The sequence below is a fragment of the Staphylococcus sp. AC872 genome, from assembly GCF_979255425.1.
This window is the reverse complement of sequence record NZ_CEEDKW010000003.1, coordinates 29,605-87,275: the sequence shown is the minus strand read 5'-3', so window position 1 is coordinate 87,275 and position 57,671 is coordinate 29,605. Positions and strand designations below refer to the sequence as shown.

General features: G+C 32.6%; 55 protein-coding genes, 2 pseudogenes and 1 riboswitch (1 of these 58 running past the window's edge). Of the genes and pseudogenes, 38 read left to right on the top strand and 19 right to left on the bottom strand.

Annotated features, from left to right (window positions below; translation table 11 throughout):
- The 12 genes and pseudogenes from ACZ267_RS06175 to ACZ267_RS06120 all read left to right on the top strand — a co-directional run.
- Positions 1-182, top strand: partial view of a primase alpha helix C-terminal domain-containing protein gene (locus ACZ267_RS06175; RefSeq protein ID WP_002467116.1) — the 3' portion only. Its footprint begins 688 nt before the window's first position; the window shows 182 of its 870 coding nt (coding positions 689-870); its start codon lies beyond the left edge, outside the window; the stop codon is at positions 180-182.
- Between the two features lie 11 nt (positions 183-193).
- Positions 194-1,561: a DNA primase family protein gene (locus ACZ267_RS06170; protein WP_002467121.1), complete on the top strand. Its 1,368-nt coding sequence runs from the start codon at positions 194-196 to the stop codon at positions 1,559-1,561.
- 242 nt (positions 1,562-1,803) lie between these two features.
- Positions 1,804-2,157: a hypothetical protein gene (locus ACZ267_RS06165; RefSeq protein ID WP_002467109.1), complete on the top strand. Its 354-nt coding sequence runs from the start codon at positions 1,804-1,806 to the stop codon at positions 2,155-2,157.
- Positions 2,150-2,527, top strand: a complete 378-nt coding sequence (locus ACZ267_RS06160) for a hypothetical protein (RefSeq protein ID WP_002467110.1) — start codon at positions 2,150-2,152, stop codon at positions 2,525-2,527. The genes ACZ267_RS06165 and ACZ267_RS06160 overlap by 8 nt, the downstream gene beginning before the upstream one ends.
- Before the next feature lies 1 nt (position 2,528).
- On the top strand, positions 2,529-3,170 hold the full coding sequence (locus tag ACZ267_RS06155) for a pathogenicity island protein (protein ID WP_002467115.1): 642 nt from the start codon (positions 2,529-2,531) through the stop codon (positions 3,168-3,170).
- 285 nt (positions 3,171-3,455) lie between these two features.
- A complete protein-coding gene (locus ACZ267_RS06150; RefSeq protein WP_002467111.1) occupies positions 3,456-3,800 on the top strand; it encodes a hypothetical protein in 345 nt (114 codons plus the stop codon).
- 14 nt (positions 3,801-3,814) lie between these two features.
- Entirely contained in the window at positions 3,815-4,342 is a 528-nt protein-coding gene (locus ACZ267_RS06145) for a hypothetical protein (RefSeq protein ID WP_031464129.1), read from the top strand.
- An 18-nt stretch (positions 4,343-4,360) separates the two neighbouring features.
- On the top strand, positions 4,361-4,957 hold the full coding sequence (locus ACZ267_RS06140; protein WP_002467104.1) for a hypothetical protein: 597 nt from the start codon (positions 4,361-4,363) through the stop codon (positions 4,955-4,957).
- A complete protein-coding gene (locus ACZ267_RS06135) occupies positions 4,950-5,252 on the top strand; it encodes a hypothetical protein (protein ID WP_002467101.1) in 303 nt (100 codons plus the stop codon). Before ACZ267_RS06140 ends, ACZ267_RS06135 begins: the two co-directional genes overlap by 8 nt.
- Positions 5,253-5,304: 52 nt before the next feature.
- Positions 5,305-5,775, top strand: a pseudogene (locus tag ACZ267_RS06130) (terminase small subunit); the annotation flags it as partial.
- Positions 5,774-5,911, top strand: a complete 138-nt coding sequence (locus ACZ267_RS06125) for a hypothetical protein (protein ID WP_002467112.1) — start codon at positions 5,774-5,776, stop codon at positions 5,909-5,911. The pseudogene ACZ267_RS06130 and the gene ACZ267_RS06125, both read left to right, overlap by 2 nt.
- Positions 5,912-8,382: 2,471 nt before the next feature.
- Positions 8,383-8,652: a hypothetical protein gene (locus tag ACZ267_RS06120; RefSeq protein WP_002467118.1), complete on the top strand. Its 270-nt coding sequence runs from the start codon at positions 8,383-8,385 to the stop codon at positions 8,650-8,652.
- A gap of 59 nt (positions 8,653-8,711) precedes the next feature.
- Here the strand turns inward: ACZ267_RS06120 and ACZ267_RS06115 are convergent, their stop codons facing one another.
- Positions 8,712-8,960, bottom strand: coding sequence for a hypothetical protein (locus ACZ267_RS06115; RefSeq protein WP_002467107.1), 249 nt, complete (start codon positions 8,958-8,960; stop codon positions 8,712-8,714).
- Positions 8,961-9,210: 250 nt separating this feature from the next.
- Between ACZ267_RS06115 and ACZ267_RS06110 the strand changes: the two genes are divergently transcribed.
- Positions 9,211-9,465: a GlsB/YeaQ/YmgE family stress response membrane protein gene (locus ACZ267_RS06110; protein ID WP_002451497.1), complete on the top strand. Its 255-nt coding sequence runs from the start codon at positions 9,211-9,213 to the stop codon at positions 9,463-9,465.
- A gap of 78 nt (positions 9,466-9,543) precedes the next feature.
- On the opposite strand, the gene ACZ267_RS06105 is transcribed toward ACZ267_RS06110, so the two are convergent.
- Complete coding sequence (locus ACZ267_RS06105; protein WP_002467100.1) at positions 9,544-9,720, bottom strand: hypothetical protein; 177 nt, start codon at positions 9,718-9,720, stop codon at positions 9,544-9,546.
- Positions 9,721-10,135: 415 nt separating this feature from the next.
- On the opposite strand from ACZ267_RS06105, the gene ACZ267_RS06100 reads away from it, so the two are divergent.
- Entirely contained in the window at positions 10,136-10,765 is a 630-nt protein-coding gene (locus ACZ267_RS06100; RefSeq protein ID WP_002451495.1) for a LysE family translocator, read from the top strand.
- A gap of 20 nt (positions 10,766-10,785) precedes the next feature.
- A complete protein-coding gene (locus ACZ267_RS06095) occupies positions 10,786-11,364 on the top strand; it encodes a histidine phosphatase family protein (protein WP_002467117.1) in 579 nt (192 codons plus the stop codon).
- 81 nt (positions 11,365-11,445) lie between these two features.
- Here the strand turns inward: ACZ267_RS06095 and ACZ267_RS06090 are convergent, their stop codons facing one another.
- The 5 genes from ACZ267_RS06090 to ahpC all read right to left on the bottom strand — a co-directional run bounded on the left by ACZ267_RS06090 (position 11,446) and on the right by ahpC (position 16,709).
- The gene (locus ACZ267_RS06090; RefSeq protein WP_002467114.1) at positions 11,446-11,829 is read right to left on the bottom strand and encodes a hypothetical protein; all 384 of its coding nucleotides are present in this window, start codon (positions 11,827-11,829) and stop codon (positions 11,446-11,448) included.
- Between the two features lie 151 nt (positions 11,830-11,980).
- Positions 11,981-12,607, bottom strand: coding sequence for an NDxxF motif lipoprotein (locus tag ACZ267_RS06085; RefSeq protein WP_002467102.1), 627 nt, complete (start codon positions 12,605-12,607; stop codon positions 11,981-11,983).
- Positions 12,608-12,746: 139 nt separating this feature from the next.
- Positions 12,747-14,393 (bottom strand): hypothetical protein, encoded by a 1,647-nt coding sequence (locus ACZ267_RS06080; RefSeq protein WP_002467108.1) that lies wholly within the window; start codon positions 14,391-14,393, stop codon positions 12,747-12,749.
- Between the two features lie 205 nt (positions 14,394-14,598).
- The gene (ahpF, locus tag ACZ267_RS06075; protein ID WP_015365385.1) at positions 14,599-16,122 is read right to left on the bottom strand and encodes an alkyl hydroperoxide reductase subunit F; all 1,524 of its coding nucleotides are present in this window, start codon (positions 16,120-16,122) and stop codon (positions 14,599-14,601) included.
- Positions 16,123-16,139: 17 nt separating this feature from the next.
- Positions 16,140-16,709: an alkyl hydroperoxide reductase subunit C gene (gene ahpC, locus ACZ267_RS06070; RefSeq protein ID WP_002451489.1), complete on the bottom strand. Its 570-nt coding sequence runs from the start codon at positions 16,707-16,709 to the stop codon at positions 16,140-16,142.
- Between the two features lie 521 nt (positions 16,710-17,230).
- On the opposite strand from ahpC, the gene ACZ267_RS06065 reads away from it, so the two are divergent.
- Positions 17,231-17,986, top strand: a complete 756-nt coding sequence (locus tag ACZ267_RS06065; RefSeq protein ID WP_002466447.1) for an NADPH-dependent oxidoreductase — start codon at positions 17,231-17,233, stop codon at positions 17,984-17,986.
- Positions 17,987-18,134: 148 nt separating this feature from the next.
- Here the strand turns inward: ACZ267_RS06065 and ACZ267_RS06060 are convergent, their stop codons facing one another.
- The 5 genes from ACZ267_RS06060 to ACZ267_RS06040 form a co-directional block, all read right to left on the bottom strand.
- Positions 18,135-19,523, bottom strand: a complete 1,389-nt coding sequence (locus ACZ267_RS06060; protein ID WP_002466442.1) for an L-cystine transporter — start codon at positions 19,521-19,523, stop codon at positions 18,135-18,137.
- 264 nt (positions 19,524-19,787) lie between these two features.
- Positions 19,788-22,301 (bottom strand): glycosyltransferase, encoded by a 2,514-nt coding sequence (locus tag ACZ267_RS06055; RefSeq protein ID WP_047210638.1) that lies wholly within the window; start codon positions 22,299-22,301, stop codon positions 19,788-19,790.
- 178 nt (positions 22,302-22,479) lie between these two features.
- The gene (locus tag ACZ267_RS06050) at positions 22,480-23,349 is read right to left on the bottom strand and encodes a hypothetical protein (RefSeq protein ID WP_047210639.1); all 870 of its coding nucleotides are present in this window, start codon (positions 23,347-23,349) and stop codon (positions 22,480-22,482) included.
- A gap of 116 nt (positions 23,350-23,465) precedes the next feature.
- Entirely contained in the window at positions 23,466-24,134 is a 669-nt protein-coding gene (locus ACZ267_RS06045) for a hypothetical protein (protein WP_002466432.1), read from the bottom strand.
- A 152-nt stretch (positions 24,135-24,286) separates the two neighbouring features.
- Positions 24,287-24,694 (bottom strand): general stress protein, encoded by a 408-nt coding sequence (locus ACZ267_RS06040; RefSeq protein ID WP_002466426.1) that lies wholly within the window; start codon positions 24,692-24,694, stop codon positions 24,287-24,289.
- A gap of 213 nt (positions 24,695-24,907) precedes the next feature.
- Positions 24,908-25,010, top strand: a riboswitch (purine riboswitch).
- Between the two features lie 267 nt (positions 25,011-25,277).
- On the opposite strand from ACZ267_RS06040, the gene xpt reads away from it, so the two are divergent.
- The 6 genes from xpt (at position 25,278) to ACZ267_RS06010 (ending at position 32,613) form a co-directional block, all read left to right on the top strand.
- Positions 25,278-25,856 carry a xanthine phosphoribosyltransferase gene (xpt, locus tag ACZ267_RS06035; protein WP_002466419.1) on the top strand — a complete coding sequence of 193 codons (579 nt, stop codon included), beginning with the start codon at positions 25,278-25,280 and terminating at the stop codon, positions 25,854-25,856.
- Positions 25,856-27,124: a xanthine permease PbuX gene (gene pbuX / locus ACZ267_RS06030; protein WP_002466441.1), complete on the top strand. Its 1,269-nt coding sequence runs from the start codon at positions 25,856-25,858 to the stop codon at positions 27,122-27,124. The genes xpt and pbuX overlap by 1 nt, the downstream gene beginning before the upstream one ends.
- Positions 27,125-27,160: 36 nt before the next feature.
- The gene (guaB, locus tag ACZ267_RS06025) at positions 27,161-28,627 is read left to right on the top strand and encodes an IMP dehydrogenase (RefSeq protein WP_002466427.1); all 1,467 of its coding nucleotides are present in this window, start codon (positions 27,161-27,163) and stop codon (positions 28,625-28,627) included.
- Positions 28,628-28,654: 27 nt separating this feature from the next.
- Positions 28,655-30,196 carry a glutamine-hydrolyzing GMP synthase gene (guaA, locus tag ACZ267_RS06020; protein ID WP_002466433.1) on the top strand — a complete coding sequence of 514 codons (1,542 nt, stop codon included), beginning with the start codon at positions 28,655-28,657 and terminating at the stop codon, positions 30,194-30,196.
- Positions 30,197-30,326: 130 nt separating this feature from the next.
- On the top strand, positions 30,327-31,190 hold the full coding sequence (locus ACZ267_RS06015) for a patatin-like phospholipase family protein (protein WP_002466451.1): 864 nt from the start codon (positions 30,327-30,329) through the stop codon (positions 31,188-31,190).
- Between the two features lie 223 nt (positions 31,191-31,413).
- On the top strand, positions 31,414-32,613 hold the full coding sequence (locus ACZ267_RS06010; RefSeq protein WP_047210641.1) for a GTP-binding protein: 1,200 nt from the start codon (positions 31,414-31,416) through the stop codon (positions 32,611-32,613).
- Between the two features lie 109 nt (positions 32,614-32,722).
- On the opposite strand, the gene ACZ267_RS06005 is transcribed toward ACZ267_RS06010, so the two are convergent.
- On the bottom strand, positions 32,723-33,580 hold the full coding sequence (locus ACZ267_RS06005; RefSeq protein WP_079449081.1) for a trypsin-like serine peptidase: 858 nt from the start codon (positions 33,578-33,580) through the stop codon (positions 32,723-32,725).
- Between the two features lie 582 nt (positions 33,581-34,162).
- Here ACZ267_RS06005 and ACZ267_RS06000 point away from each other — a divergent pair.
- A complete protein-coding gene (locus tag ACZ267_RS06000; protein WP_002466443.1) occupies positions 34,163-34,780 on the top strand; it encodes a CadD family cadmium resistance transporter in 618 nt (205 codons plus the stop codon).
- A gap of 203 nt (positions 34,781-34,983) precedes the next feature.
- On the opposite strand, the gene ACZ267_RS05995 is transcribed toward ACZ267_RS06000, so the two are convergent.
- Positions 34,984-35,052 carry a hypothetical protein gene (locus tag ACZ267_RS05995; protein WP_219350386.1) on the bottom strand — a complete coding sequence of 23 codons (69 nt, stop codon included), beginning with the start codon at positions 35,050-35,052 and terminating at the stop codon, positions 34,984-34,986.
- A gap of 65 nt (positions 35,053-35,117) precedes the next feature.
- The gene (locus ACZ267_RS05990; RefSeq protein ID WP_219350386.1) at positions 35,118-35,186 is read right to left on the bottom strand and encodes a hypothetical protein; all 69 of its coding nucleotides are present in this window, start codon (positions 35,184-35,186) and stop codon (positions 35,118-35,120) included.
- A gap of 658 nt (positions 35,187-35,844) precedes the next feature.
- Between ACZ267_RS05990 and ACZ267_RS05985 the strand changes: the two genes are divergently transcribed.
- The 3 genes from ACZ267_RS05985 to ACZ267_RS05975 all read left to right on the top strand — a co-directional run bounded on the left by ACZ267_RS05985 (position 35,845) and on the right by ACZ267_RS05975 (position 40,406).
- Positions 35,845-37,335, top strand: coding sequence for an NADH dehydrogenase subunit 5 (locus ACZ267_RS05985; protein WP_015365380.1), 1,491 nt, complete (start codon positions 35,845-35,847; stop codon positions 37,333-37,335).
- A gap of 13 nt (positions 37,336-37,348) precedes the next feature.
- Complete coding sequence (locus ACZ267_RS05980) at positions 37,349-39,922, top strand: DUF2309 domain-containing protein (protein ID WP_002466423.1); 2,574 nt, start codon at positions 37,349-37,351, stop codon at positions 39,920-39,922.
- A 112-nt stretch (positions 39,923-40,034) separates the two neighbouring features.
- Positions 40,035-40,406 carry a Na-translocating system protein MpsC family protein gene (locus tag ACZ267_RS05975; RefSeq protein ID WP_002466421.1) on the top strand — a complete coding sequence of 124 codons (372 nt, stop codon included), beginning with the start codon at positions 40,035-40,037 and terminating at the stop codon, positions 40,404-40,406.
- A gap of 52 nt (positions 40,407-40,458) precedes the next feature.
- Here the strand turns inward: ACZ267_RS05975 and ACZ267_RS05970 are convergent, their stop codons facing one another.
- Entirely contained in the window at positions 40,459-40,704 is a 246-nt protein-coding gene (locus tag ACZ267_RS05970) for a hypothetical protein (RefSeq protein ID WP_015365379.1), read from the bottom strand.
- Positions 40,705-40,955: 251 nt separating this feature from the next.
- Here ACZ267_RS05970 and ACZ267_RS05965 point away from each other — a divergent pair, with 251 nt between their 5' ends.
- The 5 genes from ACZ267_RS05965 to ACZ267_RS05945 all read left to right on the top strand — a co-directional run bounded on the left by ACZ267_RS05965 (position 40,956) and on the right by ACZ267_RS05945 (position 45,021).
- Positions 40,956-41,663, top strand: a complete 708-nt coding sequence (locus tag ACZ267_RS05965) for a GNAT family N-acetyltransferase (RefSeq protein ID WP_002466444.1) — start codon at positions 40,956-40,958, stop codon at positions 41,661-41,663.
- Positions 41,664-41,738: 75 nt separating this feature from the next.
- Positions 41,739-42,428 carry a phosphatase PAP2 family protein gene (locus ACZ267_RS05960; RefSeq protein WP_002466446.1) on the top strand — a complete coding sequence of 230 codons (690 nt, stop codon included), beginning with the start codon at positions 41,739-41,741 and terminating at the stop codon, positions 42,426-42,428.
- A 78-nt stretch (positions 42,429-42,506) separates the two neighbouring features.
- Positions 42,507-43,238 carry an alpha/beta hydrolase gene (locus ACZ267_RS05955; RefSeq protein WP_026088886.1) on the top strand — a complete coding sequence of 244 codons (732 nt, stop codon included), beginning with the start codon at positions 42,507-42,509 and terminating at the stop codon, positions 43,236-43,238.
- Between the two features lie 27 nt (positions 43,239-43,265).
- Positions 43,266-43,514: a hypothetical protein gene (locus ACZ267_RS05950; protein ID WP_002451464.1), complete on the top strand. Its 249-nt coding sequence runs from the start codon at positions 43,266-43,268 to the stop codon at positions 43,512-43,514.
- Positions 43,515-43,692: 178 nt separating this feature from the next.
- A complete protein-coding gene (locus tag ACZ267_RS05945; RefSeq protein ID WP_002466450.1) occupies positions 43,693-45,021 on the top strand; it encodes a sodium-dependent transporter in 1,329 nt (442 codons plus the stop codon).
- A 76-nt stretch (positions 45,022-45,097) separates the two neighbouring features.
- Here ACZ267_RS05945 and ACZ267_RS05940 read toward each other — a convergent pair whose 3' ends face one another.
- The 3 genes from ACZ267_RS05940 to ACZ267_RS05930 form a co-directional block, all read right to left on the bottom strand.
- The gene (locus ACZ267_RS05940; RefSeq protein WP_002466431.1) at positions 45,098-45,715 is read right to left on the bottom strand and encodes a LysE/ArgO family amino acid transporter; all 618 of its coding nucleotides are present in this window, start codon (positions 45,713-45,715) and stop codon (positions 45,098-45,100) included.
- A gap of 174 nt (positions 45,716-45,889) precedes the next feature.
- Positions 45,890-46,768 (bottom strand): glyoxalase III HchA, encoded by an 879-nt coding sequence (gene hchA, locus ACZ267_RS05935; protein ID WP_002466449.1) that lies wholly within the window; start codon positions 46,766-46,768, stop codon positions 45,890-45,892.
- Between the two features lie 146 nt (positions 46,769-46,914).
- A complete protein-coding gene (locus ACZ267_RS05930; RefSeq protein WP_002466428.1) occupies positions 46,915-47,445 on the bottom strand; it encodes a pentapeptide repeat-containing protein in 531 nt (176 codons plus the stop codon).
- 266 nt (positions 47,446-47,711) lie between these two features.
- Here ACZ267_RS05930 and ACZ267_RS05925 point away from each other — a divergent pair, with 266 nt between their 5' ends.
- The 7 genes and pseudogenes from ACZ267_RS05925 to ACZ267_RS05895 form a co-directional block, all read left to right on the top strand.
- Entirely contained in the window at positions 47,712-48,620 is a 909-nt protein-coding gene (locus ACZ267_RS05925; protein WP_015365378.1) for a PLP-dependent cysteine synthase family protein, read from the top strand.
- Complete coding sequence (locus tag ACZ267_RS05920; RefSeq protein ID WP_015365377.1) at positions 48,613-49,758, top strand: bifunctional cystathionine gamma-lyase/homocysteine desulfhydrase; 1,146 nt, start codon at positions 48,613-48,615, stop codon at positions 49,756-49,758. Before ACZ267_RS05925 ends, ACZ267_RS05920 begins: the two co-directional genes overlap by 8 nt.
- Before the next feature lie 161 nt (positions 49,759-49,919).
- The gene (locus ACZ267_RS05915; RefSeq protein WP_002466429.1) at positions 49,920-50,384 is read left to right on the top strand and encodes a MarR family winged helix-turn-helix transcriptional regulator; all 465 of its coding nucleotides are present in this window, start codon (positions 49,920-49,922) and stop codon (positions 50,382-50,384) included.
- Between the two features lie 19 nt (positions 50,385-50,403).
- Positions 50,404-50,742: pseudogene (locus tag ACZ267_RS05910) on the top strand (VOC family protein); the annotation flags it as partial.
- 272 nt (positions 50,743-51,014) lie between these two features.
- Complete coding sequence (locus tag ACZ267_RS05905; protein WP_002466438.1) at positions 51,015-52,082, top strand: Leu/Phe/Val dehydrogenase; 1,068 nt, start codon at positions 51,015-51,017, stop codon at positions 52,080-52,082.
- 513 nt (positions 52,083-52,595) lie between these two features.
- Positions 52,596-54,029, top strand: a complete 1,434-nt coding sequence (locus ACZ267_RS05900) for a YSIRK-type signal peptide-containing protein (protein ID WP_079449079.1) — start codon at positions 52,596-52,598, stop codon at positions 54,027-54,029.
- The coding region (locus tag ACZ267_RS05895) for an Ig-like domain-containing protein (protein ID WP_285314637.1) at positions 53,986-57,671 on the top strand (3,686 nt) is incomplete at its 3' end. The genes ACZ267_RS05900 and ACZ267_RS05895, both read left to right, overlap by 44 nt.

Sequence of the window (57,671 nt, the reverse complement as noted above, 5' to 3'; positions counted from 1 at the left end):
TATCTACAGGTAACCGAAACCAAACGTTAACATCGTTAATTGGTGTATTGCTAAACAGACGTGTGCCAGATCCATTAGTATATGCATATTGCTATATGTGGAATGAAAATTGTAACCCTCCAATGAGTTCTAGAGAGTTTAACGCCACATTTGAATCTATATACAAACGAGAACATCGATAAGGAGGCTTTTTATGGCAAAATTTCCAGATTATTTGGAAAATAAAACAATATTTGATGAAAAAGATTTCTTTGATGGGAATAGATTTAAGTTTTATGAATTTGCATTATTTTTATATGAAGAATATCACGGTTGCTATATCGACAATCGCCCCCATGTTTTTACAGGCAAGAAGTACGAGCCACTTAATATAGATGTTGTGCGTAAAATGACTATCAAATATATCCCGTCATTACGAGAACAACAAAATAAGGAAGTATATCAGAAGTTAAAAACTCTATGCATGAATAATTATCAAGAACAATGTTCAGCACGCTATATAGGATTAAAAAACGGCATATACGATATTGTTGAAGAAAAATTAAAGGCGTTTAGTCCTCAATACTATATAACCAATATTATTGATGTTGATTTTAATGAACAAGCACAAAGTGATTTAATAGAACGGTTTATTAAAGATATATCAAATGACGATGAAGAAGTAGAACAACTAATCTACGAAATGATTGGTTATGGTTTATATCGTGATAACTTTTTACAGGTCGCATTCTTTTACTATAGTCCGGGAGGCAATGGCAAAACTACTTTACTTAAATTATTGCACCATTTCTATAATCCAGAAAATACTACAGCATTATCTTTTAATGACTTAAACGATAAATTTAAACCTGCAAATTTACAAGGAAAGCTAGTAAATATAGCTGATGATATAGATCCTAATCGTATTAAAGATACGGGCAATTTCAAAATCATTGTAACAGGAAACTACATCACACTTGAATTTAAAGGGCAAGACGCTTTTGAGTTTAAGCCATATGTAAAACTCATCTTCGCAAGTAACGAGTTACCAATGAGTAATGATAAGAGTGAAGGTTTTTATAGACGTATGGTAATTATTCCTATGCTGCGTAAGTTCGGCAAAGGTGGGCAGAAAAAAGATCCAATGTTATTGAACAAATTGATAACGCCACATAATATGTCAGCCTTACTTAATTTAGCTTTAAAAGGTTTAAAAAGAACATTAGAAAATAACGAGATTATCGAACCGAAAATTACTAGAAAGACAAAAGAGGAGTATCAATTTGATAATAATCCAGTTCTTCAGTTCATAGAAGATGCGACAGACAAGGATTATAGACAATTGCCAGTAGTAGAAGGGCGTAATACTGATAAAGCATATGAAATATATCAAATATGGTGTGCAAATAACGGCTATCATCATATGAATAAAATGAATTTTTCTAAAGAGTTATCAAAGTTAGGTTATAAATCTGTGGCTTACTGGTCAAAAGTTCAAGAAAAAACTAAGAGATTCTATGTGAAAGAAACAACTAATAAAATCTACGATACTAATGGAACTATTTTAAAAACCTTACAGTAAAGTGTAAGAAATCTCAGAGTAGTGTAAGGCTTGAAACTGTTGATATAACTTGATTTGTTGCATCTACCTTACACCTTACACTTAAATAACAATCCATAAGAATATTAAGTGTTTAAAAATAAAATTATGAACTAGGCTTTTTATCTGTAAGGTGTAAGGAATGTAGTGTGAATGTTGATATAAAGGGATTCGTTAGATTACAGGTTAGTGTGAGAAAAAACTATATAGTGTGAGGTTTTAAAATGAACAATGTAAAAAATAAGATTATTAAATATATAACAGAAAATGCTGGTACATCGTTTGTAGAAATAGAAAAAATATTTGATGAGTATCATTTTGAATACAAAGGGAACGGAGCTTATACCAGTGCAGAGAACAACAACATTATATTTTGGTATGGGTGGAATGAACAAGCTTTTAATGTGGTTAGTAGTTTAGTTAACGAAGGATTAATTGAAATGAACACGTGTGAGCCATTTATTTATATAGTAGATGGTAAAAGTTTAAATTTTCCAATTGCGAAATCTGAGTGTATAAATACGTATCATTGGTTACCAGTGACATTTAATTTGGTTAAGGAGGAATCACATGGATAAAGAGCAACTTAAACAGTATATGTACGACTATGTAAAAGAACATAAAGAAATTCCTATTTATCAGTTAGAAGATTTATTTAAAGAGTTAGATCATGACTATAAAGGTAAAACGAGTGTGACACATGATCAGGATAAGAATATCGTTTTTTGGAGTGGTTGGAATAAGCTCACAATGTATGCGTTGATTGAGTTAGTTAAGGAAGAACATCTTGATCTTGTGTATAGAAGTAGTTATGTAATGCGTTATTTGTTAGATGGTCGAGTACCCAATTTACCATTAGCAATTAGTTATCCAGAATATGAGCAACAAACTGAAGTACCATCATGGTTACCTATGTTATTAAGAGTAACCAATAAAGGAGTGGAATAATATGAACATAGAAATAATCGCGACCCAATTTGAAACAAGAGCAGGCACGTTATTAAGATATTACACAGGTTTATTAGAAAGTAGTAGAAAGACACCGTTTGGATTCAAAATATATAACGATCCGTTTGATATGGTGTATGTGGTCATGGAAGGTAATTTGTACGGCCATATCTACATTAAAGATTGTAATGTTAGAAAAGCGTTTGAATTAGCGTCTCCTAAGCACACTGAAGGGCTTATAAGAAGTATTGAGGGGCATTATGCAGGTTATGAAATACACGATGATAAGCACCTATCTATAAGTGATATGATGGCAAGTCAATTATTCGAAAATGAATATTTCATGTATGGACTACAAACATTCGCAGAAAGTAATAACATTGATATGTTCACTTATATTGAGGGTGGATTAAATGTTGAAGAACTTGAGGGTGTTCAGTCTAGTAATGCTGATGTGATAGGTAATATGGAAATGTTGTATCAGTTAGCAACAGGGATTAATGAACCAGCACCAGAGTTAGTTGAGGGATTGAAGTTAGTAACTGAATTTGTACAAGACGAGAACGCTACACAAGACGATTACAAAGCGTTAGAGCGTAAGTTAAGTGAATTGAAGTCATCTTATTACAGTTTGAATAAGTAACTTGATAAGGGGTCACATGTGTTGTGTGGCTCCTATATATAGCTAATAAATGTTAATTGTTGTAGAAATACACTAGGGTATGAATCTTTCCAAATACGAACATTAGTTCTTTAGGTGATATACTACATTTTACTACATAAATGCTTTTAAGAGTTTATTTAACGGTAAAATAATGTGTGTTAAGAAAAGGTAACAATGGCATAAATAACGAACATTAGTTTGTGTTTTTCGTGTAAATTTAGTATAATTAAGGTATAAAGTAATTATGAAAGTGAGGTGGAAAAGATGCAAAAAGTAACAGAAAAAGAAAAGACGTACAACTTACCCGATGAACACCGCCAAGTACTCAATGTGATAAGAAATACGTCTAAGAAATATATTACTAAAACAAATATTTTAAATCAATTAGGTATGACAGTTAATCGTACAAACGAAAGATGGTTACGTTTAACTATCAATAGTTTAATACTGAACTATCATTATCCAATCGGATATAACTACAGTAAGACACACAGAGGCTATTACATGATTGAGAATGAGCTTGATAGACGTAATGCTATCAATAGTATTCAACGTCAAATAGAGGGCAGTCAAGCACGTATTGATGCTATTGAAGAAATGGAAATATAAAAGGGTGTAGTGATTTGGAATTAGTACAAAAATTTGCAGTTAAGCACCTAAAGACAAAATATAATGCTGCATACCTAAAACAAGCATTTGATGAATGGGAACAACGAATAGAAGATATGTACGCACTGCACTATCCGAGAATGTTTATTGATCCATACACTATGCAATTGTCCTATGAGTCGAATCACATAGAAGATTTAGCATTATCTATTGTTGAAGAACGAGATAAGCTACACAAATATAAACGTCATTCAAGGAATGATTTAAAACAATTTCATAAATTATTATCTCAATATTCTGATGATGAACAACGACAAATTAAAAAGTATCAAAAAGATAGTATTTTGATTGATGATGAATTATTAAATCGAATTAGTGATGACATTTTACAATTAGTGAATTCAACTAAAGATAACAAACGTCAATCCATGCAAGAAGAAATCAAATTAGAAAAAGAAAAGCGTAAGATAGACGGTAAAGCTCGTAAGCAACGTATTAAAGAGCGCTTGAAACGAGAAAGACAACAAAAACAATTAAATTAGTATAAGGAGAATGTGTAAATGAAAACAGAAGCATATTTTGAAGAGTACAACCAGTTTATTACTAATCAACGTAAAGCAATTAATGAATTAGAACAACAACGTAATGACTTGCAAGCTAAAATCGAAGCAGATAAAGAGGAATATAAGCAGTTAGTAGCGAATGGTGAAGATGATAAAGCAGATAAGTTATATCAAACAACTGATACAGAGGAAAAGCAATTACAGGCTATTAACAAACGTCTTACTACTAAACAAGAAGTATTTGATGAAACTAGAAAAGAAAAAGCTATTGAATTGATTAAACATCAATCTGAATTACCCAAGTTATATGAGGATGAAAAACAAGAACTAATAGCTAAATTTGAACCAATCATTGAGCAATACAACGATATTATTGATGAAATTAATGATTTAAACGAGCGATACACAGAGGAGTTCGAACGTTATGCGATTCCTTATAGACGCGAGAATTTCGACGAAGATGCCCAAATAAGAAGTGATCTAAGACCTCATTTTAGAGAATATGCACCAATGTATTATGTCTCTAATAGTGAATTGCCAATTATAGGTACAAATCAAAAAATGAAGTTTGTAAAGGAGCGACAACATGGATAGAAAAGATGAATTATATAAAAAGGTAATAGCTGGTTTAATTGCTGGTACTGATGAAGATGGAAATGTAATTATAACTGATGAAGATTGGGAAAATGTTGACCGTATTGGAGAAGAAATTAATGCTCAAGTCGAAAAAGAGAATAGAAAAGAGAAATTGAGAGACACTCAATCTATTCAAGAATATGCACGCTTGAATCGTGTAACTAATTCTGAAAGATCTAAGAATATTCATCAGCAAAATATTGATGGTATGAGCTTACGAGAAATAGCTCGAAAGAATAGAGTTGTTAACTAAACTAAACGCCTATCCTCACGGGTAGGCAATCTTTATATTAAGGAGTGAGTATATGGACAAATTAACACCTAAACAAGAGCGCTTTGTGAATGAGTATATTAGAACATTAAATGTTACGCAGAGCGCTATAACGGCTGGTTATTCGCCTAAAACGGCACATGTATCTGGGTGTCGCTTGTTAAAGAAGAAACATATTAATGATTATATCCAAGAGCAAAAGAAAAAAGTTATAGATGAAAGTGTATTAAGCGCTAATGAGCTATTGCATCTATTAACTAATTCAGCAGTTGGTGATGAGACTGAAACAAAGGAAGTTGTAGTTAAACGTGGTGAATATAAAGAGAATCCACAGAATGGTAAGGTTCAGTTAGTTTATAATGAATATGTTGAGCTAATAGAAGTACCTATTAAGCCTAGCGATCGCTTACGTGCTCGTGATATGTTGGGTAAATATCATAAATTATTTACAGATAAACAAGAAATTACAAATCGTAATTTTGAAATTAACATAGGCGAATGGGATGAAGAAGTGGAATAAATACCGAATATATATAGATATAGTAGATATGAATGTGGCGACACCAGTTTTTATAGATAGTATCGGTCAAGACGATGAAAAGAATGAGCGAGATTTAAAAGAATTGGAAAATAATATCTAAATAGTGAGATTTAAGAAGGAATATATCTACTTATCTATGTTTAATACTTAAAAAAATGGCTACATTAATGTAAGAGTTATGCATTTGTATAACTTGAAACACTCAAAAAACTATAGTTTTTACTACACTTATTTAAGATATGGTATTTATCTTCTATTTATTAAATAATTATTTTCCTTTAGATTTTCACCCAATCTCTTGTTATTAGAAAAGCTTTCGTTAACCATATCTTAATAAGGTAGTTTTTTATTTTTGTAAAATGCTTCATTTGGGGTTATATTTATAAGAAGTTAATGTTAGATTAATATTAGTGAGATATTAATTACGTTCTCACGAGGCATTCTATCATCATTATTAGTTTTCTTTCGAAAGATAGTCCTAGTGGCTATCTTTTTGTATTGTGAAAATCTTTGTAAGTGTGTTATAATCTATGTCTAAAACCAAAACTTTTTACATCTAAAGTACTCAAAATTGAGTACTTTAGTTTGAAACTAAAGTTACGTAAATAAAATAGTAAATTTTTGCATTTTAGAGTTCAATATTATATTATATATATTAGTAATTGATAACCTCATATATTCGTTACTATTTAAGAACAGTTTATTTAACTGTTCTTATTTTTATGGTATTATATACAATACATGCAACCCTTTGTAGAAAGCTATAAAAAATCCCTGACTAGTTTACTTATGCATGTCACTGGGTAAATTCGCAATACTTTTTAACTAAGAGTCATTGACCGTATCAGTTATGATACGGTTTTTTTATGAAATGATTGTCGAAAAAATGTAAATTAATTTGGTTCCGTCGTTAGTAAAAAAATGATACATTGAGATTAGGGATATAAATACTACAAAAGAATTGTAGTGGTTTTGCTTTGAATTATTCCCTCTTGTTTCTATTTGTATAAAAGGTAATCATAGTGATTGCCTTTTTTATTTAAACGGTATATTAAAATTTGTGTTTACGTATGATAATATGTTATATTTTAAATATCACATGAAATAAGCACTCATTAAATAACTTTTATATTCTTCCAACCACGTTCATTATGATCGTGGTTTTTTATTAGTAAAAATGTTATAATTGTACATGGGGCTCCCCAGCTCCATAATTGCTTACGCATTTAAATAGCTTTTCGCCACACTCAAATAAGAGTGTGGTTTTCTGTATTGAATAAGAATTGTAATGATCGAATCAACTGAATTTAAATAATAGTATAATAATAACCGTCGTACATATTGCATATAAAATAGTCCATAATGTGTAAATTATCTTATGATGGTGGTCTATTAAATTAAATAACATGTATAGATAATAAGAGAACAGCAAAAGACAAATAACACAGAGTATATATAGGCATACTATGACAAAGGTCAATGCACCATCACCTCACTAAAAATTCATATATTTTTAGTTTAACAGATATTTTAATTTATTTAGTGAATACTATGTTTAAAATGTAAGAAATCGGTTAAACAATGGTAGAGTCAATGGAGCCAGTTGGCTCTACCCCTTTGTATAATATTCATGAAAACCCCCACACCACTTTAATTAGTGGTGTTTTTTTATGTTTAAATCACTTAAAATCGGTTATGAACATACTAGAGTTTAATTAACCCTTTTTTTCATTCGATACTCCATTGTTTATACTTAGCTAAATCAGGCTATGCCACATCTTTTTTAAAAGGTGTGGTATTTTTATGTTTAAATCATTAGAAATCGGTTATAATGTTTGTAGAGCTGGTCACTCGTTTTTAAGATCTTCAATATTTTTTCAATCTTTAAAGAATACCATATCTATTTAAATAGGTATGGTATTCTTTTTATGTTCTGAGAAACGTCCTGTGTTACAGTGGCAAATATTATTTCGTAACTATACTATGTGTGTTAATGGTAAATGAATTTGGCGTCATGAAATGCAAGATCAGTATAATTAGTAAATCTAATTATGAAATAGCAGAAGATTAAAGCATGTTAAAGAAAATGATCTTGGCATGGTGAGTGATCAAATTGATTAAAGTCAGTAAATTTAAACAGAACTCAAGTAACTAAATTTATAAAAGTTAGTGAAGAACTTTCTGATGATTCCACGTGGAATCAAACAATTTTAAGGGCAAAAAAGGGCATAATTTTGAAACGAAGAGCAAGAGTATGAACTTTACTTTAATGATGACATAGCTATATATACTGATTTATAGGCGTTTTGATTGTTGATGGAATGTTATAAAATATGTCTATATAAAAGAAGAACAATAATATATAGTTTATTGTCGGAACCTTGTAGGCTTAGCCTATGAGGTTCTTTTTTGTTTTCAAAAACTTCATGAGGGATATTTAATATATAAACAATGTGAATCTGAAGACTTTGAAATTTTCCATGTATGGAGTTGCTTAGTCATTTTTGTTAAGCTTAAAGTATACATAATGATTTATTGATATTTATGGGGTGATGGGTAATCAATTCTAAGGTGAATGAAGCAATTAAAGGTGTATGTATTAATTTAATGTTTACGTTTGCAATTGGTATTGCAATTACTTATTTTAACTTTGATTACGGTATTGATAATGCCTTTTTTCATTTTTTAGAAAAAATTAGCGTTGTAAAGTTCTTTGACAATCATTCTGCGAATACTGCAGTGACGCTAGGACTATTGTTAACAGCTTATGAAGTCATTGATACATTATTTTTAGAGGATGATGAAGAGGATGAAACTGAGCGCTCTATAAACGAAAAATAAATCACGAATAAAGAAAAGCTATGGCTGAAACTGATTGAATGTCAGTGCCATAGCTTTTCTTAATTATTGTTATTAAAACGACCTAATAAAAATGAAGTTATACTACTTAAAATAATTAATACAATAAGAAAAGAAAGTAGATAAATTTGATTGCTTTCGACATGAAAGCCCATCTCAAATTGACCATGTAAATGACCATTAATATAAAAATTGAGTGTAATAATGGTCAGAATTAAAATAATAGATATCGCACTTAATAAGTCGAAACCTATTTTAAAAATGAAAAATTTATTTTTATTTGCGTTCAAGATGATACAACCTTTCATATTCTTAGAAAATAATAAGTCGGTACCATCCCATTTGTTTATTGTGCATACGTTATTGAATGAATTGCAATTAGAAATTTTAAACGAATGGTTAATAATTATCAATATATAAATATCTATTTTTTTACTAGTTTTAATAAATTTTTAACTAAAATGGTTTCGGGATGTGATTATGGGGTATACACCATAGGTAGACATAATGATTATTATGTATTGAAAGGAGTGAAGACACATGTTCGGATTAATAGGAATGATCATCGTAGGTGGTCTTATCGGTTGGATTGCAGGTGCAATTCTTGGTAAAGATATCCCAGGCGGTATTTTAGGTAATATTATTGCTGGTATCGTAGGTGCATGGGTTGGTTCAATGATCTTTGGACATTGGGGACCAGAACTAGGTAAAATTTATATCTTCCCAGCATTATTAGGTTCAATTATTTTAATTTTCGTGGTATCACTTATTTTAAAAGCTTTACGAAAAAAATAATTGTAACATAGCAATAGAGATGACCTTAATTGATAAGGACATCTCTATTTTTTTTAAATTATTTAATAGCCAGCCCAATTACTCGACGTAAATACTACCTAAAATGGTCATTAAAAGTGTTAGTAAACATGCTAGAAGGATGATATTTTGTACTTTAATTGAATTACTTTTATCACCATTTTGTCTATATGTATAAAATAAATAAAACCATGACAAAATGACGAGTATACCTAAAATAATAATCACTATTTTCATAACATATATACCTCCTCATTGGTTACGTACCCTAATCGATTGATCATAATTGAAGAGATATGTTGATAAAAGTGATTATAAAAATATATATCATTTAAATTTAGACAAAAAAAAGAGGATGACGCTGGGTAACGCCATCCAGGAGTATTATGTTCATGAATATAAAAGACTTTGTAGTTACTTATTAACTACATGTATATAATATCATGAATTATATTAAAATACCAATTAAAACAACTTAATTCTAAAATAAATTTTTCGTTGTGTACATTTAATTATAAATATGCAATCATATCATTCATTTTTTAATTTTATTTATCTTATATGCATGAATAGTTAGTCAATTCTCAATATTTTTCGAAGTGTTGTATGTTTATGCATGGATTGATACGATAGCTTTATGGAGGGATTCATTTTGGAAGGTATATTAACATTTATATTGATTTCACTCTTAATCATCATTGTACCTGGTCCTGATTTTCTAATTGTAATGAAAAATACGGTCCATTCAGGAAAAAGAAACGGTATGATGTCCGCATTAGGTATTACCACGGGTCATATAGTTTACGCTAGTTTAGCTATTTTTGGAATTATATACATATTAACAAGTTTATATTATGTCTTTGTTTTGATTAAAGTACTTGGTGCATGTTATTTAATCTATTTAGGCGTACGCTCTATCTTATCAGCACGTCAATCGATGTCATTTAATGATAAAAAACAAGACTTAAATCAAGTGTCATATCTATCATCATATAGACAAGGTTTCTTAAGTACGATATTAAATCCTAAAGCATTACTTTATTACATGAGTATATTACCTCAATTCTTATCACAAGGAAATATACATATGACCTCTCAAGTTGCAGTTTTAGCATTATCGGTAGTGCTTGTAACATGTTGTTGGTTCCTATTCTGCGTCTTTATATTTCAATATATTAAATTACTGTTCAGTAATCCTAAAATTAAAGCTATTTTTGATTATGCGGTAGGAATTATTTTAATTGGATTATCAATTAATTTATTATTAAGTAAAACAAGTTAATATGAGTGAGGAGATTCAAAATGAAAATATATTTAGTAAGACATGGTGAATCTAAATCCAATTATGATAATAAGTATGGGGAGCCTTATTTTTGTGGTCAACTTAATGTGCCATTAACGGAACAAGGTACGGAGAGTGCACAAGCATTGGTGAATTATTTTACGAATAAAAACATTGATCATGTATACGTTTCAAGCTTATTAAGAACACAACAAACGTATGAAGCAATATTTCCTTATAATATACCGACAACATTTACTGATTTATTAAAAGAAAGATCGCTAGGTGTCTTTGAAGGGAAATATAAAAAAGAAGTGTCACAGGACGAAACTTTTTATAAATATTTTAATGATGATAACTTCAAAGATTTCCGTCATAGCTTTACTCAAAAAGCACCAGAAGGAGAAAGTTATCAAGACGTATTTGATAGAGTAGCAACTTTTTTCAATTCTATTGTTGATCGTAATGCAGATCAAATTGTCATAGTCGCCCATCAGGTTGTCATTAGATGTATCTTTGTGTATTTAGAACAAATAACGAAAGAAGAAGCATTAACTGCTAAAATCGAGAATTGTAAACCTTATCTTATTGAAATGTAAAAAAGAGTGAAATACCCCTATATGATAGGGGCATTTCACTTTTTTTAATTTAAGACGTCCAGTAGTCTAAATAGATACATTTTAATTTGTGGACGTTTTCTTTTGTTTCGATGAATCCACTATGAGCGTTACAAAAACACTTATTATAATTAAAATTGAAGATATAGTAGCGGTAACGCCAACCCAATAGTTTTCCATAAAGAATGCGATAAGCGCCAATAATGCCCATACTGGAACCGCAATAATTTGAAGAATACTTGAAATAATTCTGGTTGTCATATAGTTGAAAAAACATAATATGAGTGCAGGTAATGCCATTGCCACCATAGTACCTATTGCAGACCAAAGTTCTACAGGCTTATCCAAACTGATTGTATTAGACCCAGTGGGATATTTAGCACACGTTAAAATAGTTAACACTGTTGATAAAATCGCGAGCACTACAAAAGATACACGTAACTTCATCTTGTCACTCTCCAAAATGTTTTTTAAATGAGTAAATAAAAAGTTTAACTATCTATAGTGTGACTTAGACGTCGGGTGATGTCAATTTGGCTTAAGATATAAATAAAAGCTTCTAATCCGCAAATTTTATAACGGTTAGAAGCTTTTTAGTTTATTTATCAAATACATCAGTTTTGATATTTTTCTTGTCTAAGAAAGATTTGATTTTATCTTGTTGCTTTTTGTTTACATCGCCTGCATAGTTGGTTGGTACGTCTACGACATTGATTGAATTTTGTGGTTGATAATTCAATTGCTCAATGTCTTCATCAACGTTAGCGATTGTACTATTAAGTGCTTTAAAATATTTGATAATACGATTAGTTGGATCTTTATATTCACTTGGAATCTTGTTATTATTCACAAACTTTTTAAAGTGTAAGTCGTTTTTTACTGCAAGATTAGACAATTCACTTAATTGTTTGGATTGCTTTTTAGTAATCTTAGTGCTGCTATCACTCTGTCTGTCTAATTTATGTTGCATCACGTACTTATTATCTAAAATATCACTGTTAACTTGTAGATATTTTTTTAATACTTTATTCATTTCGTCTTCACTGATAGTAGCATTGTTTTTATTAGATGTGAAAATATCTTTTTCCTTTAATTGCTTAGCATTTTTAGGTGCATGGGCACTACTATGTGAATCATGATCATTATCATCTTCACTTTTATTTGCACAGGCTGATAAGATAAGTGCAAAAGATAAAATTAACGTGAGTAGAACTCTTTTTTTCATCAGGTTTGGAACTCCTTTTATTCATACAATATTCATTATTTTAAATTCTTACATATTATAGCGTATCACTTATCAAAAATGATTTGAATGTTTAAGCACTTAGTTATTTATGAACTATGAACATTTTGTGTATAAATAATTAAAGTGATTTTGTTTCATTAACAGTATAACCGCGTAAACTCCATAAACGTAGATGTGTCCAACCTTTTTCAATTTGTTTAGATAACTTTTTATCTGGTATTGGTAAAAGTTTATTTTGTTTAATCAAGTTATTCATCATCTCGACTGCATGAGCTTCATCTGGTGCTATTCTTAGGTGGAATAAGATATATCTTACGGTTTTTTCCTTTTTGATATCATCATCTTCTTTTATGTTATTTCTAAGAAACTTGATGAATTGTTTCAACTTGGTATTACGTGTATAAAATTCATTATTTGCATATATTAATAATTCATCGAGATGGCTAGGTTCATAAAATCCTTTTAGTGGATCGTCTATCTCATCAATATTTGCGAGCATAGGAATAACTGGGTGTAATAACATATCATTTTGGACGATGACTAATTCATTGATATTCATAGCTTCTATTTCATTTTTAATGTCCTTTTCTGTCATATCTCTGTCGTATAAGTGTTTCATTAAATGAACCACACGTTCTAATGATGCATATCCATATAAATTCGTTATCGCAAAATAGATATTGAAAGGTGTTACATACTGTTGCATTTTCTTATTATTTTTCAATTGGTTTAGTTGTTCTTCAGCTAAATTTTGACGAATTTCGGGATCCATATAGATTTCAAGTTCTGGAACTTCAGTTTCTAGATCCTGCAGTTCTTCTTTAACAGAATCACTAGAGATATCATCATTACCCGCAGTATTTTTAGTATTTAGACGTAGACCTTCGAGTACTTGATTATCCTCAGAAACTATATGCTGCTCTTGGTGGCTAAGGAATGTCTCAATACCACCATTATCATGAATGTAATTTTGGATGAAATCTAAAGCGTCATAAGGAATAGATACGATATTATAGCGCTCATTATAATTAAATAAAAATAAGTGATCTAACACATCTGATACAGTATGTAATTTTGGATGTTTAGCTATTATGGCTGCCAAATCAATACTATTGTCATAATTGGTATGACTTTTAATGATTTGATGTAACATGAACAAAGATGACGGTTTAAAATGATTAAAGACATTTTCTAACAATGTATAATCTTTGAAAAAGGTATCATTAATTAAATTGACGGCGTCTGATTTTTTAATTTTTGACGGACTTTTAATTTGATAAAATTTCAAAATGTCTTGTAAGTTTTTCGATTTCAAAGTTGATAAATAATCTTTCAAAGATGTATGTTGAATTGCATTGAAAAGTTCTTTATCTAATTGATTTAATTGTTGAATAAGTAGTTGTCCTTCTTCGTCTTGGACTTTATTTTGGTAATGATTAGCGAAAACATGCGTATTGATTTGATTTAAATAGTGCGTATCTAGCATAAATGTATTTGTAGATGTCTTATAAATAAAGCCTAAACGTTGTGATAATTGACATTTATGTTTAATTTCTTTATTAACTGTGACGGGATTATCGTTACTGTTTAGCAATGATTTAATACAGTCTTGTTCGGTTTTATTCATTTGGTTATAAATGAAGTTAATGTGATGTGATTTAAAAGCAATATGTAATGTCTCAAGTGGTGAAAGTTTTCTAGGGATGTCTAAAAATGATTGGATTTCATAGATTTTCACTTTGGTAATATGATTTAAGGTGTTCATAATAGCTCCTTTAAAATTTATGATATGTGATGGATTTAGACTAGAAAACAGTGTCTTGATAATGTAAAAACCCAACGATGTTAAAGATTAAAACTTTTCATTAATTCCATCATAACATGTTTAAAGAATTAAATAATAAAAAAACAGAATTCCGTAGGGGAATTCTGTTTTGAAGATATATTAATGAAATGTTGAATCCATTTAATTAGTTTCTAATAATATAATCGAAAGCATTCAATGCGGCATTTGCGCCAGCGCCCATAGAGATAATGATCTGTTTGTTTTTCTGATCAGTTACATCACCAGCAGCGAAGATACCTGGAACATTAGTGCTATTATTACGATCAATAACAACTTCACCACGTCCGTTAAGTTCAACTGCATCAGAAATCCATGAAGTGTTAGGTACTAAACCGATTTGTACAAAGATACCGTCTAAATTAACGACTTGTTCTTCGCCAGTGTTCATATCTTCATATTTGATACCAGTAACATGATCTTCACCAATAACTTCAGTAGTTCTGGCTTTAGTTTTAATGTCAACATTTGATAATGAACGTAAACGATCTTGTAGAACACTATCTGCTTTCAACTCATCAGAATATTCAAATACAGTAACATGTTTAACAATTCCAGCTAAATCGATTGCAGCTTCAACACCTGAGTTACCGCCACCGATAACTGCAACGTCTTTATTTTCGAATAGAGGACCGTCACAGTGTGGGCAAAAAGCAACACCTTTATTGATTAAACGATCTTCGCCAGGAATGTTAAGTTTACGCCAACTTGCACCTGTTGAAATGATGGCTGTTTTAGTTTCCAATACAGCGTCATTTTCTAAAGTAACGCGAATAGCGCTATCTGTTTTTTTAATGTTTTTTGCACGAATACCAGTCATTGTATCGATATCGTATTGAGCGATATGATCTGCTAAATTAGAAGAAAACTCAGTACCTGTTGTTTCTTTAACAGTGATGAAGTTTTCAATGCCAGCAGTATCATTAACTTGACCACCGATACGGTCTGCAACAATACCAGTGCGTAAGCCTTTACGTGCTGTGTAAATCGCAGCACTACCACTTGCAGGGCCACCACCGATAACTAATACATCATAAGGATCTTTGCCTTCGAATTCAGATGCATCTGCAGTACTTCCTAATTGGTTAAGAATATCTTGAATTGTCATGCGACCATTACCAAATTCTTCTCCGTCTAGGAAAACAGCTGGTACAGCCATAATATTTTCAGATTCTTCACGGAAGACAGCACCATCAATCATTGTATGTGTAATGTTAGGGTTAATTACACTCATTAAGTTCAATGCTTGAACGACATCTGGACATTTTTGACAAGTTAAACTTACGTAAGTTTCGAAATTGAAAGAACCTTCTAATCCTTTAATTTGATCAATTACGGATTGTTGTTCTTTAGGTGCACGTCCACTTACTTGTAAAATAGCTAATACAAGTGAGTTGAACTCATGACCTAATGGAATACCTGCGAATGTAATACCTGTTTCTTCGCCTGGGCGATTCACTGAAAAACTAGGTGTACGTTTTAAAGATTTTTCAGTAACTGTTATGTGCGCAGACATGTCAGCTACTTCATCTAATAACTCTTTTAATTCTTTTGATTTATCGTCAGAGCCAAGGCTAGCGACGAATTCAACGTCGCCTTCCATAAGCTCAAGTAATTGTTTTAATTGTTGTTTTAAATCAGCATTAAGCATTTTCAATTAATGCCTCCTTAAATTTTACCTACTAAGTCTAATCCTGGTTGTAAAGTTTCAGAACCTTCTTCCCATTTTGCAGGGCAAACTTCACCTGGATGTTGACGCACATATTGAGCAGCTTTGATTTTGTGAACTAATGTGCTTGCGTCACGGCCGATACCGTCAGCATTGATTTCAGCTGCTTGAACAACACCATCAGGATCGATAATGAAAGTACCACGTTGAGCTAAACCAAGTTCTTCATCTAATACGTCGAAGTTACGAGTAATAGTTTGTGAAGGGTCACCAATCATATTGTATTGGATTTTGCTAATAGCATCTGAATGATCGTGCCAAGCTTTGTGTACGAAATGAGTATCAGTTGAAACTGAGAATACATTTACGCCTAATTCTTGTAATTTATCGTATTGGTTTTGTAAATCTTCTAATTCAGTTGGGCAAACGAATGAGAAGTCAGCTGGGTAGAAGCAAACTACACTCCAAGAACCTTTTAAATCTTCTTGAGATACTTCTTTGAATTCATCTTTCTTTGGATCGTAAGCTTGTGCTGTGAATGGTAAGATTTCTTTATTAATTAAAGACATAGGTAAATTCCTCCTGATATTTGAAATGTTTTATTAGAATTAGATAACAATCATTGTTTGTTTATAATAATTCTAATCTCTTACTAATTATTATTACATTTAGGATTTAAATAGTCAACTTCATCAACTTATATAATTAATAGCACGTTGAGAAATTGATGATACAAGTATTATAAGCCTATAAATGAAATTGATCGCTTAAGTGAAATAAGTGATATTGATAAAATAATTTACTACTGTCACACATTAAATAATCAATTACATTCTCAACTAAAGGCTTGTTATTGATAATATAGTGTAATTTTATTACATTCCACTATACTTTGATATTAACATGTTGTATCAAAACTTTCATAAAAGAAGGTTTGTTATAGGGGTAAGTCAAAATTATTATAAATACATAAAATATGATTAATCATTCACCTGTAAATCCAATTAATTTAATTTCCAGTTGAAAAGGGTATACAATATTTAAAGATTATTAACGAAAATATTACTTTTCGAGAGTAGGAGTGGGAATAGTGTCAGATTATGTATATGAATTAATGAAAAAACATCACTCGGTGCGTCGTTTTAAATCAACGCCTTTAAGTGAAGATACAATTGAAAAATTAGTGGAAGCAGGTCAAAGTGCTTCAACATCTAGTTATTTACAAACTTATTCAATTATCGGTATTGATGACCCTGAAATTAAAGAGGATTTAAAGGAAGTATCTGGGCAACCATATGTTGTTGAGAATGGTTACTTATTTGTTTTTGTTTTAGATTATTATCGTCATAATTTAATTAATGAGAATGTAGAATCAAACATGGAAGTTTCTTTTGAATCTGCTGAAGGTCTATTAGTGGGATCGATTGATGTAGCTCTTGTTGCTGAAAATATGGCTGTTGCAGCTGAGGATATGGGGTACGGCATTGTTTACTTAGGCTCATTACGTAATGATGTTGGTCGTGTACGTGAGATTTTAGACTTACCTGAGTATACTTTCCCATTATTTGGTATGGCTGTTGGTGAACCAGCAGAGAATGAAAATGGTTCTGCAAAACCTCGATTACCATTAGAACATGTTTTCCATAGAAACCAATATAATTCAGATAAAGAAAAACAAATCAGTGAATTACAGTCCTATGATCAAACAGTAAGTGATTATTATAAAGCGCGTACCGATGGAGAAAGAACTGAAACTTGGTCACAACAAATCGAGTCATTCCTAGGAAATAAAACAAGATTAGACATGCTAAATCAACTTAATGATGCAGGATTAATCAAAAGGTAATAGCGCTATTTAATCAATAGTGATGTTATGGTTTCAGGGTTAATTGTTGGTGTCAGAAATAGCATCTTCTTAATTGTAGATTTAATAAAATAGTATTAAAAAAGGGAGGAGGCAATTTAATTGTCTCCTCCCTTTTATTTTAAAATATTTAATCTGTTGTCAGTTCACCATATTCATTAGATTCGAATGCTTTTTTGTCCCAATTTTTAGTGAGTTTGGCAGTACCTGTGCCTGCTAACATAGAATCATTAACATTAAGAGCAGTACGACCCATGTCAATAAGAGGTTCGATAGAAATTAAGACGCCGGCTAATGCAACCGGTAAATTTAGTGTTGATAAGACTAATATAGATGCGAATGTAGCACCGCCACCTACACCAGCAACACCAAATGAACTGATAATAACCACGGCTACTAATGTCACGATAAATTGTAAATCGATATTTACATGTGCAACCGGTGCAACCATGATTGCAAGCATCGCAGGATAGATACCTGCACAACCATTTTGTCCAATAGATAAACCGAATGTTGCGGAAAAGTTAGCGATACCTTCAGGTACACCAAGACGTGTTGTTTGTGTTTGAATATTTAACGGTAAAGAACCAGCACTTGAACGTGATGTAAAGGCAAAGGCCAATACTTCAAATGTTTTCTTCATATATTTGACTGGGTTGATACCAAGGATAGTTAAAATGACGAGGTGAATGATATACATTGTGATTAATGCTGCATAAGACGCTATCATAAATTTACCTAGAGTCCAGATAGCAGCAAAGTCACTGGTAGCAATCGTTGAAGCCATAATAGCTAAGATGCCATAAGGTGTTAATCGTAATACGAAGGTTACGATAGCCATGACAATAGAATAAATCGCTTCAATACCACGTTTAAGTGTGTCACCATGTTCAGGTTCTTTACGTGCAACGCGTAAATATGCAAATCCAACAAATGACGCGAAGATAACGACCGCAATCGTAGATGTTGTTCTTTCACCTGTAAAGTCTAAGAATGGATTGCTAGGTAATAATTCTAAGATTTGTTGTGGTAACGTATGCGCAGTTAAATTTTTAGCCTCTTTAGTGATTTCACTACCGCGTGAATGTTCAGCGCTACCTAGATCAATGGAAGATGCATCTAAACCGAAGAGTAACGCATATCCAATACCAACCAAGGCAGCTATAGCTACAGTCCCAATTAAAAACATGAAGATATAACTACCGATTTTAGCAAATTTGTCCCCAATTTGTATTTTACTGAATGCAGAAACGATAGAAATAAAAATTAACGGCATGACAATCATTTGTAATAGTGCGACATAACCATCGCCTACGATACTAAACCAATCACTTGTTGTTTTGATTACTTTTGAGTCGACTCCATAGATTAAATGCATTGCGATGCCTAAAATAATGCCTATAGCTAAGGCAGTAAATACACGTTTAGGAAATGAAATGTGTCTTTTAGCCATGACATTTAGCATAATAATGAAGGCAATGAGCACAATAACATTAATCACAGTTAAAAATGAGTCCAATGAATAACACTCCTTTTTAATTATTATGTTCTAAATTTATGTATTAAGAATATTACTCATATTTTTATAATTCAAGGCTATAAACTTCAAAGGTATATTTTTTATAATTAAAAATGTGCAAAGTATTAAATTGATTGAAAAAATAATTTTATTTGTGGGATATCATAAGATAGATATAAAAATAAGTGTTACATTCCAAATAAAAGAATTGGAATGTAACACTTATATGTAACGGAGTAATAAGATGGTAAGTAATGATTTAAGTTAATCTAATAAACTATAAAATTCATCCATAACTGCTTTGTTATAAGATTCTACATCAAATCTACTATAGCTAGGTTGTGTACCTTTAATGAATGTTTCAATACCATTGGCTATATGTTGGATCTCATTTTTAACTAGCATACCGTATTTTCCATCTTCTAAAACGTAACGATTTGCAATTATGTCAGATGCTAATACTGGTGTTCCAGTAGATAAAGCTTCCAATATAACCATTGATTGTCCTTCATAATGTGAAGTCAAAGCAAATAAATTAGCACGTTTTAATAAATAAAATGGATTACGTTGATGGCCTAATAAAAACACATTGTGTTCTAGATTTAGATGAGTAATCATGTTTACAAATGTTTCTTTTAATGGTCCATCACCTAAAATATAAAGTCGGATGTGTGGGTGCTTCGTCTTTAATTCATGAACTGCTTTAATGAGTAAATCAATACCTTTTTCCGGTGATAATCGACCAATAAAGACGATATTAAAGTGACTCTGATCAAATGTCGTGTTAAACAAGTTTCCATCTGAATAAGAGACGATAACTTGTTTGCCATCTTTATTATAAATTTCACTATCATCATTCATTAGACGTTTGATTTCTGAGTAATTGATTGTATTTCGACAGACATTGAATTTATTTTTGGGTACTGTTGATGAAAATTTGCGTTGGTTCACTTTCATTGTTGCTTCAGATACGCTAATTAGTTTATCAAAACGTTTATAAATACTAAACAATGTTTTTAAATTTTGGTAGTGGGGTCGTTTTCCATTAACTGTTCTGTTTTGATCATCTTGCATGTCACTATGCATATAAATATATTTTTTCTTCGCATTAGCAGCTAATACCAAATTTCCCCAGAAAAATGCATACCCACTAAAATCAATAGCATAATCAAATTGTATATCCCCGAATACTTTTCTCATTTCACGACGATAGAGGTGCTTTGGATGAATAACCTCTTCAAAGTGATGATATACACCACGTTGTCTAATAAATTCTACTCGATATAAGTCTTTAAATGAAGTAAGGAAAGGGCTACTTCTAAATAATACTCTGACATTACCGTTTATTTGATTGAGATTATTTTTAAATTCAATGTTTTTGCTATTTGTCACCATTAATGTGACGTCGTATTTTTCATAATCAATATTTTCAAGTAAGTTCAACATCGAAGTAGTAATACCGTTGTTCTTTAAACCGCCAGGATAAAATAGTAACTTCGTCTTTTGCTTTTCACTATTTGCATGTGAAGGTGTTGTTTTTAATGTTGTACTAAAGATTGCTTTAATTAATCTTTGACAGGCGTTACCGTCATCATATGAACAGAATTGAGCTTTAAATTGTTGATAATTTTTATCGTATTGCTTATAGGTTTCGTTTTGAATACCTTGAATGACATCATTAATATTTGTATAAATTGGACCAGGAAGTTGCTCTGTATCAATATATAATCCACGAGTGCGTGCGTATTCATCATGATTTGTTGTATAAAAAATAATAGGTTTATCAGTGACTAAAAAGTCGAAGAAAATACTAGAGTAATCTGTAATCATTAAATCAACGACTGATAATAATTGATTAGTATCAAAAGTATTAGGTATAAGATACGGTTTTAAATTATCTGAATGAGCTATTTTTTTATATACAAATGGATGTACTTTTAATAACACCTGATAACCTGTTATAGATTCTAATGCTTTAATTTCATTATAGATATTGTCTTCTTCAATGATAGGTTTATTTACATCTGTACCTTGCCATGTAGGACAATATAATATTATTTTTTCCTGATTTAAATGTACAAATGAGCTTAAGACTTTTCTAATATCTGCTTCTGTTGAATTGATTGTTAAATCAAGACGTGGATAACCTATTTCTAAAAAATTACCCTGATAAATTGGTGACAACTTGAAAGCATGATCTAATATAGTAGTTGTGTGTTTGTTTGGCGATATGATGTAATCAGAAATTAAAAAATTACGCATTGTATTTTGCGTTTTGATTAAAGAATGAGGAATATCTAATCCCATATGCTTTAATGGTGTGCCGTGCCACGTGTTGATATAGACTTGGTTTTCTTTTTTTGTAAAATAGGCTGGAAATGTAGCGTTATTAATAAGATATTTGCAAGTGGTTAATGCTTTTAAATATGATTTTGATTCTTTAATAACAAACGATACATGTGATAAATGTTGAAATTGATTACGGTAATGTTGAGCTGTACTTTCAGAATCTACAACCCAAGTATGGTGTAAGTGCTGGTAGGCCTTGTGACGCGTTAAATATAAAAAAATGGCGTATGGACTATCAGTCATGCTTTTGCCATCGGTCACTTGATAAAGTATGTGGGAAGGATTAACGTTATTCTTTTCATAGTAATGTGCATAGGTCATCACTTTTTTGAAGTATGGGGATTTATTAAATGTTTTAATTGGTTTAGTTAAAAAGGAGGTTTTTCTTTTAAACTGATTTTTGATTAATGATTGTGTCGCTTTTCTCATAGTGTGTCAGTCCTTTGTTGTGATATAGCGTAAAACATTATTTATATATATTTAGTATTATATATTATAACATCAATATAAGAATATAAGTAAGATATTGACATAAAAAAGAGGTGAAGCATTGGTTGAGACATAAAGTGACACACTTTTGTCTTAACTTATCTTCACCTTATATTTACTATAAGTTAAATAATCTTGCGAAAAAGCCTTTTTTCTCTTCTTTAGGTTCTGGGTGGCCTAGAGGAGATGATTGTGACTCGGTATGATTATTTGTATTTGAAACTTGAGACTCTGAAGTAGTGTATGATGTTGATTCTGATTGAGCTGTTGATTGCTCAGATGTACTTAATGAAGTACTCTCACTTTTTGTCACTTCGTTAGCTTTGCTCAAACTATTTGAATGTTGAGATGTTGAAGTGGAAGTTGCTGCTACTGAATTGCTTTCACTTGATGTAAGTGACGTAGATTGTTTAGGTTGATGACTTTGGCTTGACTGATGACTTGCACTTGATTCAGAAGCAATAGCTTGTTGTTCATCTAATTTTTTAGTGTGAGATTGCTGTGTTGACTGGATTGCATCTTGAGTTGTTTGAATAGCTTTTAATGATTCAGTATTTGCATCAATTTTAGATGTGATTTGATTTTGTAACTCTTTAAGTTCCTGTTGTTGATGGTGCACTTGACTAATCATTTGACCTAACATTTGACGTTCTTCACGCATTTTTTGTATTTCACTACGTAAGTCTTCAACTAGTTGTGAAATATTCTGATCAGTAGGTAATTGACTATTATCTTCTTTTACTAATACTTGAAGGAAGTCTTTTTCTTTTTCAAGTTCTTCAAATGCTAAGTCATAGCTATTCGTTTGTTTTACTTTATCTGCGATATCTTTAAATAATTCGATATCTTCTTCTTTAAAATCAGTAGCTTCACGTCCACGGTACTCTGTCTTACTAAGTTGATAGCCACGTTCTTCTAAATGTTGGACGATTTTACGGACTTGTTTTTCACTTAGCTCGACGCGTTGTGCGAATTCTTTAGTTAACATTAATAAAGTCCTTTCATATATGGTTTATGTATACTGACGTTTGTCTTCGGTTAGTGAAACGTCAGTCTTACCTCATATGATAGTTTACCGTTAATTATAGTTGATTTCAAGTAATGTTAAAGTGGGCTTCTTAAATTCATCTCTTCTAATAGAGGGTATATAATCTCTCTTGAAATGCCATTAGCAAAGACATATTTCAAAATATAATTAGACTTCACACTTGTACCGTAAATATCTTTGGATAAGACAATATTGGCTTTGATAAATAAGTCGATGTCTTTCGGATTTTCGTCGGTTGTATAATTGGGATGAATATAATCAATTTCACTTTGTTTTTCAAATTGATGTTCATAGAGAAACTGTCGACGACGCTCAAGCACTTTGTTTGTTTCTTCATCAGTTGTTAGTGGTTCTTTAGGTACTTCCATCATAATAAAATTAATGTTTCGATCATGAATTTCATTAGCGTAGACATTGAGTTGCTCCTCGATTTTATCCAAGGTCATAGACATTACCTCATCATGATTGTCTTTATTTTTGGTAATAAGGTATATAAGAAAGGCGGAATTAGTAGTCGCTTCATAATGTGCTGTTGCCATGCTTATTACTTCATTATTTTCAATGCCAACGATAAAGGCATAATCCTTTTCGGTTTTATTGTTTTCTAATGATTGTTTAAAAATATGGCTGTCTTCGGTGAGGCTAATATCTAACTTTGCGTCGTAAATTTGTAATGCTTCTTTGAAATATGGATCTTTAACAGACGTTATCGTTTTAAATTCCATCATGGCACCCCCAAAAATATATTTTTTAAATTATAGCATATGTTTATTTCTGTTAATGGATAAATTTATAAAGTAAAACACCACAACTTAAACGGCTTAGCGTACAAGTTATGGTGTCCTTTTTATATCCATTTCATTTTCACGAGATTGTCTTAAGCTTTTGGGCCTTTAGATTCAGCAGCATAATGTGTGATATCAAGTTCTTCGTAAGCTGCATTATTTTCTTCTACTTCGTTATGAGAAGAACGGTCGCGTCTTGCAACAACTAAAATTTTGTTGTCTAGAATATCTTGTTTATGATTTTCGATTTCTTCATCAGTTAAATCGTATCTTGTAAGAACAGCTTGTTCACCATCTTCACCGATAAGTAATCTAGACATGCGATCACTGAATGAGCCGCTTGTAGCAATTAAACTAATTTGAGAGTCGTGTAAATCATCTAAATGTAATTTTGAACGACTAATAACCGCTAATTCACTTTCTAAATAGCCTTCAGATTTCTTTTGGTTAATCACGTTGTATAATTCTGATTTGTCTTTTACTACTGTAATTTCTGCCATGATTATCGCCCCTTATATTTTCTCTACTTTCAAAATCTATACCCTTACCATTCAATTATAAAACTTTTGTTTATATAAATATATAATTTTACTACTTTATCTACCAAATTTAATTTTGAATTATATATCAAACGCTTTCAGTAAAAATACTGTTAATTCAACGATGATCGTAATTTAATAGATATTGAAAAAGTAGCTAAAATTTGCTATCATCATTAAATAATTTATATGACTCATATAATCTGAAGAATATGGCTTTAGAAGTTTCTACCATGTCGCCTTGAACGACATGACTATGGGTAACAATTCAATACTTAGGAGCAGTTTAAATCGTTCAAACAACACGAAGGACTAGTGTAATGTGTCGTTGATATAAGTTTCTTTAAATAGCATACAAAGGAACCTCTGTATCTTATTGTATACATTTTTAATTATCGATTAATTTGGCGTATCTACTTCTTTATTTGCAATTATACGCAATGTATTGCACGTTCCCTCATAGATCCTGAAACTTATTGAAAGTTTGGGGATTTTTTTGTATCAACAAGTCTATGGATTACATAATTTTGAGGAGGTTTTCTGGGTGGAGTCGTTAGGACGTAAAGTAAAAGAAGATGGTGTAGTCATCGATGAAAAGATACTTAAGGTAGATGGTTTTTTAAATCATCAAATTGATGCAAAGTTAATGAATGAAGTAGGGCAAACATTCTTTGAACAATTCAAGAATGAAGGAATTACAAAAATATTAACTATTGAAGCATCAGGTATTGCGCCAGCAATAATGGCAGCATTCCATTTTGATGTACCTTGCTTATTTGCTAAAAAAGCTAAACCAAGTACTTTGAAGGATGGATTTTATCAAACAGATATTCATTCTTTTACTAAGAATAAAACAAGCACGGTTATTGTTTCTGAAGAATTCCTTGGGGAAAACGATACTGTTTTAATTATTGATGATTTCTTAGCAAATGGTGATGCTTCTCTTGGATTAAACGATATTGTTAAACAAGCTAACGCTAAAACAGCAGGTGTTGGTATCGTTGTTGAGAAAAGTTTCCAAAATGGACGACAAAGACTTGAAGCAGAAGGTCTAAACGTATCATCTTTATGTAAAGTAGCATCATTAAAAGGTAATAAAGTGACGTTATTGGGTGAAAATTAATGAAAAATTTCATTCTTAGTATTCAACATTTATTAGCGATGTATGCCGGCGCGATTTTAGTTCCTATTATTGTAGGAACAAGTTTGAAATTCACACCAGAAGAGATTGCTTATTTAGTGACAGTCGATATTTTTATGTGTGGTGTAGCGACATTCTTACAAGTGAACAAAGTCACAGGTACAGGATTACCAATTGTATTAGGGTGTACATTTACAGCAGTAGCACCCATGATTTTAATTGGACAGACAAAAGGACTAGGCGTATTATATGGTTCATTATTTTTATCAGGTATTTTAGTGATTATCATTGCACCATTCTTCTCTCATTTAGTTAAGTTCTTCCCACCTGTCGTGACAGGAAGTGTTGTGACGATTATTGGTATCAATTTAATGCCAGTGGCAATGAATTATTTAGCTGGTGGAGAAGGTGCTAAAAACTATGGTGATCCAAAGAATTTAGTATTAGGTGGGGTTACACTCATTGTGATACTGATTTTGCAACGATTTACGACAGGATTTTTAAAATCAATTGCAATTTTAATTGGATTAATCATTGGAACAGTGTTAGCAGCAATCTTTGGTCTTGTAGATGTTAAGCAAGTAGGTGAAGCGCATTGGGTAGGTATTCCTATGCCATTTCGTTTTTCAGGCTTTGGCTTTGATTTAGGTGCAACTTTAGTGTTCTTTATTGTCGCTATGGTGAGTTTAATCGAATCTACTGGTGTCTATCACGCATTAAGTGAGATTACTGGGAAGAAATTAGAACGAAAAGATTTTCGTAAGGGTTACACTGCGGAAGGTCTTGCAATTGTGATTGGGTCATTATTTAATGCGTTCCCTTATACAGCATATTCACAGAATGTTGGTTTAGTATCTTTATCAGGTGCTAAGAAAAATAAAGTTATCTATGGCATGGTTATTTTATTACTTATATGTGGTTGCATTCCTAAGCTAGGTGCCTTAGCTAATATTATTCCATTACCAGTTTTAGGTGGTGCGATGATAGCGATGTTTGGTATGGTAATGGCATACGGTGTTAGTATTTTAGGTAATATTAATTTTGCTAACCAAAATAACTTATTAATTATTGCAGTGTCTGTAGGTTTAGGTACCGGTATTAGTGCTGTACCTCAAGCGTTTAAAGGGTTAGGGGAACAATTTGCTTGGTTAACACAAAATGGTATCGTGTTAGGTGCCATCTCTGCAATTATCTTAAATTTCTTTTTTAATGGTATAAACTATAAACAAAGTGAAGAAAATGTGAAATAATAGAACAAACTATATAATATTGGAGGCTGTTTTTAAATGTGGGAAAATAAGTTTGCTAAAGAGTCATTAACATTCGATGATGTATTATTAATTCCAGCTCAATCAGACGTACTACCAAGCGATGTTGATTTGAGTGTTCGCTTATCAGATAAAATTAAATTAAACATCCCAGTCATTTCTGCGGGTATGGATACAGTTACAGAATCTAAAATGGCTATTGCGATGGCAAGACAAGGTGGACTAGGCGTTATCCATAAAAATATGGGTATCGAAGAACAAGCTGACGAAGTACAAAAAGTAAAACGTTCAGAGAATGGTGTTATTAGTAATCCATTTTATTTAACACCTGACGAAAGTGTATATGAAGCAGAAGCTTTAATGGGTAAATATCGTATTTCAGGTGTACCAATCGTAAATAATTTAGATGACAGAGAGTTAGTAGGTATTTTAACTAACCGTGACTTACGTTTTATTGAAGATTTTTCTATTAAAATCTCAGATGTTATGACAAAAGAAGATTTAATCACAGCTCCAGTAGGTACGACTCTAGACGAAGCAGAAGCAATTTTGCAAGAACATAAAATTGAAAAACTTCCTTTAGTTGAAAATGGTCGTTTAGAAGGATTAATTACTATTAAAGATATTGAAAAAGTGCTTGAATTCCCATATGCAGCAAAAGATGCTAATGGCCGATTATTAGCAGCGGCAGCAATCGGTATTTCTAAAGATACTGACATTAGAGCAGAAAAATTAGTTGAAGCAGGTGTGGACGCACTTGTTATCGATACAGCACATGGTCACTCAAAAGGTGTTATTGAACAAGTTAAACATATTAAAAATAAATTCCCTGAAATTACTTTAGTAGCTGGTAATGTTGCCACTGCAGAAGCGACAAAAGATTTATTTGAAGCGGGTGCAGATGTTGTTAAAGTTGGTATCGGTCCAGGTTCAATTTGTACAACACGTGTCGTTGCAGGTGTAGGTGTACCTCAGATTACAGCTGTTTACGATTGTGCAACTGAAGCACGTAAACATGGTAAAGCAATTATTGCTGATGGTGGTATTAAATTCTCAGGTGACATTATTAAAGCATTAGCGGCTGGTGGACATGCTGTTATGTTAGGTAGTCTATTAGCAGGTACGGAAGAAAGCCCAGGCGCAACTGAAGTATTCCAAGGTAGACAATACAAAGTATACCGTGGCATGGGCTCATTAGGTGCAATGGAAAGAGGTTCAAATGACCGTTACTTCCAAGAAGATAAAACACCTAAGAAATTTGTACCAGAAGGTATTGAAGGACGTACAGCTTACAAAGGTCCTTTACAAGATACAATTTATCAGCTTATGGGCGGTGTAAGATCAGGTATGGGTTACACTGGTTCTAAAGATTTAGAAACGTTACGTGAAGAAGCGCAATTTACACGCATGGGACCTGCTGGTTTAGCAGAAAGTCACCCACATAATGTTCAAATTACTAAAGAATCACCAAACTATTCATTCTAACTATAGATTTAAAGGAGAACGACAATTATGGAAATGGCGAAAGAGCAAGAGTTAATTCTTGTCCTAGACTTTGGTAGCCAATACAACCAATTAATCACAAGACGTATACGTGAAATGGGTGTATATAGCGAATTGCACGACCATGAAATTTCTATTGAAGAAATTAAACGAATGAACCCTAAAGGTATTATATTATCTGGGGGGCCTAATTCAGTTTATGAAGAAGGTTCATTCACTATTGATCCAGAAATTTATAATTTAGGCATCCCTGTATTAGGTATTTGTTACGGAATGCAACTTACGACTAAATTATTAGGCGGAAAAGTGGAACGTGCTAATGAGCGTGAGTATGGTAAAGCAATTATTAATGCAAAATCTGACGAGTTATTCTTCGGTTTACCATCTGAACAAACTGTATGGATGAGTCACTCAGATAAAGTCATTGAAATTCCTGAAGGCTTTGAAGTGATTGCAGATAGTCCAAGCACAAACTATGCTGCAATTGAAGATAAATCACGTCGTATCTATGGCGTACAATTCCATCCAGAAGTACGCCATACGGAATACGGTAATGACCTTTTAAGAAACTTTGTACGTCGTGTCTGTAATTGTACAGGCGAATGGACAATGGAAAACTTTATCGAAATTGAAATCGAAAAAATTCGTGAACGTGTAGGAGATCGTAAAGTATTATGTGCGATGAGTGGTGGCGTTGACTCATCTGTAGTAGCGGTATTACTACACAAAGCAATTGGTGATCAACTGACTTGTATCTTTGTTGACCATGGATTACTTCGTAAAGGTGAAGGCGACATGGTTATGGAACAATTCGGTGAAGGTTTTAACATGAATATTATTCGTGTAAATGCACAAGATCGTTTCATGAAAAAATTAGCTGGTGTATCAGATCCAGAACAGAAACGTAAAATTATTGGTAATGAATTCGTTTATGTATTTGATGACGAAGCATCTAAGTTAAAGGGTGTAGACTTCTTAGCCCAAGGTACGCTTTATACAGATGTGATTGAATCAGGTACAAAAACAGCTCAAACAATTAAATCTCACCATAATGTGGGTGGTTTACCAGAAGATATGGAATTTGAACTTATCGAACCGATTAATACGTTATTCAAAGATGAAGTACGTGCATTAGGTATCGAATTAGGTATTCCTGAGCATTTAGTATGGAGACAACCATTCCCAGGCCCTGGTTTAGGTATCCGAGTGCTTGGTGAAATTACGGAAGATAAATTAGAAATCGTACGAGAATCAGATGCGATTTTAAGAGAAGTAGTGCGAGAAGAAGGTCTTGAAAGAGACATTTGGCAATATTTCACTGTATTACCAGGCATTCAATCTGTAGGTGTTATGGGAGACTACCGTACATATGATCACACTGTCGGTATCCGTGCTGTAACATCAATTGATGGTATGACAAGTGACTTTGCGCGTATCGATTGGGAAGTCTTACAGAAGATTTCAAGTCGAATCGTTAATGAAGTGGATCATGTTAACCGCGTTGTCTATGACATTACCTCTAAGCCACCTAGCACAATAGAATGGGAATAAGATACTATGATATAGTCCTCAACCGTATAGGTTAGAGGACTTTTTTATACTACAATGCTTAAAAATTTACCTACATGTAATTACCAGTTACAATTGTAAACGAATATAAAAGATAAAGAGGTTAATTCATATGAATTCAAAAGTAGCATTAGCACTAAGTGGTGGCGGTCATTATGGCATCGCATTTCACATTGGATATTTAAAAGGATTGTTTGATAAAGGGATCGATTTAAGAACTGTAGATTATATCATTGGTACATCTGCAGGGTCTCAAGTAAGTACAACGATATCGTCAATGATTGATTGGGATACAATTTGGCAGGAGCAAATTATTGAAAAGGTTAATGAAACAACACCTATTTCTGATAAAGAAATGGGAGAATTATTCCAAGCATTTGATCAATTAGCGAAAGAAAGTAAATCAACTAAGGCTTGGGTTGATGGTATGGGAGAAATCTCTAAAAATACTCAACCCAATGTATCACTAGACGCACGTCGTGATATGATTAGAAATCGATTAGGTAGTGTGCCGTTAGAATGGAATGACAAACTAAATATTGTCGCAACAGAATTAGAGACATCTGAACGTAAAGTATTTAATGCACAATCTGGTGTAGCATTAATAGATGCACTAGCAGCGAGTTCTGCCTTACAAGGTGTATGGCAACCGATTCCAATTAATGGATACCACTATTATGATGGTGGGTCTTATTCAATGGAAAATCCTGATGTCGTTGATGATGCAGTTAAAGTGATTGTGTTAACTACTAACTTACCAATTGAAACACCATATGCGCTTGATCAACTCGTAGAACAAATGAAAGCTGACGGGAAAGATGTTTATGTTGTAAAACCTAGTGACGAAGTGGTGTCAATTTTACAAGCATATCAATATAATACTGTGAATGCAGATATGAGAGAAGAAATAGCACAAGCAGCCGTTAAACAAGGTGCTACAGATTATGAACAATTAAAATCTTTTTTAAACGCATAGATGAATTGATTTAATATATTATTCTTTGTATTGAAAGGTATAGTTAAAAGTATTTAGGGAAGGTAAAAATCCTAGATGCTTAAGACTATGCCTTTTTATATTTGTAAAAATAATATGATGAATGGCCCTATTAAGTTAAAAATCGTTATTGATAAATCGGAATTAATCCTATAGAATGTAAAACGTAATAATTACTATTTGCAAATAAGAGAGGGCGTATATTATGGCTAAAATTCCAGTAACTGTCTTAAGTGGGTATTTAGGTTCTGGTAAGACGACATTATTAAACCATATTTTACAAAACAGAGAAGGACGACGTATCGCAGTTATTGTAAATGATATGAGTGAAGTTAATATTGATAAAGACTTAGTGGCAGAAGGCGGGGGCTTGTCACGTACGGATGAAAAATTAGTAGAGCTATCTAATGGATGCATCTGTTGTACATTAAGAGATGACTTACTCAAAGAAGTTGAACGTATTGTGAAAAAAGGTGGCATCGATCAAATTGTCATAGAATCTACTGGTATTTCTGAACCTGTACCCGTCGCTCAGACATTTTCATATATAGATGAAGAATTAGGTATTGATTTAACAGCGATTTGTAGATTAGATACGATGGTTACAGTTGTTGATGCAAATCGATTTATTAATGATATTAATTCAGAGGATTTATTAATAGATCGTGATCAAAGTGTAAGTGATGAAGATGAAAGAACAATTGCTGATTTATTGATTGACCAAGTAGAATTTTGTGATGTAATGATTATCAATAAAACGGATTTAGTTTCCGAAAAAGAATTAGGACGTTTAGAACAAATCTTAACTACATTGCAACCAGATGCTAAGATCATTAAAACAGTTAATTCAGAAGTAGATTTAAAAGAAGTGTTGAATACACAACGTTTTGATTTTGAAAAGGCGACTGAGTCTGCAGGATGGATTAAAGAATTAACAGAAGGTGGTCATGCTGAACATACACCTGAAACAGAAGAGTATGGGATTTCTTCATTTGTGTATCGCCGTCGACTTCCATTTCATGCTGAAAGATTTAATGCATGGTTAGAACAAATGCCAGATAACATTGTAAGGGCTAAAGGTATTGTCTGGTTAGCACAATATAATCAAGTTGCTTGCCTGTTATCACAAGCAGGGTCATCATGCTCCATTCATCCAGTGACGTATTGGGTAGCTAGTATGTCTAGAACACAACAGGAAAGTATTTTGGAAGAACGTCCAGATGTTGCAAAAGAATGGGATATTGAATATGGAGATAGACATACACAATTTGTAATTATTGGAACAGATATAGAGAAAGAAGAGATAGTTAAATCACTCGATCAGTGTTTATTAGATAGTCGTGAAATTGATGCAGACTGGTCACAATTTTCAGACCCATATCATTGGACTATCACACAACAATAATTACAATTGATGAATAAAAAAGTTTCACGTGAAAAAAACATATAAAAATAAAGGTACGCAATGACACTACTTTAGATGATAATTGTAGTGATTTGCGTACCTTTTGATATTATTTAATATTATCTTTTACAAATTGACCAGCTTTACCTTTAAATGATTCACCGCCTGCCATTTCTTGTTTGGCGTATTTGTCAGTAGAATTATTCCATAGATTATAACCGTAAGTACGCAGACCATAAATCTTAGAATATTTGCTATCTAACATTGGAGAACCTGAGGCACCTGCTCTAAAGATATCTTTAGTCATAATTTCAGTACCATTGGCTGAAAATTGTGTAAATCTTAATTGACTGTAATAGGCTTTCGTATTATCACCATTTTGCCAAGGGTAGCCTAATGAATATAGTGGTGTATTAAATTTCAAACTATTAATTTCTTTATCTGATGCGATACGAATAGGCTTAGCATATTTAGACATTTTTTCTTTAGTGTGTACAATAGCAATGTCATAATGCGGTAATTTTTTTACATCAGATGCATGGAACTTATATGGGATATGTTTGCCATCACGATTCATTGCGAAAGTAATATATTTAGCGGAAGCGGCTTTTCCATTTTTATCATCAATGACATGTGCATTTGTAATTAGAGTATGATTACCAATAACAGTGCCTGTCCCCATCGAATCTTTCCCTTTCCCTTTGTGACCGTTCATGTTCGATACTCGACCAATGGCTTTTAAATTATTTTGATTCGCTTTCGTGTAATGTTGAATGCTAATCGAACGCTTATTAATTTTTTTAGCTTTTTGATATGCTTGTTGATCGGAAGGATAATTTAATCCATCACGATAATAATAATCGGTATCTGCATGTGCTTGATGTGACATTGTGGCTGTTGCAGACATTGCAAGTGAAGCGATTAATGTGCTACAAATCAATGTTTTAATTGGTTTGAAATATGACAAAATATAAATCCCCTTTGTGTTTGTTTAGTATAAAATCATTTGAAATGTGTGTTTATCATTTTTTAACCTTTGTTACCCCCAATTATATGCGAAATAAGTTGCATTACAATAGAAAACTTAAATCTTTTTATAATTATTTAATGATACTAACAAAATGATCATTTGTTAATTTTAGGATAAAGGTTCAAATATTAATCCTTTCATCTATAGTTACCAGCAACATGTTTATATATCAAAAATATGGCATTACCAAATAATTTCACGAAATATCTATATCTTTTCTTATATAGATATGATAATTTTTATTATAAAGAAAAATCATTTTATCCAATAAGAGGTTAGAACAAAGTTCTTTAGGATCTAATCGATGCGTTAAATATTACATTTAAACCAGATGCTTCTTAATTTTTGACGTATTGTAACCTAATCTGAGAGTTCCTGATATCGAGGTGTCACACTTTGCTTTTAAAGTGGGGGAGCTTAATGATGTTCTAATCTCTTTTTTTATGTTATCTATGACCGATGTTAAGAAATGAAATTAGATGATGTACAATAGCTATGTATAGATGGAGGGTGATATTAGTGCTTTCAATTATATTTACAGCAATAGTTTTATACACAGCAACGGCGATTGATTTATTAGTCATTTTATTGATATATTTCGCTAGAGCTCATACTAAAAAGGAATATAGAGACATTTATATAGGACAATTTTTAGGATCGATGACGTTAATTATCATTAGTTTATTTTTCGCATTTGTATTACACTATGTTCCTGAAAAATGGATGCTAGGATTATTAGGTTTAATACCCATTTATTTAGGCATTAAAGTTGCAATTTTTGATGATTGTGAAGGAGAAAAAAGAGCAAAAGACGCTTTAAATGATAAGGGTTTGTCAAAATTAGTGGGAATTGTTGCTCTGGTAACGATAGCAAGTTGTGGTGCAGATAATATAGGTCTGTTTGTACCTTACTTTGTATCTTTAAATTTCAGTCAGCTTATTGTGACGCTAATTGTATTCGTTATTCTTATTTTTGTACTTATTTATACAGCACAACGGTTAGCTGATATTAAGGATATTGGAGAAATCGTTGAAAAATTTAATCGTTGGATTATGGCAGTTGTTTATATAGGGTTAGGTATATTTATCATTATCGAAAACGATACGATAAAGACATTGTTTGATTTTATATTTTAACTATGAAATAGATGTTAATGGCCAAACTAAAAGAGGTAGGACGATAGGTCCCACCTCTTTTATGTATCATTATTTATTATTTGAAGAAGCCAAGGATTGTTTTGATAATTGAAATGATGCTTGTTACGATTTCCATAATTTAGTCCTCCATTTCTATCAATTGTAGTTTATTTTGGGTTTGTACAAGTTTTTAAGTCATCTTATTATTTGTTGCCTTTAACAAGGTCGATGATTGTTTTAACTAAAGAAATGATACCTGAAATGATTCCCATGATTATATCCCTCCAATTTCAATTTTTAGTGATATCTAAGTTCGTATAGCAAGTAATAATACGAATTATTTGTTGCCTTTAACAAGGTCGATGATTGTTTTAACTAAAGAAATAATACCTGAAATGATTCCCATGATAATTACCTCCCTCGATTGATTTGTTAATTACATTGTAACGAGGATATTCAGTAGATATGATGAAATTTCCTAACTCGTATGTTAGAGGTCATAAGTGGCCCATTTATATGAAAACAGTACAGTCTCTCATGCCTAAGTGTGCACTGTTTTGGAATCGTTTACACAAGCTTTACAAAGCTGTTTTATAGTTGTAATATAATGGGTTTTTAGGGGAAAGAGATTTAATTTGTATGAGGTTTGACATAATAAATATAATCAACTATATTTATATTGTTATGCTCAAAAGTAGAATTAAGCCTTAGCTAGCGATATATGCTAATGATTTTTAAGTGTATATCGAAAGAAAAGGAGTAATTGACGTTTGAACGGATATGTTGATAAACAGGTAGCTTTTTAAATGGAAATATAATCAATCTAATAAATGAAAGAGTTTAACATGTATAGACAGTACGTTAATACGCATACTTTTTAGCTAGAAAGTGTGCCTTAATATTTGTTTAATGTTGAAACCTTAATGATCATATTTCAAGTTGAAATGAAGCCTACAGTAGCAAGTTTCCCATTTGTAAAAGTTGGGGAAGTGACTATTGTAGGCTTTTTATTATGCATAAATTCAAATGATCGAATCTTTATAAAGGAGGTATCTAGAGTAAGTATGAGTGTACTCTTAATTTTGTTTCTTATTACACTGTTGCTAGCGATGTTAAGTGGCTTAATATTTTTATCTGATTCAGTTCCTACGCAATATATCAAGATACATATGTATATTATTGTTTTACCAATCATAGTAGGTCTTATTGGATTATTTACTGTAAATAATTCAGTGATCATTGGACCTTTTACGTTGGATAAATTAGCGTGGTTAATGGGGAGTTTTATTTTAATATTAGGTTTTATTATTCAAAAGTTTTGTGTGCGTTATTTACTTGGTGATAAAAACTATCGACAATATTTTCCACTGTTTACACTCATTACTGTATTTGCGTCTGTAGCTTGGTTAAGTGGGGATCTAAGACTAATGGTTTTAAGTTGGGGCGCAACGTTGTTGTGTCTGACTTTATTAATTAGAGTCAATCGATTCTGGAAAGTGCCACATGAGGCAGCGAAAATTTCAGCTAAATTGTTTGTCGTTGGATGGTTATCATTAGTAATTGCCGTACTATTGTTATTTGTTTCAACAGGTCATTGGTATATCGACGCAGTAGCTGTTGATTATAGTCACCTGTCTTTTGGTATGAAATTGATTATTGATTTATTTATTGTGCTTGCAGTGATTATCCCAGCAGCTCAGTTTCCTTTCCAAAGTTGGTTGATAGAATCTGTTGCGGCACCTACACCTGTATCAGCAATTATGCATGCAGGCATAGTAAATGCTGGTGGCATTATATTAACTCGATTCTCCCCGGTATTTGATAACCCAATTGCTATTACAGTGTTGTTATTAATTGCGAGTGTGTCTGTATTGTTAGGCTCAGGGATAAGTCTAGTTCATGTTGACTATAAACGACAACTTGTTGGATCGACGATGAGTCAAATGGGCTTTATGTTAGTACAATGTGCATTAGGTGCTTATTCAGCAGCTATTATACATCTAGTGTTGCACGGTGTATTTAAGGCTACATTATTTTTACAATCTGGTTCAGTTGTAGGTAGGTTTAATATTCCTACACCACTTACAGCTAAGCAATCATATAGTTGGATTGTACTTGGCAGATTGTTAGCGATAGTGATTGCATTTGTCTTTTGGTTTAATAGCGATCACAGCGCATATGAATTGATTAGTGCATTAATTTTAGCATGGTCATTAATGGTGTCATGGAATCAACTCGTTGCGTTTAGTAAATCTGCAATGGGCAAACTGATTGGTATCGGCATGATTGTTATTGTTGCTTTAGTTTATATCGTGACACATCATTTCTTTAATTATTTATTAAACACAGTGCATATAAGTGTGACACATCCACCATTACTAAGTAGTATATTAAGCATTGGTATCATTGTATTTGGAAGCATTCTAAGTATTTGGGTAGCACGTCATCGAAATTCACATACCTTTGCTGTGTTGTATTTATGGCTAGTTAAATTGGGTGAAGCAAAATCTGCTTCCATTGAAAGCCATCCGAACTATTTGAAAAAGTATTTATAAAAGGGTGAAAACTATGGTTAATTCACAACAACAGAATGATATAGAAATGATTGTCTCAGAAGCGAAACGTGTCATTACACCGTTATCTCCGATTTCAATTTTCGCCGCAAGAAATCCTTGGGAAGGTTTAGAAAATCAAACTTTTAATGAAGTGGCAACATGGTTGAAGGATATTAGAGATGTTGATATGTATCCTAATTACAATGCTATCGAAGATGCTAAAGCACATGGGGAAATAGATATAGATATTTTTGAATCTTTATTAAATGATGCGCTTCAAACGTCGGAAATCAACATTGAAACAGACCTTGAAAAACGCTATATCAAAAACATCCAATATATTAAGCGTGTGCCAGATCGCTTTTTAGGAAATCAAATACGCCATGATATTTTGAATTCATTACCTAATCAAATTAAAAAGAATAAGCCAACAAATTTACATAGACCTAAGAGTGCGGACCGTGTAAATCATCAAAATGAAATGTTAATTGATGAGGTAGATGTACATATCATCAAGTGGTCTAAATTGTACTTAGATCAATTTCAATCAAGTTGGACGATGCCTAAACGAGAAGAAGGCTTTTATACAGCATGGTTACATTTAGCACAACATGATCCTGCTTTAACTAAAGCAGCTAGACAATTGATTCGTCATTTGCCATCAAAGTCACATGAATTAATTAAGCATGTATTATCAAAGTTAGATATTTCTAAAAATCATTGGCAATCTTATATAGAAGGTCAGTTACTGGCTTTGCCTGGATGGGCAGGGATGATGTATTACAGAGCAGAAGAAAATGAATCAGAACGTCAATTGTTAACAGATTATGTAGCAATCAGATTAGCTACTGAATGGATATTATTAACCACTACCAAAGACCAATTTCAATTATCAGAGCTACATCATCATAAAGAAATTGAATTAGTGAGTGCGTTTATGTTTTATGCGGAATTATCGTTAGAAGAATGGATTGATTTGTCAGATGAATTAAAGTTGAGATATTTAAATTTTGCGCGTCAATTTCAGCGCCAATATTTTCAAAATTTATGGCTTAACGCTTGGGAAGAAACGCATGAACGTGACTTAGTCAATACAATTTATGAATCGCAATCTGAAAATGAGTCTCAAAAGATACAAGCACAGTTAGCATTTTGTATCGATGTCCGTTCTGAACCATTTCGTCGTCATCTTGAAGGTGAAGGACCATTTGAAACGATTGGTATTGCAGGATTCTTTGGTTTACCTATAAAAAAAGAAGTGATTGACGCACAATTTGAGCATGAATCATTACCAGTGATGGTGCCGCCAGCATATAAAATTCAAGAATATGCAGAACGACATCAACTAGAACGTTATCAGCAACAACAACATACGATCACTTCAATGTTTTATACATTTAAATTAATGAAACATAATGTATTGCCTAGTTTATTATTACCAGAATTAAGCGGTCCGTTCTTAAGTATAAATACGATTGCTAATACACTCATACCTACTCAAGCTAGGCAGTTTGTCCATCGATTTAAAAAGAAATGGCTTCAAAAACCTGAGACAAAATTATCAATTGCTCGTGAACATCATGTTTATTCGGAATTACCAATTGGATTAACAGAAGAAGAACAAATTCAATTTAGTAAGCAAGCATTACAATTAATGGATTTAACTAAAGATTTTGCACCGCTTGTTGTTTTAGGTGGACACGGTAGTGAATCGCATAATAATCCATATCATTCTTCTCTAGAATGTGGTGCTTGTGGTGGCGCGTCTAGCGGATTCAATGCTAAATTATTAGCGATATTATGTAATCAAACATCAGTCAAAACAGCACTTAAAGAAGACGGTATCATCATACCAGATGAAACTGTATTTGTAGCAGCCGAACATAAAACCTCTGTAGATGAATTAGAGTGGATTTATGTACCAGAATTAACGCAAAGTGCACAACAGGCATTTGATTTATTAGAATCGGTTATGCCTCAAGTGAGTTATAAGTCTAATTTAGAGCGTTTAGCACATTTACCTAACTTAGATAAAGTGCATAAAGATCCAGTTGCTGAAGCCTATCAATATGCAAGTGACTGGAGTGAAATCAGACCTGAATGGGGCTTAGCTAAAAACGCAGAATTCATTATTGGGAAACGTTCGATTACTGAAAACAGTAATTTAGAAGCACGTGCATTCTTGCATAATTATGATTGGACACAAGATGAAGATGGCCATATTCTAAATACAATTATTTCAGGACCAGCGCTTGTTGCACAATGGATTAACTTACAATATTACGCGTCTACTGTGGCACCTCATTTTTATGGCAGTGGTAATAAAAGAACACAATCTGTAACATCTGGACTTGGTGTCATGCAAGGTAACTCTAGTGATTTAATGTATGGTTTACCATGGCAATCAGTGATGGCACAAGATAATGAGATTTATCATTCCCCAGTACGCTTATTAGTGGTTATTCAAGCACCAGACACACATATTCAAAGATTACTTACTGAAAATCAGAAATTTGCACAAAAAGTAGACCATGGATGGGTGAGACTAGCAAGTATAGATGAACATAATAGTTGGAAAGATTGGTAAAATATAGGCGGTATGTAAAAAAGTAATTGTTGATTATAGAGATAATCATGTTATTTCCGAATCAAAGATAAGATGTTAAACTATAATTAATCAATGTTTAGGAGTCGTCTATATGAAAAAATCTAAAGGTGTATATGAAGCTGAAATCAGTAAAGCCATCACGCAATGGGAAAAAGATTTTTTAGGTAGAGGTTCATTATCGGTTAAGACAGATATATTAAGAGATATGGTCATTATCAATTTACAAGGTATATTAACACCTGCAGAATATCGTGTGTGTGAAACCAATGAAGGATTGTTGAATATCAAACGAACAAGATCTGAATTAGTGGAGTCAGGGCAAGATGATCTCAATGATCTTATATTTGAAATTACTGGTGTCAAAGTAAGTAGCTTTCATAGTGATTTGAGTACAGTTACTGGAGAGAGAGTAATTGTATTTAAATTAGAAGATAATTTTGAGAAGCTGATTAACCAAGGTTAAATTATATAGAGCAGTATGATCTTACGAGAATGAAAGAGGTCATACTGTTTTTTTATTTCAAATATATCAAGTACATAACGTAGACATACAGTCGATAAATAATACCTAATAAGTTTGGAATCATAATCATAGTGGCAATTAATTTGTCACCTTTGAAACCAATGATGCATAAAATGATTGGTATCATATAAAGAATAAATAGCCAATATAATAATGTTTCGAATGACGGATGGATAGGTAAGAAAAAGCGAAATAATGTAATTAATAATGCGAGATAAATCATAATTATTTTGCTCATAACGAATGCCTTCCCTACTATCAAGCACATAGAATTATTGTATGTAGTACAAGGTTTAATGTGTGATAGTCATATATTTGAAATTTATAATTATTTCAATTATACAATATTTTATATGCAAAAGGTATTAGAAATAAACAATACTATAGTATTTCATTTCATATTATATAATCGATTATTATAAAGCACGTAATAGAACGGAATCAGTTATAATACATTTTAAGATTTCAAAAATGAAGGGATGGTTGTTTATGAAAAAGAATATACATCATCAACCAATAGGTGAGTCAGTAACAGATTTTGAACCGCTAAATTTCCCAGATATTAAACAATTAGACGGACGGTATAGTTCATTAGTTAAATTAAGTGAATCACACATTAATGATTTGTTTAACGTATTATGCAATGAAGATAATGATGCAAATTGGACTTATTTGTTTAGCGAACCCATCCATGATTACGATGTTTTTGCAGATTATATTAAAGGTTTAATGTCTAATGTAAACTCGTATTACTTTGCAATTATTGATCATAACTGTCAAAAAGCATTAGGTTACTTATCACTAATGAATATCGATTCGATTAATGGCAAGATAGAGGTTGGAAATGTACATTATTCAAATCAATTAAAAAAGACGAAAGTCGCCACTGAAGTTCAATATTTATTAGCTAAATATGTGTTTGAACAATTAGGGTACCGTAGATATGAATGGAAATGTGACAGTTTAAACGAACCTTCTAGAAAGGCAGCATTGAGGTTAGGATTTATGTATGAAGGTATGTTTAGACAGGCGGTAATATATAAGGGACGTAATAGGGATACAACATGGTACTCAATGATTGATAAGGAGTGGCCGGTATTAAACGAACGTTTCGAACAGTGGTTAAGTCCGAATAATTTTGATGAAGACGGTCAACAACGTATTCGATTACAAGATATAAATAGGGCACGAGACTGAGCGAATTTCCTTTTATTTTCTATAAAATAGAAGAGAAGAATAATTTGAACTAGAGAAAGAGATAAAGGAGAAAGTATGAAAAATAGACGGACAACAACAGGTATGTTTACTATTCCTTTATTTATCATAAGTATTATGATATTTATTTTAATGACTGTCGGCGTTATACAAGATGTACCATTTTTAAAATTTGTAGATAGCCATTCATTAGATTGGTTTACTACTACATTTGGTACGCCACAACGACAATTTGAAGGAGACATGTTGAACTACTATATGACATTTTGTGCCACAATCGGAGATGTTAGTGGTGTTATTGTGATGTCAGTAATCATTACAATAGTATTATTATTTAAATATCCACGTTTAGCTATATGGTTCATTTGCACAATATTAAGTGGAACATTGATTAATATTTTGATTAAAATGACAATCGAACGAATGAGACCGTATAATCATTTACCTATTGATTCAGGGTTTTCATTTCCAAGTGGCCACTCTAATGCGAGTACATTATTTTTTGTGACTTTATTGATTGTGGTGATACCTTTAATCAAAAGAGCGGGTTTGAAAGCTATTTTGAGCGGTCTTGCATTAATATTATGGATAAGCGTTTTGATTTGTCGATTATATTTCCATGCGCATTATCTGTCAGATGTGGTTGGCGGCGTGACATTAGGTTTAACTTGGATAGCTTTATGGTTAATGGTTTACCCACTGTTTGAGCGAATCAAGTTTAAAAAGAACAAAGATGCGATACATTGATAATTTTAAAATGAGAATTGATATAAAGGCACGTTTCGTTGTCTATACGATAATTAAAACTAGGGGAGTTATTTTATGATGAATATTAAATCACCAAGTCCACTTTATTTAAAAGGGACAAGTCAACAAGCTATACTATTATTACATTCATTCACAGGTACTGTTAAAGACGTGAAGCACCTTGCTACAACGCTGCATGAACAAGGATTCACGTGTTATGTACCTAACTATCCTGGTCATGGATTACCGGTTACACAGTTTATTAAGTATGATGTTAACGATTGGTGGGCATGTGTGCAAGAAGCGTATCAGTTTTTAAAGGAAGAAGGGTACGAAGTCATTAATGCAGCCGGTGTATCGTTAGGTGGATTATTTACATTACGATTAGCTGAAAATGTTGAATTAAATCGTATCGTAGTGATGTCTGCACCTAGCGAGAAAACAGAAGCTGGTATTGCTTGGCGCTTAGAAAAATATGGCAAACGCATGAATCAGATAATGAGACTGTCTGAGGATGAGAGTGTTGAATCATTAGCCCAAATCAATCAATATCAAGATGAAATTAAAGTATTTCAAGGTGTTATTAATGATATTATGTCAAATTTACATGATATTAAATCGACTGCTAGAATTTTGTATGGTGGACAAGATGAAGCGGCTTATGAGGAAAGTGCGCACTATATTTTTAATCAAATTAGTAGCGATAATAAATCAATTCAAGATTTTCCACTAAATCAACATTTAATGACCCACGGTGAAGGAAGAGATGCATTAGAACAAGATATCGTTGAGTTTTTCACTCAAAAATAAATACTAGCAATAAGGTGGTGTTCAACTGTGACGAGAACATTTTTATTAACCTATATTACGATTTCGGGCCACAGATATACAGAATTTAAGACTTTTGATAAGGGCATCGATAAGGACAAATGTGTTAGAAGAATTATAGATGAGTTTGATGAATTACCTTATCTTTATCTAGAAAAAGGTGATTCAATACATTATATTAATGTCGATCATATTGAAAGTTTAGAAATTGAAGAAGTAAATGATGGCCAAACGATTACTTATAGTAGCGAAGATTAAAATATAAAGAATAGTCATAACTGATGCTAATCAATGTATTAAATGAAAGGCAACGTTATGAACTATTCTTTTTTTATTATTCTGACAATTTGCATGAATATTGCACTTATCACTAACTAGTGATAAAGTGTTACTTAAGTACATAAACGCTTTAACGCATTAAAGGAAGTGAGTGAATATGAGTAAGCAATCAGAATGGAAAACCTCTACTGGGTTTATATTAGCAAGTGCCGGTTCCGCAATTGGATTAGGGGCAATGTGGAAATTTCCTTATATGGCTGGTATATATGGTGGTGGCGCCTTTTTATTAATGTTTTTAATTTTTACTATTTTTGTAGGACTACCATTATTAATTATGGAATTTACAGTAGGGAAAATGGGGAGAACGTATACAACTCAAATTTATAGTAAACTCACAGGTAAAAAATGGCTCAATGTGATTGGGTGGAACGGGAATTTAGCAGTTTTTATATTATTTGGTTTCTATAGTGTCATTGGCGGATGGATTATTATTTACATGGGGAATGTCATTTGGCAAATATTAAGTTTGAATACTTCTCATCTGACACAACTCAATTTTGAAGCAATGATAAGTAATCCATGGCTTACTGTTTTAGGACAGGGTATTTTTATTTTCTTAACGATGATCATTGTTATGTTAGGTGTAGAAAAGGGTTTGGAAAAAGCATCCAAAATCATGATGCCACTGTTATTTATCTTTTTAATTATTGTAGTGGTGAAATCATTAACTTTAGACGGTTCGATAGAAGGTGTACGATACCTGTTACAACCTAGAGTGGAAGATATTTCTATGGAAGGTATCTTGTTTGCGTTAGGACAATCATTCTTTACATTATCTCTAGGAACAACTGGAATGATTACTTACGCAAGTTATGCACCAAAGACAATGACCATTAAATCATCAGCGATTTCCATTGTATTGATGAATATTTTAGTTTCAGTTTTAGCGGGATTAGCTATTTTTCCTGCATTGAAAACATTTGGTTATCAACCACAAGAAGGTCCAGGACTATTATTCAAAGTACTACCGCTTGTATTTGATAAAATGCACTTTGGTATTGCCTTTTATCTAATCTTTTTAATTTTATTCTTGTTTGCAGCGTTGACATCATCCATTTCATTGTTGGAATTAAACGTTTCTAATTTTACAAAAAATGATAATACAAAACGTCAACCAGTCGCATTGATTGCAAGTATACTTGTCTTTTTAATTAGCATTCCAGCTACACTATCATTTGGAAGTTTGAGTGGCGTTAAATTTGGCGCAGGAACAATATTCGATAATATGGATTTTGTTGTTTCGAATATATTAATGCCTCTAGGTGCACTTGGCACAACATTAGTTGTAGGGCAATTATTAGATAAAAAGTTACTACAAGAAAACTTTGGAAGAGACAAATTCAAATTATTTTTACCATGGTATTATTTAATTAAATTTGTAATGCCAGTAGTGATTATTTTAGTGTTTATTGTTCAATTATTTTAATCATTTACAATGATTCTAATGTAATTAAATGAAGCAGGGCTTATTGAAATTTAAATTTCGATAAGCCCTGTTTATATTAATTGGCCAAAATGTGCCAGATATTTTTGATAATAATACAACTTACGATGAGTACGATAACACTTGAAACTTTATTTAGAATAATAATATATTTACCTGTTTTATCGACTGAACCTAACATTTTACCGAGAATCGCTAATAAGATAAACCAAATCCAAGAGACTAAAATAGTAGCGCCAGCAAATAATATCTTTTCTGTGCCATGATACATAGAAGCACTTGTTCCAATGACACCAATTGTATCCATTATCGCATGAGGATTAAGTAATGATACGGATAACGCGAAGCCGATTTGTTTTTTGGGGCTCATGGGTTCCATATGTTCTAAATGACTAGGTTTTTCATTCCATAATGACCATGCCATATATAATAGAAAGGCGAGACCAATGATATAAATGACTAACTGTAAAATAGGTAGAGACATTAAGATTAAGGACACGCCTAAAATAGCTAACACAATTAAAGTAGTATCACATAAGCCAGCTGTGACAATCACTGGTAATGCTTTAGTTAATTTCTTTTGATTTGCACCTTGGTTAAATACAAATACATTTTGAGCACCTAAAGGTAGAATCAGACCTAGTGCTAATAAGAAACCGTGAATGATCGGTTGCATAAAAAATACCTCTCTCACTTTTGACTTGAAGTTATGTAAAAGAACAAATGTCAGAATATTTAAAAATATTATACAAAAACAATATATAAATTTCAACATTGAATGGTTTAGTCATAAAAAAGCCCTAGGTACATCATTACGAATGTATCTAGGGCATGAAAATAAATTAATTACTTATGATTGTTGGACGGCTTCTACTAATGCATCCGCTGCAAGAAGTCCAAGTTTATTAGAAGCAAGTGGGCTATCACCAGTTAATAATTTACGATCTTGGTGAGTTTGGCCACTCATTTCTTTATTTACAACATTAAGTCCTTGTTTAGTCAATAAGTCAGCGACTAACCATTTGAGTTTGCCAGGTAAATAACCGATATCGATATTTGCACCTTCATCTAATGCATCTGGGAAGACACATACAGAATACCCTTCAAATGGAGATTTATCTCTATTTAATCCAGCAGATAATAATGCTGCAGGGCCGTGACATAATGTGATAACAAATTTATCATAATCTAATGCCCAATCTAAAGCTTGTTGAACATCTTCACTTTCAGAAATACCAACAACAGCAGCATGTCCACCAGGGATGAAGAGTGAAATATAATCAGAATCAGGACCAAGTTCATTTTTGATAACTTCAGATAATACTTTAGGTTGTTTTAACTTTTCTTTTAGCTTGTTATATGTTTCTTGTACAGCTTCATCTTCCGTAGGCATTGCCCAGTGCTCTAGTTTGACAGGGTAACCAGTTAATGTAGCAACATCTACATCGAAGCCTGCTTCCATTAAATGATGTAACGGTAATAGCATTTCAACTGGATGATTTCCTGTTGAGAACATTTTACCGTTCTCTAATAATACATAACGTTCTTCAGCGGCAATCATTAATACTTTCCATTTGCCACCAGTATAAGCATTTTTATGATTAACACCATTAAAGTCTGTTTTAGGCGCAGTATATTGACTTAATGAATATGGGGAAGGGAAAAATGCATTATCCTCCGCTTTGTCAGGGGTTGGTGCTTTACTTAATTGACTAGAATCTTGAGTCATTTATATTCCTTCTTTCCTAAGTTTGTATGCTTATATCCATGAAAATAGCTTCTTAAACATTCAATAACGCATTAATCATACTGAATCATCAATAAAAAAGTGTACTTAGACATCATAGTTGAGTCAAAGTACACAGTTATAATGATTTATTGAATATTTTCGAAAACAACATTTTGTTTTTTTAATTCTTCTTCAATGTTTTTAGGCAGGCTACAATTTTTAAATGTTACATGATCAAAGACACAATGTTTTAATTTGATATTTTCAAATGTTGAATTGCTAATTTCTGTCTTTTTAAAAACAACATTTTTAAATACAGTGTCTGTGATTTTAACTTCACTAAAAGTATTTCCATCGAATACAACATCTTGGAATGTCGTATTATTGATCGTCGTTTCATCAAAAGTTGTATTTTCAAAAGAAATTTTTTTGAAGAGGTTTTTATAAAAATTCACTTGTTCAAAAATACAATCATTCATACTGCTATTAACCACTTTACTATTAGAAATAGCATTAATATTTTTGAAAATACCTTCATCAAAATTACAATTTTTAAAACGACCTTTATTAACTTCTAATTCATCGTACATAGAATTTCTAAAATTAGTTGCTGTATGGTTTAAGTTTTTATAGTTTTCTTTAGTAAATACAGATAATGATAAGTCTTTGTTTGACATCTTATTGCGAACTCCTTTACTTGTATTATCCATGAAAATGTATGAACGGTATTACCATTATCATAACAGAATAAAGTCGATGGAACATTTGATTGAATTTGAAAATAGTGATGTAAAAAATATAAATATTTATAAACTATGAAATTGCAAATTTGAGCACAATCCTTTATAATTCATACCTGTTAAATAAGAATTAATGACTACATTTGAGAAAGAAGGGAATGTTCAATTATCGAATGAATTAAGGATAATTGAATATATAAAATATGATTGCATATGACTTAATAGGAGAGACACCTCTCGTGTTGTTAGAAAGCTTTAGTGATGAAAATGTAAAAATTTATGCTAAACTCGAACAATTCAATCCAGGTGGAAGTGTCAAAGATCGACTTGGCAAGTATTTAGTTGAACAAGCAATTGAAGAGGGGCGTCTACATCGTGGTGATACTATTGTAGAAGCTACAGCTGGTAATACAGGGATTGGTTTAGCAATAGCTGCCAATCGTTACCAACTTAATTGCGTGATATTTGCACCAGAAGGCTTTTCCGAAGAAAAAATATCAATTATGCGTGCGTTAGGTGCTGATGTTAAAAGAACTGTAAAAGCTGAAGGTATGATAGGTGCACAACAAGTTGCTCGACAATATGCTAAAGACACACAATCAATTTATATGAATCAATTTGAAACAGCACATAATCCAGATGCCTATACTAATACATTAGGTAAAGAGTTAACAGATGAATTGAATCATATTGATTACTTTGTTGCTGGTGCTGGTTCAGGTGGTACATTTACAGGCGTTGCGAGACACTTACAGCCATTGGGTGTTAAAAATTATATCGTCGAACCGGAGGGATCGATATTAAATGGTGGTCCAAGTCATGCGCATGCCACAGAAGGTATTGGTTCTGAAAAATGGCCAGATTTTCTAGAGAAATCATTAGTAGAAGGCATTTTTACAATTAGTGATCAACATGCCTTTGACAATGTAAAAGCCATCGCGAAACAAGAGGGGTTATTAGTAGGTAGCTCATCCGGTGCTGCACTACAAGGTGCACTTGAATTAAAAAACCAAATAAATAAGGGTATTATCGTGACGATATTCCCAGATGGTAGCGACCGATACATGTCAAAACAAATATTTAATTATAAGGAGAATGAGAATAATGAATAAAAAAACACAAATGATACATGGTGGACATACAACAGATGATTATACAGGTGCTGTAACCACTCCAATTTACCAAACAAGTACTTATTTACAAGACGATATCGGAGATTTACGCCAAGGATATGAGTATTCACGTACTGCAAATCCAACACGTGCATCTTTAGAAGGTGTTATTGCAGACTTAGAACATGGTAAACATGGTTTCGCATTTGGTTCAGGCATGGCAGCTATTAGTGCAGTGATTATGTTATTAGATAAAGGAGACCACCTTATTTTAAATTCAGATGTATATGGTGGTACGTACCGCGCTTTAACAAAAGTATTTACACGCTTCGGATTAGACGTAGATTTTGTAGATACAACTAATATTGAAAATGTTGAGAAATATATTAAACCAGAAACAAAAATGTTATATATCGAAACGCCTTCTAATCCATTATTACGTGTGACAGATATTAAAGGTGCTGTAGCGATTGCTAAAAAGCATAACCTTATTTCTGTAGTAGATAATACATTTATGACACCTTATTATCAAAATCCATTAGATTTTGGTATTGATATAGTTTTACATTCTGCTACTAAATATATTGGTGGACATAGTGATGTAGTTGCGGGATTAGTAGTGACTGCAGATGATGAATTAGGAGAATGTATAGGCTTTATCTCTAATTCTACAGGTGGTGTGCTTGGACCACAAGATAGCTATTTATTAGTAAGAGGCATCAAGACGTTAGGCTTACGTATGGAACAAATTAATCGAAATGTAGAAGCAGTGATTGATATGTTACAGTCTCACGATAGCGTACAAAAAGTATTCCATCCAAGTATTAAAAGTCACTTAAACTATGATATTCATGCTGCACAAGCAGATGGACATACAGGCGTTATTGCATTTGAAGTGAAAGACACAGAGGCTGCTAAACAAGTGATTCATGCTACGCAATACTTTACGCTAGCTGAAAGTTTAGGGGCAGTAGAAAGTTTAATCTCAGTTCCTGCATTAATGACACATGCATCTATTCCAGCAGATGTACGCGCTAAAGAAGGTATCACAGATGGATTAATCCGTTTATCAATTGGTATTGAAGATACAGATGATTTAGTCAATGATTTAAAACAAGCACTTGATACATTAAACTAATGCTATCACTATTTTTTAAGGTCTAGGGAGTTGTCCCTAGACCTTTTTTATGAACAACTACATTGATAAAGATAATTATCTTTCATTAGGATGTGAATTGTGTTAAAGTAGTTAGACAATCAAATATCTTGATTATCAAGATAAATTGAGGTGGTTTTAAAATGAATGATGATAACATTCAAAATGATGTTAGCCATGAGGACATTGTAACTTCATTTAGAGATTTAGGACGGCGAGTTGTTTTATACCAACATAAAATTGCCGAACAATTAGATGTGTATAACCATGATTGGACTACGATTGATATGTTAAGTGAGACGGGGCCAATCACTGCTGGTGAATTAGGTAGAAGAGTTGGACTTACAACGGGAAGTGTTACAGCACTGGTCGATCGATTAGAAAGTGCAGGCTATGTTAAACGTGAGCGTCATCCTAAAGATCGTCGAAGTATTATGATTGTTCCACAATATGAAGATAAATCAGAAGTACAACATGCTTATGAAACATTGAATCAACATATGATTGAAATGACAAATCAATATACGGCAGAACAAATGGAAACCATTCAGTCGTTTCTAAAAGCAACAACAGCTATTTTAGATAATGAAATTGAAAGTAAGAAATAAAGAAAAAGAAGGTCTTATTATGAAAATTAATCATATTAATATAACGGTCAATGACGTAAAAACAACGCGAGCATTTTTTGAAAAGTATTTTGATTTAGTTTGTATTGGTAGCGCTGGCAATATGTTTGCAGCTATGAATGACGAAGATGGATTTCTATTCAATTTAATAGAAGGGGAAAATATTAACTACCCAGATACATTCCATATTGGTTTCCCGCAAGAAAGTAAAGAAGAAGTGGATCGTATACACCAAATTTTAAAAAATGACGGGTATGAAGTATGGGATCCTGAAATGGCACATGCAACATATACTTTTTACTTTAAGGCACCAGGTAATTTTACAGTAGAAGTTTATTGTGAAGTACAAGAAAAGACAGAAACATATGTACACTCATATTTCGAAGACTACAATAAATAGAATGTAAAATATTGGCATTTTGAAGATATAAAATATAGATAGTAACTGAGACATGGTGAATTGTCTCAGTTTTTTTATGTAAAAATATAGACGGAAAATTTTCTTATAATTCATAATTTAGCTAATATTGTGCGTGTTTCAAATCGAGATTATTCCTATATTGTCAGGGTATGCGAATTATGTAGATGAATTTTAAGAGAGGAGTTATGTTAATGATTTTTGAAACTATGGAACAAGAAGATTATGAACAAATGGTATTTTGCCAAGATCAATCAACAGGTTTAAAGGCAATTATTTGTATTCATGATACAACGCTTGGACCAGCATTAGGTGGTTGTCGTGTGCGAAATGATTATGCATCAGAAGAAGAAGCAATTGAGGATGCGATGAATTTAGCACGTGGAATGACATATAAAAATGCTGCAGCTGGCTTAGACCTTGGTGGAGGTAAGACAGTAGTGCTGGGCTCACCTAATAAAGAAGATGAAGAAGCATTCTATAGAGCATTAGGACGTTATGTTCATACATTAAATGGACGTTATTATACAGCTGAAGATGTAGGTACATCAGAACATGAAATGAACCTTATCCACAAAGAAACGCCTTATGTTTGTGGTACAAGTAAGTCATTTGGTTCAGCAGGTAATCCAAGTCCTATGACAGCCTATGGTATATATATTGCTATGAAGCGTACGGCTTTAGAACAATTTAATGGTGAATCTCTTGAAGGTAAGACCGTAGCAGTTCAAGGTGTGGGGCATGTATCATATGAACTTTGTCGACTATTACATGAAGATGGTGTTAAGTTGATTGTTACGGATATTAATAAAGATAATGCACAACGTGCAGTAGATGAGTTTAACGCGACATTTGTCGAACCAGATGACATCTTTTCAGTAGAAGCGGATATTTTCGCGCCATGTGCACTCGGTGGTATATTAAATGACGATACAATTCCTCAATTAAAAGTCAAAGCGATTTGTGGTTCAGCAAACAACCAATTAAAAGATGAAAACAGACATAGTCAAATGCTAGAAGAAAAAGGTATATTATATGCACCAGATTATATTGTGAATAGCGGTGGCGTAATCAACACTGCGGATGAGTTGAATGGATATAATGAAACGCGTGCTAAGGAAAGTATTGAAGATATAGATAAAATTGTGAAACATATCTTTGATATCGCCAAAGAACAACATAAAACCCCATTAGAAGCGTCACAACATTTTGCAGAAACTCGATTGAAACAAATGTCACATATTCAAGATATTAGAAAATAAAATGACTGAAAATATTAATACAGAAACCCAGGATTAATGTCCTGGGTTTTTTAATTGTGAGTTGATCGGTAAAGTGTACAAACAAAAAAATCATGGAATATTATATTAACGAATAATGATATTAAAAAATAAATATGAATATTCGGGTTTATCATTAATGAATTCGGTTAATATAAATATACGAAAGCGCAACTTTATTATTTTATACATGTAACATAATAAAATTAAATATTTTAAAATATGTATCGTTTATTAAATGAATGATCGAATTGAGTTGAGCTCCAAAGAATTTATCGGTAGATATTTTATTCGCATCAATTTGATGGAATTTACAATTTTATTTAAGATGAATAATAAATATTTTTTCGTTTTTAAGAGAAAATAATTCTATTCGTCTTTGAATATAAAGTAAGGTTATATATGGTTTTGCAACATTTGTAAAATTTCAATCAATTAAGTATTATATGTATATACAATGTTAAAGTTGTGCAAAATATATGAGGTGATTCATGAATGAAGAATAAACAAGGCTTTTTACCAAACAAATTAAACAAATATGCAATCAGAAAATTTACGGTAGGTACTGCATCGTTATTAATAGGTGCGACATTAGTATTTGGCGTAGGAAATGTAGCGAGAGCAGATGAATTAGATAATGCATCGTCACAAAATAACGACGGAAACAAAGATAAAAGTGAACCTGTCGATATAACCGAACTGACTAATACTAACGAAACAGCTAGTACAGAGGATCAAGCAACTGACAAAGCAACTACAAATGCGTCAGAAGAAGCTAGTAATGCTGATCAAACGACAGCAACGACTCAAGATACTAGTCAAACAGAAAAATCTAATGCGGAAGAGACACAAAGTACCGAACAAGCAAACACAGAAAAAGCTTCTTCAAATCAAACAACAAAAGACTCCTCTAATATAGAACAAGACACAATTAATAAAACAAATGATAAACCATCAACAACTGATAAGACAGCAACGACTCAAGATAAACAACCAACTAATAATAAGACAGTCAATACTAAAGAGAATCAAACTAATTCAGTTTCTCAAGATAAACAAACTTCAGATAAAACTTCTACAGATAAAACTCCAGTAAAAGCAACTTCTAACAAAACAACACCAACAACTGACAAAACTACTACGAAAAAAGTAACTGACAAAAAATCAGATAAAGAGACTGCTCAAAAAGCAACTGACAAAACATCGACAGACAAAGCGACAACAAAATCAACAGATAAACCATCGGCTAATAAGAAAGCGATTTCTAACAAAAAGACGACGGCTCAACCAAAAGCAACAACTAAGAAATCAACTAAAGCTGAAACAACAGAACTATCTAAAAAATTAGCTCAATCTAAAAATAAAGAACAAGCTGTTCAATCATTCTTAAATGATCAAGTGTCTAAAACAGAAGCGAAAGAAATTTTAAATAATACAGATGTTGATTTCAATAAAGCAACTGATGAAGAAATTAATCAAGCCGTTTTACAAGCAGCCTTAACTGAAATGGCAAACAAACAGAAGAGTACAGAAACATTAGCTACACCACCTAGAACTAGAACGTTTATGCGTGCAATGGCTACACCTAGAATGTTGGCAGCAGCTGTTACGAATACAGATCAAAATGTTCAAAAATCTTTAGCAACATCAGATAACTATACATTTGCGTCATTAGTTTTTGACCCGGAGGCTTTAGATTCAGATGCTGTTAAAAATAGTACATCAATTCCATTTAATATTGATGCTTATATGTCGGGTGCTAACTCAGGAACAAGATATAAAATCGACTTAAACTTAGACTCTAAAATTGCTGATCATGTAACGAAAATATCAGTTAACCCAGCTGGAAGTAATACGCCGGTTCAATTTACAAGATTAAAAAACGATGACGGTACACCTTCTAATATTTGGGAAGTCAATTATTATTAGAGCTAGCGGTGGATTATTTGGTGGTGCAGAAATTTTAGCATCTAAAACTGCATCAGGCGGTAAAATTGAATTAGATGATACTGTAGGAAATATTTTAAATAATGCTGGAGATTTATCTAATAATAAATTAAATTATCAAATTTATGTTCGAGATTCTTCTAATAATACAATTATTCGTACGTCTGAAAGTAGTGGTTACTTCCTTACAGATGCTGATAAAGATTTAGTTTCTTTAAACAACAATAAATCAACAGCAAACGCAAATGATTTTAAAGCAAGTAGTGGTACAGCTAGTTTAGACACTAAAGTAGGCAATAATGGCGCAATTATCGTTGACCAACAAGTTATCAAAGATGGTATCTTCGGATATGGTGGCGCTCAAAATAAACAATGGAGTTATAATTACCAAATTGATAAAGATTTAATTCCATTTATTCAAAGTGTTGAATTAGATAAATATGATTATGATGGATTAAAAGGTTTTGATAAAACTTATAATGCTGCTAACAAAGTGGCAGATTTATCTATCGATGCCAACGGTAATGGTACGATTACAGCAAGTGATTTAAATAAATTAATCGAATTTAATAATGGTTTACCTGAAACAGTAGGTATGAGAATCGTTATTAAATTAAATCAAAGTCCAAATAATATTTTAACTAAAGATGCACAATATGATGCCAAAGGTAATTTAATTAGTTCTACAACTGACCAAGTTGAAGACTTTACATTTGCTGGATACCTTACTGATAATGCTGGTAAATTAATTAATAATACATTAGGTACATCTTCATTAGAATTACAAGACTATGATAAAGATGGCTTATTAGATCGATATGAAAGAGAAGTATCATTAACTGATCCAAATAATGCAGATACAGATGGCGATACTAAAAATGATGGAGACGAAGTGAAAACATATCATACGTCACCATTAGTAGGTCAGCCGAATGCTGCAGATATTACGATTAATGACACTAAAGTTAGTGGTTCAGTAACGTTAAAACCAAATGCAGGTACACAAACTGCCAAAGTTATTAATTCAACAGGTCAAGTTATTGGTACGTCTACTGTTAATAGTGATGGTACATTTACTGTAACGATTCCAAAATCAGTTGCTGGTCAATACACAATTGCTATTGATGCACCAAATTATGATAATGATGAAACAAATACATTTAATATTGTAGATAATACTATTGTTCCAGCACCATTAGTGGATCCTGTCGATGATAACGACACGACTATTGGCGTACATGGTACTGCTGGTTCAACAGTGACAGTAAAAGATAGTAATAACAATGTCATTGGTACAGTTACATTAGGTGCAAACAGTACAACTGGTACGTTAACATTATCAAAACCTTTAGCTGCTGGAACTCAATTAACATCAACTGCAACTAAAAATGGTAAAACAAGTGCGGTTTCACCAACAGTAACAGTAACAGATGCAACAGCACCAGATGCGCCAGTGATTAACCCGGTAACAAGTGATGATACAACGGTTACAGGTAAAGCAGAACCGAACTCAACAGTAACAGTGACATTCCCAGACGGTACTACGCAAGTTACAACTGCGGATGCATCAGGTAATTATACTGTTAATATTCCAGCTAATGAAGACTTTACTGGTGGAGAAACAATTAAAGCTTCAGCTAAAGATGCTGCAGGCAATAAATCAGTTGATTCAAACGTGACTGTGACAGATACAACAGCACCAAATCAACCAACAGTCAATCAAGTAACAAGTGAAGATAAAACAATCACAGGTAAAGCAGAACCAAACTCAACAGTAACAGTAACATTCCCAGATGGGACTAAAGTTCAAGCCATTACAGCAACAGATGGTAGTTATCGAGTGGCTGTACCTACCAATATTGATTTAGTAGGTGGCGAAACATTAGGCGTTACTTCAACTGATAAAGCTGGAAACACATCGACGGCTGCAAATACAACAGTTGTAGATGTTACAGCACCAAAAGAACCTGTAATTAATGATGTAACAAGTGAAGATAAAACAATTACTGGTACATCAGAGCCAAACTCAACAGTAACAGTAACATTCCCAGATGGTACAAAAGCTTCAGCGACAGCAGATGCTTCGGGTAATTACACAATTGGTATTCCAGATTCTGAAGACTTAAAAGGTGATGAAGAATTAAGTGTAGTTGCAACAGATGCTGCAGGTAATGTGTCAGTCGATGCTGGTACAACAGTATTAGATAAAACACCGCCTGAAGTACCAACAATTAATCCAGTAACAAGTGAAGACAAAACAATCACAGGTAAAGCAGAGCCAAATTCAACAGTAACAGTAACGTTCCCAGATGGTACAACAGCTAATGCGACAACAGATGGCGACGGTAATTATACAATTGATATCCCTGCCAATGAAGATTTAAAAGGTGGAGAAGCATTACCAGTGACATCAACAGATGGAGCAGGTAACCAATCTGGCGCAGCGACTACGACTGTAACAGATACAACGGCACCGACAGTACCAACAATTAATCCGGTAACAAGTGAAGATAAAACAATTACAGGTCATGCGGAACCAGGCTCAACAGTGACAGTAACATTCCCAGATGGAAATACAGCTACTGGTACAACGGATGCAGATGGCAATTATGTTATCAATATTCCTACAGATGAGGACTTAAAAGGTGGAGAAGAGTTACCAGTGACTTCTACAGATAAAGCTGGTAATAAATCTGATGTTGCGACAACTGAAGTAACAGATACAACAGCACCAGAAGCACCAACAGTCAATCCAGTAACAAGTGATGATACAACAATCACAGGTAAAGCAGAGCCAAACTCAACAGTAACAGTGACATTCCCGGATGGCACAACAGCAACAGGCAATACAGATGCAGATGGTAATTATGTGATTGATATTCCATCTAACGAAGATCTAAAAGGCGGCGAAACATTACCAGTTACATCTACAGATAAAGCTGGCAATACATCTCAACCTGCGTCAACAGTGGTAACAGATACAACAGCACCAACAGTACCATCAGTGAATCCAGTATCTAGTGAAGATAAAACAGTTACAGGTAAAGCAGAACCAGGCTCAACAGTAACAGTAACATTCCCAGATGGTACGACAGCTAGTGGTACGACAGACGCAGATGGAAACTATACAATAGACATTCCAGCGAATGAAGACTTAAAAGGCGGCGAAACATTACCAGTTACAGCGACAGACAAAGACGGCAATAAATCAGAAGAAGCAACAACAACAGTTTCAGACAAAACGGCACCAGAAGCGCCAACAGTCAATCCAGTAACAAGTGACGATACACAAATCACAGGTAAAGCGGAGCCAAACTCAACAGTAACGGTAACATTCCCAGATGGTCATACAGCTAGTGGCACAACAGATGCAGATGGAAACTATGTTATCAATATCCCTTCAAGCGAAGACTTAAAAGGCGGCGAAACATTACCAGTTACTGCAACAGACAAAGCTGGAAACACATCTGAACAAGCATCAACAGTGGTAACAGATACAACAGCACCAACAGTACCATCAGTGAATCCAGTGACAAGTGATGATACGCAAATCACAGGTAAAGCGGAGCCAAACTCAACAGTAACGGTAACATTCCCAGATGGTCATACAGCTAGTGGCACAAC

What these genes read in the sequence shown, in the direction of transcription:
- ACZ267_RS06170 (WP_002467121.1), top strand. Translation starts at nt 194, where the DNA reads ATGGCAAAATTTCCAGATTATTTGGAAAATAAAACAATATTTGATGAA.
- ACZ267_RS06165 (WP_002467109.1), top strand. Translation starts at nt 1,804, where the DNA reads ATGAACAATGTAAAAAATAAGATTATTAAATATATAACAGAAAATGCT.
- ACZ267_RS06160 (WP_002467110.1), top strand. Translation starts at nt 2,150, where the DNA reads ATGGATAAAGAGCAACTTAAACAGTATATGTACGACTATGTAAAAGAA.
- ACZ267_RS06155 (WP_002467115.1), top strand. Translation starts at nt 2,529, where the DNA reads ATGAACATAGAAATAATCGCGACCCAATTTGAAACAAGAGCAGGCACG.
- ACZ267_RS06150 (WP_002467111.1), top strand. Translation starts at nt 3,456, where the DNA reads ATGCAAAAAGTAACAGAAAAAGAAAAGACGTACAACTTACCCGATGAA.
- ACZ267_RS06140 (WP_002467104.1), top strand. Translation starts at nt 4,361, where the DNA reads ATGAAAACAGAAGCATATTTTGAAGAGTACAACCAGTTTATTACTAAT.
- ACZ267_RS06135 (WP_002467101.1), top strand. Translation starts at nt 4,950, where the DNA reads ATGGATAGAAAAGATGAATTATATAAAAAGGTAATAGCTGGTTTAATT.
- ACZ267_RS06125 (WP_002467112.1), top strand. Translation starts at nt 5,774, where the DNA reads ATGAAGAAGTGGAATAAATACCGAATATATATAGATATAGTAGATATG.
- ACZ267_RS06110 (WP_002451497.1), top strand. Translation starts at nt 9,211, where the DNA reads ATGTTCGGATTAATAGGAATGATCATCGTAGGTGGTCTTATCGGTTGG.
- ACZ267_RS06105 (WP_002467100.1), bottom strand. Translation starts at nt 9,720, where the DNA reads ATGAAAATAGTGATTATTATTTTAGGTATACTCGTCATTTTGTCATGG.
- ACZ267_RS06095 (WP_002467117.1), top strand. Translation starts at nt 10,786, where the DNA reads ATGAAAATATATTTAGTAAGACATGGTGAATCTAAATCCAATTATGAT.
- ACZ267_RS06090 (WP_002467114.1), bottom strand. Translation starts at nt 11,829, where the DNA reads ATGAAGTTACGTGTATCTTTTGTAGTGCTCGCGATTTTATCAACAGTG.
- ACZ267_RS06085 (WP_002467102.1), bottom strand. Translation starts at nt 12,607, where the DNA reads ATGAAAAAAAGAGTTCTACTCACGTTAATTTTATCTTTTGCACTTATC.
- ACZ267_RS06080 (WP_002467108.1), bottom strand. Translation starts at nt 14,393, where the DNA reads ATGAACACCTTAAATCATATTACCAAAGTGAAAATCTATGAAATCCAA.
- ahpF (WP_015365385.1), bottom strand. Translation starts at nt 16,122, where the DNA reads ATGCTTAATGCTGATTTAAAACAACAATTAAAACAATTACTTGAGCTT.
- ahpC (WP_002451489.1), bottom strand. Translation starts at nt 16,709, where the DNA reads ATGTCTTTAATTAATAAAGAAATCTTACCATTCACAGCACAAGCTTAC.
- ACZ267_RS06055 (WP_047210638.1), bottom strand. Translation starts at nt 22,301, where the DNA reads ATGAGAAAAGCGACACAATCATTAATCAAAAATCAGTTTAAAAGAAAA.
- ACZ267_RS06050 (WP_047210639.1), bottom strand. Translation starts at nt 23,349, where the DNA reads ATGTTAACTAAAGAATTCGCACAACGCGTCGAGCTAAGTGAAAAACAA.
- ACZ267_RS06045 (WP_002466432.1), bottom strand. Translation starts at nt 24,134, where the DNA reads ATGGAATTTAAAACGATAACGTCTGTTAAAGATCCATATTTCAAAGAA.
- ACZ267_RS06040 (WP_002466426.1), bottom strand. Translation starts at nt 24,694, where the DNA reads ATGGCAGAAATTACAGTAGTAAAAGACAAATCAGAATTATACAACGTG.
- pbuX (WP_002466441.1), top strand. Translation starts at nt 25,856, where the DNA reads ATGAAAAATTTCATTCTTAGTATTCAACATTTATTAGCGATGTATGCC.
- guaB (WP_002466427.1), top strand. Translation starts at nt 27,161, where the DNA reads ATGTGGGAAAATAAGTTTGCTAAAGAGTCATTAACATTCGATGATGTA.
- guaA (WP_002466433.1), top strand. Translation starts at nt 28,655, where the DNA reads ATGGAAATGGCGAAAGAGCAAGAGTTAATTCTTGTCCTAGACTTTGGT.
- ACZ267_RS06015 (WP_002466451.1), top strand. Translation starts at nt 30,327, where the DNA reads ATGAATTCAAAAGTAGCATTAGCACTAAGTGGTGGCGGTCATTATGGC.
- ACZ267_RS06010 (WP_047210641.1), top strand. Translation starts at nt 31,414, where the DNA reads ATGGCTAAAATTCCAGTAACTGTCTTAAGTGGGTATTTAGGTTCTGGT.
- ACZ267_RS05985 (WP_015365380.1), top strand. Translation starts at nt 35,845, where the DNA reads ATGAGTGTACTCTTAATTTTGTTTCTTATTACACTGTTGCTAGCGATG.
- ACZ267_RS05980 (WP_002466423.1), top strand. Translation starts at nt 37,349, where the DNA reads ATGGTTAATTCACAACAACAGAATGATATAGAAATGATTGTCTCAGAA.
- ACZ267_RS05975 (WP_002466421.1), top strand. Translation starts at nt 40,035, where the DNA reads ATGAAAAAATCTAAAGGTGTATATGAAGCTGAAATCAGTAAAGCCATC.
- ACZ267_RS05970 (WP_015365379.1), bottom strand. Translation starts at nt 40,704, where the DNA reads ATGAGCAAAATAATTATGATTTATCTCGCATTATTAATTACATTATTT.
- ACZ267_RS05965 (WP_002466444.1), top strand. Translation starts at nt 40,956, where the DNA reads ATGAAAAAGAATATACATCATCAACCAATAGGTGAGTCAGTAACAGAT.
- ACZ267_RS05960 (WP_002466446.1), top strand. Translation starts at nt 41,739, where the DNA reads ATGAAAAATAGACGGACAACAACAGGTATGTTTACTATTCCTTTATTT.
- ACZ267_RS05955 (WP_026088886.1), top strand. Translation starts at nt 42,507, where the DNA reads ATGAATATTAAATCACCAAGTCCACTTTATTTAAAAGGGACAAGTCAA.
- ACZ267_RS05945 (WP_002466450.1), top strand. Translation starts at nt 43,693, where the DNA reads ATGAGTAAGCAATCAGAATGGAAAACCTCTACTGGGTTTATATTAGCA.
- ACZ267_RS05940 (WP_002466431.1), bottom strand. Translation starts at nt 45,715, where the DNA reads ATGCAACCGATCATTCACGGTTTCTTATTAGCACTAGGTCTGATTCTA.
- hchA (WP_002466449.1), bottom strand. Translation starts at nt 46,768, where the DNA reads ATGACTCAAGATTCTAGTCAATTAAGTAAAGCACCAACCCCTGACAAA.
- ACZ267_RS05930 (WP_002466428.1), bottom strand. Translation starts at nt 47,445, where the DNA reads ATGTCAAACAAAGACTTATCATTATCTGTATTTACTAAAGAAAACTAT.
- ACZ267_RS05925 (WP_015365378.1), top strand. Translation starts at nt 47,712, where the DNA reads ATGATTGCATATGACTTAATAGGAGAGACACCTCTCGTGTTGTTAGAA.
- ACZ267_RS05920 (WP_015365377.1), top strand. Translation starts at nt 48,613, where the DNA reads ATGAATAAAAAAACACAAATGATACATGGTGGACATACAACAGATGAT.
- ACZ267_RS05915 (WP_002466429.1), top strand. Translation starts at nt 49,920, where the DNA reads ATGAATGATGATAACATTCAAAATGATGTTAGCCATGAGGACATTGTA.
- ACZ267_RS05905 (WP_002466438.1), top strand. Translation starts at nt 51,015, where the DNA reads ATGATTTTTGAAACTATGGAACAAGAAGATTATGAACAAATGGTATTT.
- ACZ267_RS05900 (WP_079449079.1), top strand. Translation starts at nt 52,596, where the DNA reads ATGAAGAATAAACAAGGCTTTTTACCAAACAAATTAAACAAATATGCA.